At 73.5% G+C, this 46259-nt stretch carries 43 protein-coding genes; 25 read left to right on the forward strand and 18 right to left on the reverse strand.

Translation table 11 applies throughout. The features are described from left to right. Positions 1-223: 223 nt before the first annotated feature. The gene (locus ACI3EY_RS00005; RefSeq protein WP_405038952.1) at positions 224-1465 is read right to left on the reverse strand and encodes a glycoside hydrolase family 32 protein; all 1242 of its coding nucleotides are present in this window, start codon (positions 1463-1465) and stop codon (positions 224-226) included. 90 nt (positions 1466-1555) lie between these two features. Between ACI3EY_RS00005 and ACI3EY_RS00010 the strand changes: the two genes are divergently transcribed. Then, the gene (locus ACI3EY_RS00010) at positions 1556-2707 is read left to right on the forward strand and encodes a MalY/PatB family protein (protein WP_405038953.1); all 1152 of its coding nucleotides are present in this window, start codon (positions 1556-1558) and stop codon (positions 2705-2707) included. On the opposite strand, the gene ACI3EY_RS00015 is transcribed toward ACI3EY_RS00010, so the two are convergent. Genes ACI3EY_RS00015 through ACI3EY_RS00025 form a run of 3 tightly spaced genes read right to left on the reverse strand, consistent with a single transcriptional unit; the run spans position 2708 to position 6603 of the window. Further along, a complete protein-coding gene (locus ACI3EY_RS00015) occupies positions 2708-3667 on the reverse strand; it encodes a matrixin family metalloprotease (protein ID WP_405038954.1) in 960 nt (319 codons plus the stop codon). It abuts the gene before it with no gap. Position 3668: 1 nt separating this feature from the next. Next, positions 3669-4949 carry an MFS transporter gene (locus ACI3EY_RS00020; protein ID WP_405038955.1) on the reverse strand — a complete coding sequence of 427 codons (1281 nt, stop codon included), beginning with the start codon at positions 4947-4949 and terminating at the stop codon, positions 3669-3671. 40 nt (positions 4950-4989) lie between these two features. Continuing rightward, positions 4990-6603: an SLC13 family permease gene (locus ACI3EY_RS00025; protein ID WP_405038956.1), complete on the reverse strand. Its 1614-nt coding sequence runs from the start codon at positions 6601-6603 to the stop codon at positions 4990-4992. A 131-nt stretch (positions 6604-6734) separates the two neighbouring features. Between ACI3EY_RS00025 and ACI3EY_RS00030 the strand changes: the two genes are divergently transcribed. Continuing rightward, complete coding sequence (locus tag ACI3EY_RS00030; protein ID WP_405036819.1) at positions 6735-7760, forward strand: saccharopine dehydrogenase; 1026 nt, start codon at positions 6735-6737, stop codon at positions 7758-7760. 4 nt (positions 7761-7764) lie between these two features. Here ACI3EY_RS00030 and ACI3EY_RS00035 read toward each other — a convergent pair whose 3' ends face one another. From ACI3EY_RS00035 to ACI3EY_RS00045, 3 genes are all read right to left on the reverse strand, one after another. Further along, complete coding sequence (locus ACI3EY_RS00035) at positions 7765-8337, reverse strand: LiaF domain-containing protein (RefSeq protein ID WP_405036820.1); 573 nt, start codon at positions 8335-8337, stop codon at positions 7765-7767. A 28-nt stretch (positions 8338-8365) separates the two neighbouring features. After that, positions 8366-9604 (reverse strand): acyl-CoA dehydrogenase family protein, encoded by a 1239-nt coding sequence (locus tag ACI3EY_RS00040; protein WP_405038957.1) that lies wholly within the window; start codon positions 9602-9604, stop codon positions 8366-8368. A 94-nt stretch (positions 9605-9698) separates the two neighbouring features. Further along, positions 9699-10496: a PIG-L deacetylase family protein gene (locus ACI3EY_RS00045; protein ID WP_405038958.1), complete on the reverse strand. Its 798-nt coding sequence runs from the start codon at positions 10494-10496 to the stop codon at positions 9699-9701. Positions 10497-10585: 89 nt separating this feature from the next. On the opposite strand from ACI3EY_RS00045, the gene ACI3EY_RS00050 reads away from it, so the two are divergent. After that, positions 10586-11287 (forward strand): response regulator, encoded by a 702-nt coding sequence (locus tag ACI3EY_RS00050; protein ID WP_405038959.1) that lies wholly within the window; start codon positions 10586-10588, stop codon positions 11285-11287. Further along, a complete protein-coding gene (locus ACI3EY_RS00055; protein WP_405038960.1) occupies positions 11284-13932 on the forward strand; it encodes a DUF4153 domain-containing protein in 2649 nt (882 codons plus the stop codon). Before ACI3EY_RS00050 ends, ACI3EY_RS00055 begins: the two co-directional genes overlap by 4 nt. Here ACI3EY_RS00055 and ACI3EY_RS00060 read toward each other — a convergent pair. Beyond that, a complete protein-coding gene (locus ACI3EY_RS00060) occupies positions 13922-15640 on the reverse strand; it encodes an AMP-binding protein (protein WP_405038961.1) in 1719 nt (572 codons plus the stop codon). The two genes, ACI3EY_RS00055 and ACI3EY_RS00060, sit on opposite strands and share 11 nt — an antisense overlap. A gap of 123 nt (positions 15641-15763) precedes the next feature. Between ACI3EY_RS00060 and ACI3EY_RS00065 the strand changes: the two genes are divergently transcribed. Beyond that, entirely contained in the window at positions 15764-17434 is a 1671-nt protein-coding gene (locus ACI3EY_RS00065; RefSeq protein WP_405038962.1) for a D-glucuronyl C5-epimerase family protein, read from the forward strand. A gap of 11 nt (positions 17435-17445) precedes the next feature. On the opposite strand, the gene ACI3EY_RS00070 is transcribed toward ACI3EY_RS00065, so the two are convergent. Beyond that, the gene (locus ACI3EY_RS00070) at positions 17446-18354 is read right to left on the reverse strand and encodes a LysR substrate-binding domain-containing protein (protein WP_405038963.1); all 909 of its coding nucleotides are present in this window, start codon (positions 18352-18354) and stop codon (positions 17446-17448) included. A gap of 738 nt (positions 18355-19092) precedes the next feature. Here ACI3EY_RS00070 and ACI3EY_RS00075 point away from each other — a divergent pair. Further along, a complete protein-coding gene (locus ACI3EY_RS00075) occupies positions 19093-19920 on the forward strand; it encodes a phosphotransferase enzyme family protein (RefSeq protein ID WP_405038964.1) in 828 nt (275 codons plus the stop codon). Positions 19921-19945: 25 nt separating this feature from the next. Here ACI3EY_RS00075 and ACI3EY_RS00080 read toward each other — a convergent pair whose 3' ends face one another. From ACI3EY_RS00080 to ACI3EY_RS00095, 4 genes are all read right to left on the reverse strand, one after another. After that, positions 19946-20662 (reverse strand): matrixin family metalloprotease, encoded by a 717-nt coding sequence (locus ACI3EY_RS00080; RefSeq protein ID WP_405036829.1) that lies wholly within the window; start codon positions 20660-20662, stop codon positions 19946-19948. Positions 20663-20683: 21 nt separating this feature from the next. Then, entirely contained in the window at positions 20684-21334 is a 651-nt protein-coding gene (locus tag ACI3EY_RS00085; protein ID WP_405038965.1) for an FMN reductase, read from the reverse strand. Positions 21335-21362: 28 nt separating this feature from the next. Further along, on the reverse strand, positions 21363-22508 hold the full coding sequence (locus ACI3EY_RS00090) for an LLM class flavin-dependent oxidoreductase (RefSeq protein WP_405038966.1): 1146 nt from the start codon (positions 22506-22508) through the stop codon (positions 21363-21365). An 84-nt stretch (positions 22509-22592) separates the two neighbouring features. Continuing rightward, the gene (locus tag ACI3EY_RS00095) at positions 22593-23393 is read right to left on the reverse strand and encodes an SDR family NAD(P)-dependent oxidoreductase (RefSeq protein ID WP_405038967.1); all 801 of its coding nucleotides are present in this window, start codon (positions 23391-23393) and stop codon (positions 22593-22595) included. Between the two features lie 125 nt (positions 23394-23518). Here ACI3EY_RS00095 and fucP point away from each other — a divergent pair, with 125 nt between their 5' ends. The 3 genes from fucP to ACI3EY_RS00110 all read left to right on the forward strand — a co-directional run bounded on the left by fucP (position 23519) and on the right by ACI3EY_RS00110 (position 26987). Next, the gene (fucP, locus tag ACI3EY_RS00100) at positions 23519-24844 is read left to right on the forward strand and encodes an L-fucose:H+ symporter permease (RefSeq protein ID WP_405038968.1); all 1326 of its coding nucleotides are present in this window, start codon (positions 23519-23521) and stop codon (positions 24842-24844) included. A 12-nt stretch (positions 24845-24856) separates the two neighbouring features. Then, positions 24857-25861, forward strand: coding sequence for a substrate-binding domain-containing protein (locus ACI3EY_RS00105; RefSeq protein ID WP_405038969.1), 1005 nt, complete (start codon positions 24857-24859; stop codon positions 25859-25861). A 193-nt stretch (positions 25862-26054) separates the two neighbouring features. After that, entirely contained in the window at positions 26055-26987 is a 933-nt protein-coding gene (locus ACI3EY_RS00110) for a LysR substrate-binding domain-containing protein (protein WP_405038970.1), read from the forward strand. Here ACI3EY_RS00110 and ACI3EY_RS00115 read toward each other — a convergent pair. Beyond that, positions 26974-27909 (reverse strand): SDR family oxidoreductase, encoded by a 936-nt coding sequence (locus ACI3EY_RS00115; RefSeq protein WP_405036836.1) that lies wholly within the window; start codon positions 27907-27909, stop codon positions 26974-26976. The two genes, ACI3EY_RS00110 and ACI3EY_RS00115, sit on opposite strands and share 14 nt — an antisense overlap. Positions 27910-28060: 151 nt before the next feature. Between ACI3EY_RS00115 and ACI3EY_RS00120 the strand changes: the two genes are divergently transcribed. After that, positions 28061-28906, forward strand: coding sequence for a helix-turn-helix transcriptional regulator (locus ACI3EY_RS00120; protein WP_405038971.1), 846 nt, complete (start codon positions 28061-28063; stop codon positions 28904-28906). A gap of 46 nt (positions 28907-28952) precedes the next feature. Here the strand turns inward: ACI3EY_RS00120 and ACI3EY_RS00125 are convergent, their stop codons facing one another. Both ACI3EY_RS00125 and ACI3EY_RS00130 read right to left on the reverse strand, forming a co-directional pair. After that, complete coding sequence (locus ACI3EY_RS00125; RefSeq protein WP_405038972.1) at positions 28953-29336, reverse strand: ankyrin repeat domain-containing protein; 384 nt, start codon at positions 29334-29336, stop codon at positions 28953-28955. A gap of 74 nt (positions 29337-29410) precedes the next feature. Next, a complete protein-coding gene (locus tag ACI3EY_RS00130; protein ID WP_405038973.1) occupies positions 29411-30334 on the reverse strand; it encodes a cation diffusion facilitator family transporter in 924 nt (307 codons plus the stop codon). Between the two features lie 124 nt (positions 30335-30458). Here ACI3EY_RS00130 and ACI3EY_RS00135 point away from each other — a divergent pair, with 124 nt between their 5' ends. After that, a complete protein-coding gene (locus ACI3EY_RS00135) occupies positions 30459-31241 on the forward strand; it encodes a HEAT repeat domain-containing protein (protein WP_405038974.1) in 783 nt (260 codons plus the stop codon). A 65-nt stretch (positions 31242-31306) separates the two neighbouring features. Beyond that, entirely contained in the window at positions 31307-32530 is a 1224-nt protein-coding gene (locus tag ACI3EY_RS00140; RefSeq protein WP_405038975.1) for an AAA family ATPase, read from the forward strand. Positions 32531-32539: 9 nt separating this feature from the next. On the opposite strand, the gene ACI3EY_RS00145 is transcribed toward ACI3EY_RS00140, so the two are convergent. Together ACI3EY_RS00145 and ACI3EY_RS00150 are read right to left on the reverse strand one after the other, a co-directional pair. Further along, positions 32540-33367 carry an SGNH/GDSL hydrolase family protein gene (locus ACI3EY_RS00145; protein ID WP_405036842.1) on the reverse strand — a complete coding sequence of 276 codons (828 nt, stop codon included), beginning with the start codon at positions 33365-33367 and terminating at the stop codon, positions 32540-32542. Positions 33368-33497: 130 nt separating this feature from the next. Beyond that, positions 33498-33773, reverse strand: a complete 276-nt coding sequence (locus ACI3EY_RS00150) for an HU family DNA-binding protein (RefSeq protein ID WP_405036843.1) — start codon at positions 33771-33773, stop codon at positions 33498-33500. A gap of 113 nt (positions 33774-33886) precedes the next feature. On the opposite strand from ACI3EY_RS00150, the gene ACI3EY_RS00155 reads away from it, so the two are divergent. From ACI3EY_RS00155 to ACI3EY_RS00215, 13 genes are all read left to right on the forward strand, one after another. Further along, positions 33887-34822: an aminotransferase class I/II-fold pyridoxal phosphate-dependent enzyme gene (locus tag ACI3EY_RS00155; protein WP_405038976.1), complete on the forward strand. Its 936-nt coding sequence runs from the start codon at positions 33887-33889 to the stop codon at positions 34820-34822. Between the two features lie 229 nt (positions 34823-35051). Then, a complete protein-coding gene (locus ACI3EY_RS00160) occupies positions 35052-36095 on the forward strand; it encodes an ABC transporter substrate-binding protein (protein WP_405038977.1) in 1044 nt (347 codons plus the stop codon). A gap of 10 nt (positions 36096-36105) precedes the next feature. Beyond that, positions 36106-37185: a FecCD family ABC transporter permease gene (locus tag ACI3EY_RS00165; protein WP_405036846.1), complete on the forward strand. Its 1080-nt coding sequence runs from the start codon at positions 36106-36108 to the stop codon at positions 37183-37185. Further along, on the forward strand, positions 37182-38030 hold the full coding sequence (locus ACI3EY_RS00170) for an ABC transporter ATP-binding protein (RefSeq protein ID WP_405038978.1): 849 nt from the start codon (positions 37182-37184) through the stop codon (positions 38028-38030). Before ACI3EY_RS00165 ends, ACI3EY_RS00170 begins: the two co-directional genes overlap by 4 nt. After that, entirely contained in the window at positions 38027-38602 is a 576-nt protein-coding gene (gene cobO / locus ACI3EY_RS00175) for a cob(I)yrinic acid a,c-diamide adenosyltransferase (protein WP_405036848.1), read from the forward strand. The genes ACI3EY_RS00170 and cobO overlap by 4 nt, the downstream gene beginning before the upstream one ends. Positions 38603-38604: 2 nt before the next feature. Further along, entirely contained in the window at positions 38605-40200 is a 1596-nt protein-coding gene (locus ACI3EY_RS00180) for a cobyric acid synthase (RefSeq protein ID WP_405038979.1), read from the forward strand. Positions 40201-40202: 2 nt separating this feature from the next. Continuing rightward, complete coding sequence (locus ACI3EY_RS00185; RefSeq protein ID WP_405038980.1) at positions 40203-40892, forward strand: adenosylcobinamide amidohydrolase; 690 nt, start codon at positions 40203-40205, stop codon at positions 40890-40892. Further along, the gene (gene cbiB / locus ACI3EY_RS00190; RefSeq protein WP_405038981.1) at positions 40889-41845 is read left to right on the forward strand and encodes an adenosylcobinamide-phosphate synthase CbiB; all 957 of its coding nucleotides are present in this window, start codon (positions 40889-40891) and stop codon (positions 41843-41845) included. Before ACI3EY_RS00185 ends, cbiB begins: the two co-directional genes overlap by 4 nt. Then, positions 41845-42426 carry a bifunctional adenosylcobinamide kinase/adenosylcobinamide-phosphate guanylyltransferase gene (gene cobU, locus ACI3EY_RS00195; RefSeq protein ID WP_405036852.1) on the forward strand — a complete coding sequence of 194 codons (582 nt, stop codon included), beginning with the start codon at positions 41845-41847 and terminating at the stop codon, positions 42424-42426. The genes cbiB and cobU overlap by 1 nt, the downstream gene beginning before the upstream one ends. Before the next feature lie 5 nt (positions 42427-42431). Then, positions 42432-43526, forward strand: a complete 1095-nt coding sequence (gene cobT, locus ACI3EY_RS00200; protein ID WP_405038982.1) for a nicotinate-nucleotide--dimethylbenzimidazole phosphoribosyltransferase — start codon at positions 42432-42434, stop codon at positions 43524-43526. A gap of 3 nt (positions 43527-43529) precedes the next feature. Beyond that, positions 43530-44291 carry an adenosylcobinamide-GDP ribazoletransferase gene (cobS, locus tag ACI3EY_RS00205; RefSeq protein ID WP_405038983.1) on the forward strand — a complete coding sequence of 254 codons (762 nt, stop codon included), beginning with the start codon at positions 43530-43532 and terminating at the stop codon, positions 44289-44291. A 10-nt stretch (positions 44292-44301) separates the two neighbouring features. Next, positions 44302-45234: a metallophosphoesterase gene (locus tag ACI3EY_RS00210; RefSeq protein WP_405036855.1), complete on the forward strand. Its 933-nt coding sequence runs from the start codon at positions 44302-44304 to the stop codon at positions 45232-45234. 32 nt (positions 45235-45266) lie between these two features. Next, on the forward strand, positions 45267-46202 hold the full coding sequence (locus tag ACI3EY_RS00215; protein ID WP_405038984.1) for an aminoglycoside phosphotransferase family protein: 936 nt from the start codon (positions 45267-45269) through the stop codon (positions 46200-46202). Positions 46203-46259: the final 57 nt, after the last annotated feature.

A 46259-nucleotide genomic window follows, 5' to 3' on the forward strand; every position in this document is an offset into this window, starting at 1 on the left:
CGACCACCACCCGCGTCGCCTCGATCACCCGCGCCTCCATCCCCGCCCGCGCAGCCCCCAACACCCCCAGCACCGCCAACGCACCCGACTCCGCCGACCCCGACTCCTGCACCGCTACCGCACCCACACCATCCACCCCCCAACACTTCGTTGACTAGAACTGGTGTTCTACAGCAATCGTACACCCGGACCGCATATAGTACAAGTGTTCGAGAACATTTCTCTACACCCTCCTTCCTCTCGCCGAAGTCAGCACCTCCCGCGCCACGGCGTCCCCCTCGACAGCCCACGGCTCCGGGTGCCGGAACGTGGCCGGCGCCTCCCCCGGTGGATAGATCTCCAGCACCGGCCCGTCCACGAAGAGCCGGGTCCCGGCGGCTACCGCCCGGGACCCCAGCGTCCCGTGCCGCAGCACCGCCCCCGCCGGCCCGACGTCCACCTGCCACCTGCCGCTCAGCAGCCCCCGCACCGGGGCAGGCTCACCGGTCACCAGCGCACGGGGGACGGCAGGGTCCACGACCAGACGGGGGACGCCCCCCGCACGACCACCACCCTCGTCGCCGAGCAGCAGCCGCCGCGGCAGGGTCAGGCATCCTGCGTGGTCGGTGGCCGTCAGGTCCGGGTGCTCGTCGCGCACCCAGCCCATCAGCCACCACCCAGCGCCCTCGCCATCGTCGCCCGCCAGCTGCGGGGCGTAGAAGTCCGTCCCCGTGTCCAGCACGCCGACCTCCTGCGGCACGAACCGTGGCAGGCCGCCGTCGTCGACGACCTCCCCCGCGCAGGCGACCACCTGCCCGAGCACGCCCGCGTCGTGCAGCGAAAGCACGAGGGCCGCCCGACCGTCCCGCACCGCCAGCTGCGGGCACTCCCAGACATCGGCCGGCAGGGCCCGGGACAGCACGGGGTCGGCGGCACTCAACCACACCCCGCGGTACTCCCAGGCCAGGAGGTCGTCGCAGGAGAACAGCAGCACCGCGGGGGTCCCGTCCTCCAGGCCGGCACCCAGCAGCGCGAACCGGCGGCCGCCGTGGCGGAAGACGAAGGGGTCACGCATCACCGACACCCCGTCCACGTCCGGGGTCGGCGCCACCACGGTGGGCGGCCCCCAGGTGACCAGGTCGGCGTCGCCCCGGCGCAGGCATACCGTGCTGGTGCCGTCGTCGGTCGCGATCCCCGAGTAGAGCGCGGCCGGACCCTCCTCGTCCACGACCACCACCCCGGACCAGCAGCCGTGGTGGTCCGGGCCCTGCGGGGTGGGCCCGAAGGCGACGGGATGGTCGGTCCAGGTCACCAGGTCGCTGCTGCTCGCGTGCCCCCAGGCGATCCGGTCGTGCCGTGCCTCCCGCGGGTTGTGCTGGAAGAACACGTGCCAGCGGCCCTCGTGGAAGATCATCCCGTTGGGGTCGTTGAGCCAGCCGCTGACGGGTCGCAGATGGTATGCCGTGGCCCCGGGGTGATCGGTCATGGCAGCATCCTGGCACCTCGCACCGCGGTGGGTATGTGCTGCCAGGACTACCCGGATCCACCGCGGTGGGCGCGTGGCAGGCTGGTCACCATGAGCACCCCCTTCGACCTGAGCCTGGCGGACATGCGCACCCACCGGAGCGCGAAGTGGAGCCGGGTGCCGGACGACGTGCTGCCGGCGTGGACCGCGGAGATGGATGTGCGCACCGCCCCCGCCATCCGGGAGGCGCTGCACGCCGCGGTCGACCGGGACGACCTCGGGTATGCCGGTGACCCCGCCCCGGTGGTGGACGCCTTCGCCGGCTTCGCGCGCGACACCTGGGGCTGGGAGACGCAGGGCACCCCCGGCCAGACCCGCACCTTCGCCGACGTCGGCCAGGCCGCCAGGGAGACGTTGCGGGCGTTGACCTCCCCTGGTGACCAGGTCATCATCAACCCGCCGGTCTACCTCTCGTTCTACCCCTGGCTGGCCTCCCTGGACCTGCAGCCCCTCGAGGTGCCGATGCTCGACGTCGCCGCCGGCGGACGCCTCGACCTGGACGGTATGCAGCGGGCGCTCGAGTCCGGCGCCCGGGTCGTCCTGCTGTGCACCCCGCACAACCCGCTCGGCTACGTCTACAGTCGCGAGGAGCTGGCGGCGGTCGCCGAGCTGGCCGCCGCGCACGACGCGGTGGTGATCTCCGACGAGATCCACGCCCCCCTGGTGCACCCGGGCAGCCCCCGCCCGTTCGTGCCCTTCCTGACCGTCAGCGACACCGCCCGAGAGGTCGGCATCGCCCTGCACTCGCCGTCGAAGGCGTGGAACATCGCCGGGCTCAAGCTGGCCGTGGGCGTCACCGCGGTGCCGGGACGGTGGCCGCAACGGCTGGCGCCGGCCGACTGGTCCCCGAGCATCCTGGGCCAGTACGCGGCGGTCGCCGCCTACGCGGACAGCCGGGACTGGCTGGAGGGCACCCTGCAGGAGCTGGAACGGCGCACGGCCCAGCTGTCCGACCTGCTGGCCGAGCAGCTGCCCGAGGTCGGCTTCACCCCGGGGCACGCCTCCTACCTCGCGTGGCTCGACTGCCGCCGGCTCGGGCTGGGTGACGACCCGGCCCGCACGTTCCTGGAGCGCGGCCGGGTGCTGCTCTCCGCGGGCCCGGACTTCGGGGCCACCGGCGCGGGCTTCGCCCGGCTCAACATCGGGACCAGCGAGGAGCTGATGGCCGAGGCGGTCCGCCGGATGGCCTCCGCGCTGACCTGATCAGGGGCAGTCGATCGCGCCCAGCCGGGCCAGGCCCTCGAGGTCGCCGGCACCGAAGCCCTCCTGCCCGGCGAACATCGGGGCCATCAGCTCCTCCGGCGCATCGACGTGGCCGAGACCGAGGACGTGCCCCAGCTCGTGGTCGAGCACCGCGCCGACCGAGCCCTCGGGCACGCCGTCCCGGTCGATCACCGCGGCACCGCTGGAGAGCCAGCGTTCGCCGGTGACCCCGTCGGTGACGATGAGCGGTCCCCCGTAGCCGGCCACCGTGCCGGCCAGCTCGGGCATCTCCTGCTCGTCGGCCCAGGAGACCAGCACCGGGTCACCGGGCGCACGCGGGTCGTCGAAGCGTGCCTCCGAGGTCCCGGTCAGCTGCAGCGACAGCCCGCTCGCCGCAGAGAGCCGGGCCAGGGACCCGGACACCAGCTCCGGGTATGCCTGCGGCGCACCGTCGGGGTTCACCTCCACCTCGATCACCCCGCAGGGGGAGAACCCGACCGGTTCCCCGGTGCCCGGCTGGACCGACAGGAACTCGTGCTCCCCCTCGCCGGTGACGGCGACCGGCGGCAGCACCCGGTCCCCGCCCGGCGGCTCCCACAGCGACTCGGTGGAGCGGGCACCGACGTCCGTGCCGAAGCTGATGGCCGGGCCCCCGTCGCCACCGCCCTGCGCGAGCTCGCGCACCCCGGAGACCAGGTCACCCGCCTGCCCCAGCAGTGCCATCGACCGTTCCGGGAAGGCCAGTCCCCCGACCACCACACCCGCCACCAGGAGCCACCCGACCGGCAGGCCACGACGTCCCCGACGCCGGGGCCCGCGGCGGCCTCCGCGGCGCCCCCGCCCGGCGGACGGGACGGGTGGGGTCGACCCGACCCCGTAGAGCTCGTCCCAGCGGTCCAGCTCCTGCAGCCGCCGCTCCATCTCCCGCGCCCGGCGACGGCGCGCGAGCTCGTCGAACATGTCAGTCCTCCCGGCCCGGCCCGGGCCGGGAAGAGGTGGGGCCGGTGACCTTGACCCGGCCGTAGGTGAAGGGCTCCCGCGGCGGGCGTGCCACCAGGTCGGCGACGAACAGGCGACGCGACAGCAGGATCAGCACCCCGGCGACCAGGAAGCAGCCCGAGGCCACCGCCCAGGTGACCGGGAAGCCGGCGGTCGCCGACAGCCCACCCAGCAGCAGCGGTCCGAGCGCCCCACCGGCGAAGGCCCCGGCCTGGATCGCGCCGGACGCCTTGGCCGGGTTGTCCCGGCCGAGCCTCGCCACGGCATACAGCAGCAGCCCGGGCCAGGACCAGCCGATGCTGAACGCCAGCAGGCCGAAGACCCAGACCGCCCACTCGGCCTGGACGACCAGCCCCAGGCAGGCCGCGGCGCCGACCCACATCTGGGCCGCCACCACCGGCAGGTTGGCGCCGTGCCGGTGGTCGGCCCGCCAGCCCGAGAAGATGCGCACCACGATCGACCCGCCCGAGCCGGCGGCCATCAGCAGCCCGGTCTGGGACGGGGTCATCCCCACCTCGAAGCCCCAGGACGCGGCGAAGGCCCCGACGAAGTTGGCGGCCGCGCTGGCGAACGTGATGGCGAGCGCCGCGAGCAGCAGCGGGAGCGTCGGCGGCACGTCGAAGAGGTCCACCTCCACCGCGACCGGGGTGGCGCCCGCCGGACGACGGCGCCCGGTGAGCGCCGCCAGCACGACCACCAGGAGGCCGAGGGTGGCGGTGATCAGGAAGGTGGAGCGCCAGCCCCAGATCTCGCCCGTGGTCGGCACCGCCAGGCCACCGAGCATGATGGCCAGCGGCACCGCCGACTGCTTCACCCCGAAGCCGAGGCCCCTCCGGCCGGGCGGCAGGGCGCGGGCCATGAGCAGGTTCGCGGTCGCCTGGCAGGCTGCGTTCCCCAGGCCCAGCACCATCATCACCAGCAGCAGGGACCACCAGCCGACGACCAGGGTGCCCATCGCGGCGCCCCCGAGGGCGACCAGGGTCCCGGCCGCCGCCAGCAGCCGCCGTCGACCCATCCGGTCCACCACCCCGGACGTCGCCACCGTGGCGACCGCCGCCGTCGCGAAGAACAGGCTGACGGCGACACCGAAGCCGCCCAGACCGAAGCCCAGGTCGTCGCGGATCTCGACCGCCTGCGCCCCGATCAGGAAAGGTGGGATGGCCCCCAGCGTGGTGATGGCCGAGGCACCGACCATCAGCCGTCCGGAGCGCCGGCGCCCAGGAGGGTGGCCGTGGCTCGTCACCTGACGAGGGTACTCCTGCGCATCCCCACGGACGTTCCGGCTAGAGGACGATCCCCAGCGCGAACGGGCCGATCAGCACGGTGAAGAGGGTGATGAGGATGGCACCGACGATGTTCAGCACGATGCCACCACGGGCCATCTCCTGGATCTTCACCGCACCGGTGCCGAAGACGATGGCGTTCGGCGGGGTGCCGACCGGCAGCATGAAGGCGCACGTCGCGGCCAGCGCGGCGGGGATCAGCAGGGCCATCGGGTCGACCCCGATCCCGAGCGCCACACCACCGAGCACGGGGATGAAGGTGGCCGCGGTGGCGGTGTTGCTGGTCACCTCGGTGAGGAACAGCACGAGCAGCACGACCGCCAGCAGGAGCAGCACGATCGGCAGGGTGCCGAGCGCGGTCACCTGGGTGCCGAACCACTCGTCCAGGCCGGTGCCGGCCACGGCCGCGGCCAGGCTCAGGCCACCGCCGAAGAGCAGCAGGACGCCCCAGGGCAGTCCCTCCTCGGCGTCGTTCCAGTCGATGGTCATCCGACCCTGCCGGTCCCCGGGGATGAGGAAGAGGGCGACGCCGGCGGCGATGGCGATCGCGGTGTCGTCCAGGTTCCCCAGCCAGGCGGCGTTCGCCTCCAGGTAGGGGATGTTGACGAGCAGGCCCGGCACGATCCACAGGAACGCGGCGGAGCAGAACACGGAGAGCACGACCTTCTCGCCCTGGCTCATCGGACCGAGCTGGTCGATCTCCTCGGTGATGAGCTGGCGACCGCCGGGGATCTCGTCCAGGTGGAACCGGAAGATCAGCCGGGTGATGAGCAACCAGGCCACCCCGATGAAGACCACGACGATCGGGACGCCCAGCATCATCCACTGGGCGAAGCCGATCTCCTGGTCCAGCTCGGTGCTGACGTAGCCGGCCACGATCGCGTTGGGCGGGCTGCCCAGCAGGGTGCCCAGACCGCCGATGGAGGCCGCCCACGCAATCGACAGCAGCAGCGCGACACCGAAGATCCGCACGTCCTTGTCGTCGACGACGTCGCTGACCGCCTTGCCCTGTGCCAGCTCGTCCTGGATGTCGTCGCCCCCGCCACCGGCCATGACGCCGCGCTTGCTGTTCTCGACCACCAGGGCCAGCACCGAGATCGCGATCGGCAGCATCATCAGCGTGGTCGCCGTGTTGGAGACCCACATCGACAGGAACGCGGTGGAGATCATCATCCCGAGGATGATCCGGCGCGGGTGGGTCCCCACCCGGCGCAGCGTGAGCAGCGCGATCCGCCGGTGCAGGTTCCACTTCTGCATCGCGATGGCGATGAGGAAGCCACCGAGGAAGAGGAAGACGATCGGGTTGGCGTAGGGCGCCGTGGCCTCGGCCACGGACAGCTCGGTGAGCGGGGGGATGAGCACGATCGGCAGCAACGAGGTGGCCGCGAGCGGCATCGCCTCCGTCATCCACCAGACCGCCATCAGGGTCGCGATGGCGGCGACGAAGCGGGCGTCCCCGGACATCTCCGCGCTGCCCAGCAGCAGGTAGACCAGCGCGGCCAGCGCCAGCCCGCCGATCCGGAAGGCCCACGTGCGACCGGCGGAGCGTGGTGGCTCGCGGTCCTCGGGCTCGGTGTCGAACTCGCCTTGTTCCCTCACGACCTGACCGCTCATCACTACCTTCCACGACGATGTGTTCGGCCAAAGGTAACCCAACGTCACCCTCGGAAGCCGTATCTCGCTCTCCGGACGGGGGACACGGGGCGCGGACGGGAGGGGGTGCCCGGGCGACATACCCTGGGTGCATGACCAGACCGCACCTGTGGATCCGCGCCGAGGCCCGACCCACGGAGCAGCGCGTGCCCATCGTGCCTGCCGACGCCGCCACCCTGATCGACCAGGGCTTCGCCATCACCGTGGAGGACTCGCCGACCCGGATCATCCCGCTCGAGGAGTTCGTCGCCGCCGGGTGCTCGGTCGCCCCCTACGGCTCGTGGGGGGACGCCCCGGAGGGCGCCGTGGTGGTCGGCATCAAGGAGCTCCCGGAGGAGCCCGCCGACCTCGCGCACAGCCACGTGTACTTCGCGCACGCCTACAAGGGCCAGGAGGGCGCCGAGCAGACCCTCGACCGGTTCCGTCGCGGGGGCGGCGAGCTGCTCGACGTGGAGTACCTGACCGTCGACGGCAAGCGGGTCGTCGCCTTCGGTTTCTGGGCGGGCTACGTCGGGGCCGCGCTCTCGGTGCTGCGGCACCGCAGCGACCTCGGCGGCGGCGTCAGCCCGATGTCCCGGGACGAGCTCGACGCCCGGTTGCAGAGCTCGCTGGTCGGCGAGCCGGAGCGCGCCCTGGTGATCGGTGCCCGCGGGCGTTCCGGTCAGGGGGCCGTGGAGGCCCTGGAGCTGGCCGGCTGCGCGGTGACCCGGTGGGACCGGGTCGACACCGAGCGCCTGGACAAGGCCGTGCTGCTCGACCACGACATCCTCGTCAACTGCGTCTTCAGCAACGTCCGGCGGGAGCCCTTCGTGTCCCGCGAGGACGTCTCCTCCCCGCGCCGGCTGCGGACGGTGGGCGACGTGACCTGCGACGTCACCTCCGAGAACAACCTGCTGCCGATCAACACCGAGATCACCACCTGGGACGACCCGGTGCGGCAGGTGGGCACCGAGCAGGAGCCGCTGGAGGTCATCGCGATCGACAACCTGCCCTCGCTGCTGCCGCTGGAGTCCTCGATCAGCTTCTCCTCCGAGCTCACCCCGCTGCTGGCCGACCTGGTCGAGCGGAAGGGTCCGTGGGCCGCGAGCCTGGAGTGGTTCCGCCGGCACGTGCCCTGATCGCTCAGCCGCCCCCGAGCCAGCGCCAGCCGCGGGGCTGCTTGCCGTGCAGCACCTGCGGCATGGTGCGGATCCGGACGTCACCGAAGACGCTGTAGGCGCGCAGCACCACGCGGGCGCCGTTCTCCCCCGGCTGCTGGGCCTCCGGGGCGATGTCGTGCTGGGTGTCGCCGAGCATGTTGAGGCCCTCGATGTCGACCCGGGTCCCCGGCGGCACCGCGATCCGGATGTCGCCGAACATGCTGTAAGCGGTGACCTGCAGGGTCTCGCCCGGCTGCAGCACCTGGCGCAGGTCCAGCTTCACGTCCCCGAAGAGCTGCATCGTCGAGGTCTCCACGGCGGCGGTCCACGGCCCCGTGCGGACGACGTCCCCGAAGAAGGCGACGACCGACTGGGTGGGCGCCCGCACGGGCGCCGGGCCGGCGGCGGGGACCGACGGCATACCGGAACCGCGCCAGTCCTGCGGCACGTCCTCCCGTGGCGCCGGCCGGCTGCCCGGCTGGGGCAGCTGCGGCTGCCACTCCGGCGGCACCTCGCTCGGGCCCTCGGCGGACGGGTCGTGCGGCGTCATCCCCATGGGGACACCCTAGGCCGTCCGGGGTGGGTCAGCGGAAGGCGCTCACGCCGGTGACGGAGCGACCCACCAGCAGCGACTGCACGGTGCGGCTGCCCTCGTAGGTGTAGACCGCCTCCAGGTCCGCGAAGTGCCGTCCCACGTGGTGGTCCAGCAGGATGCCGTTGCCACCGAGCATGTCCCGGGCGGTGGCCACCACCTCGCGGGCCGCGGTGGTGGTGTGCAGCTTGGTCATCGCCGCGTGCTCGATGGTGCAGCGGCCCTGCTCCTCCAGCTGCGACATCCGGGTGCACATCAGCTGCATCGCGGTGATCTGGGTGACCATCCGCGCCAGGTCGTCCTGGATCAGCTGGTTCTTGGCCAGCGGCCGACCGAACTGCTCGCGGCGCAGGGCATACGTCAGGGCGCCCTCGTAGGCCGCGACCGCATGCCCGAGGGCCTCCCAGGCGACCGTCTGACGGGACCGAGCCAGCACCTTGTTGGTGTCGGCGAAGGTGCGCGCCCCCGCCAGGCGGTGCCCGACCGGCACCCGCACGCCGTCCAGGCGGATGTGGGCCTGCAGCACGCCGCGGTTGCTCACCTTGCCCTCGATGACGGTCGCGTCCCAGCCGGCCGCCTGCTGCGCGCCCTCGACGACGAAGCCGCCGACGTCACCGTCCTCGTCACGCGCCCAGACCACGACCAGGTCGGCGATCGAGCCGTTGCCGATCCAGCGCTTGGCGCCGTCCAGCACCCAGTGGTCGCCGTCCCGGCGCGCCGTCGTCTCCAGGCTGACCACGTCCGAACCGTGGGTGGGCTCGGTCAGCGCCACCGCCCCGATCGTCTCCAGCCGAGCCATCGACGGCAGCCAGCGTTCGCGCTGATCGTCGGAGCCGAGCAGGTGGACCGAGGTCATCGCCAGGCCGGAGTGGACCGCGTTGAAGGTTGCCACCGACCCGTCCCCACGCGCCAGCTCGGCACACATCATGCCCTCGGCCACCGGGGACACCCCGGCGCAGCCGTACCCCTGGATCGCGGCCCCCGCCACCCGGGTCGCGGCGAGCCCCGGCACCAGCTCCGCGGGGAAGCGGGCCGCCTCCCACCACTCGTGCGCGCGAGGCACCACCTCGGTGTCGCACCAGGCACGCAGCCCGTCGCGCAGCCCGCGCTCGGTGTCGCTGAGCAGGTCGTCCAGACCGAAGAAGTCGGTGCCTCGCGCCAGTCCCAGGTCGGCGCCGTCGGGCAGCCCACGGTCGGCGTCGGACATGGGCCGGGGTGCGTCGTCGCTCACCCCACCAGGGTATGTCGCGAGGCTGGGCGGTCCCTGCGACCCCTCACCCGGACTCGACCCGCGGGGTCGGGAGGGCGGGCGAGGCGGGCGGGGGTCAGTCCAGCGGGTGGCCCACGGTCAGCCCGTCGGGCCGGCCCGGCTCGATGAGCCACTCGTCGCCGAAGATCGCGGCGAACTGCTCCTGCGGCATCGACAACATCCAGCCCACGTCCTCCTGGCTGGCGTGCGCGGCGAGCGCCGCCCGCTTCGCGGTCAGCACCGGGCGCACGTCCACGTGCCAGTGCAGCTCCGCCTCCGGGGTCCCGAAGGGGTTGCCGTCGTCGGCCGGGGAGTCCGGGTCCCAGTCCAGCTCCTCCGGCGGCACGCCCGCCTCCTGGGCAGCGAGGTAGAGCCGGCGCATGTGGTCACGGTTCATGGTGGCCTCGAGCAGCCGCGGGGTCCGGGCCGCGAGCACGGCGGCCCGGTGCGCGACGTGGTGGACCTTGACGTGGTCGGGGTGGCCGTAGCCGCCGTGCCAGTCATAGCCGACCAGCACGTCGACGTCCTCCTCGTCCAGGATCGCGACCAGGCGTCGGGCGGCCTCGCCGACGTCGGCCCCGTGCAGGGACCGTTCGTGCGCGTTCTGCTCCCACCCGGTCATCCCGGAGTCGGCATACCCCAGCCAGGCCACCCTGGCCGTCCCGAGCACGGTGGCCGACGCCTGGGCCTCCGCCCGGCGTCGGTCCACCACCGTCTCCCCCTCGCGCAGGTCGTCGGGGACGCTCCCGTGGTCGCCGTCGGTCGCGTAGACGCAGACCACCCGGTGACCCGCGTCGGCGGCCAGCCGCATGGTGCCGGAGGTCTGGCTCGCCTCGTCGTCGGGATGGGCGTGCAGGAAGAGGATCGTGCTCACGGGCTCACGCTAGAGCCGACCACCGACATTCACACAACCTCCACATCTGCCCGACCCACCCTGCAGCACCCCCGACCTACGCTCGATCCATGAGGCAGACCCAGGACCGCAGCCGCACCGTGCTGGTGGTCGAGGACGACCCGACGATCAACCAGGCGTTGCACGACCGGCTCACCGCCGAGGGCTTCACGGTGGCCCGGGCCTTCGACGGTCCGACGGCCCTGCAGCAGGCGGAGCACCTGGTCCCGGACGTGGTCGTCCTCGACCTCATGCTCCCCGGGCTCGACGGCCTGGAGGTATGCCGTCGGCTCCAGGCGCACTCCCCCGTCCCGATCCTCATGCTCACCGCACGCACGGACGAGACCGACATCCTGGTCGGCCTCGCCGCCGGAGCCGACGACTACGTCACCAAGCCGTTCCGGATGCGGGAGGTGGTCGCGCGGGTCCGATCCCTGCTGCGCCGGGTGGACCGCGCCGCAGAGATGGCCGACGCCCGGGTCCCGCTGATGGTAATCGGTGACCTCGAGGTCGACCGTGCCGCCCGCCGGATCCGGGTCGCCGACGACGACGTGCACCTCACCCCGCTCGAGTTCGACCTGCTGGTGGCCCTGGCCGAGGAGCCCGGCACCGTCCGCGGCAGGGACGCCCTGATGACCCAGGTGTGGGGCTGGGCCGACGCGCACGGCACCCGCACCCTGGACAGCCACGTCCGCGCGCTGCGGGCCAAGATCGGCGCGCGGCGGGTCCGCACCGTGCACGGCGTCGGCTACGCGCTGGAGGTGGCCCGGTGAGACCAGCGAGCCCGGGCTCGGGTTCGGTGGGTGAGCGGCCGTTGGACCGGATCGGCTCCGTCAAGGTCAAGATCGGGTTGCTGGTCGCGGTCAGCATCCTGGCCGCCGTGGTGGTCCAGCAGGTCGGGGTCCGCGCCGGCGTGAGCGGGTGGCTGACCGTCCCGGTCACCGTCGCGGCGGCCCTCGGGGTCACCCAGTGGCTGGCCCGTGGGATGACCTCGCCGCTGCGGGAGATGACCGCTGCGGCCGGGCGGATGGCCGGCGGTGACTACTCGACGCGGGTCACCGCCACCTCCGGCGACGAGGTAGGCACGCTGGGCGTGGCCTTCAACACGATGGCCGCCGACCTGGAGGGGGCCGACCAGCAGCGGCGCGAGCTGCTGGCGACGGTCTCGCACGAGCTGCGCACACCGCTGGCCGCGCAGCGGGCGCTGCTGGAGAACCTCGTCGACGGGGTCATCACCCCGGACGACACCGCCCTGCAAGGTGCGCTGGACCAGTCCGAGCGGTTGAGCGCCCTGGTCAGCGACCTGCTCGACCTCAGCAGGGTCGAGGCCGGCGCCACCCGGTTGGACCTCACCCCGGTGCGGGTCACGGACGTCCTCGGGCAGGCCGTCGACGAGGCCCGGGCCGGCGCAGCGGCGACCGGGCGGGACGTCGCCGTGACGGTGGACGTCGTCCCGCCGGACCTGGAGGTCCACGCGGACGCCGGCCGGCTGGCACAGGTCGTGACCAACCTGGTGGACAACGCGGTGCGCCACAGCCCGGCCGGGGGCCGGGTCGAGGTGCACGCCGAGGCACTGGCCGACCGCCGCTGGTCGTTGACGGTCCAGGACCAGGGACCGGGCTTCCCGCCCGGCCGGTCCGAGCAGCTCTTCGCCCGCTTCGGTGTCGGCGACGACAGCAGCGGGGGCACCGGCCTGGGGCTGGCCATCGTCCGATGGGTCTGCGAGCTGCACGGCGGCACCGTGACCGCGGTCGAGGACGACCGACCCGGCGCCAGGGTCCGGGCTGAGCTGCCGCTGCGACCCGACGACGAGCGGGTGGCGGGTGCCGCGGCGGCACTGCCCACCCCGCACGCGCCGCATACCCCACACGCCGTTGCGTCCAGGACGGCGAGCCCCGTGACCCTTGCGATTCCCACCCCGTCGGTCGTGGACACGCTCTTCGGGCGGTTCTGGCCCGAGCGCGGGCTGACCACCGCACCGGTCGCGCTCTGGTCGTCGGTGGCCCTCGGGGCAGCGGCCGCGGTACTGCTCCCCTACCGCGGCATCGGTCTTGCCTACGTCCTCGTGCTGCTCGCCGCGGGGTCCCTGGTGCTGGGCCTCTCCCGCCATCGCGGCACCCGGTGGACCCGCGCCTGCGTGGTGCTGTGCGTCGGGCTCGGCGCCCTGCTGATGCTGCGCGCGGCGGAGTGGATCGGCGTCCTCGCCCTGCTGACCGCGGCACTGCTGGTCACCACCGCGCTCACCGGAGCCCTCGGCCTGCCGGCGATCCTCTCCGGAGCGGCCTCATGGGTGCTCAGCGGGGTACGTGGCCTGCCGTTGCTGGGGCGCACCCTCAGCTCCACCTCACGGCATACCCTCCTCTGGCCGGTGCTGCGGACCGCCGCGGTCTCGCTGGTGGCTCTCGTCGTCTTCGGCGGCCTCTTCGCCTCCGGTGACGCCGTCGTCGGCGCCTGGGCGTCCACCCTGCTGCCCGAGGTGGACATCGCCGAGTCGCTGGTGCTGCGCACCTTCACCTGGTTCGTGGTCGGTGGCGTGGTGCTCGCCTGCTGCTACCTCGCGCTGAACCCGCCCCGCGTCGACCTCGTCCGGCTCCCCGAGGCGCGCCGTGTCACCCACGCCTGGGAGTGGCTGGTGCCGGTCGGTGTCGTCATCGCCACCTTCGTCGTCTTCATCGCCGCGCAGGGGGCGGCGCTGTGGGGTGGGCATGAGTTCGTCCGACGCACCACCGGTGTGACGTATGCGGAGTCGGTCCACCAGGGCTTCGGCCAGCTCACCGTCGCCACCGCCCTCACCCTGCTCACGGTGGCGCTCGCCTCCCGACGGGCGGCGCGGGAGACGCCGCGCGACCGACGGCTGCTGCAGGTGGTGCTCGGTGCCCTGTGCCTGCTGACCCTGGTCGTCGTCGCCTCGGCGCTGGCGCGGATGTGGGTCTACCAGGAGGCCTACGGGTTCACCGTGCTGCGGGTGCTGGTAGACGCCTTCGAGCTCTGGCTGGGCCTGCTGATCGTGCTGGTCCTGGTGTCCCTGGTCCGGCTGCGTGGTGCGTGGCTGCCCCGCGCCGGGTTGCTCACCGGTGCGGCGATGCTGCTGGCGCTCGGGCTGGCCAACCCCGAGGGGTGGGTCGCCGCCCGCAACATCGAGCGCTACGAGGAGACCGGTCGCCTCGACCTGGGCTATCTCAGCACGCTCGGAGCCGACGCGGTCCCGACGATCCGCGAACGGCTCCCGCAAGATCTGGGCGACTGCGCCGTCGGCTGGCGCGTCGACGACGAGCTGGTCGAGGACCCGCTGAGCTGGAACCTGGGCCGGGTCCGGGCCGAGCGGGCCGGGGGCTCGACCCTGCTCAGCGTCGAGGGGAGCACCGTCCCGGCCTTGGCCGGCGGCGACTGTCCGGTCGAGCTACCGGTCACCCCTTGAGCTCGGGCAGGTCGCTGTCCCGCCACTCCGTGGGCTCGCGCGTCCCAGCGCCGGCCAGGCCCTCCTCACGTTCCCGGAGCTCGACGCGGCGGATCTTGCCGCTGATCGTCTTGGGCAGCTCGAAGAACTCCAGCCGGCGCACCCGCTGCCAGGGCTGCAGGTGCTCGCGGGCGTGCCGCAGGATGGAGAAGGCGGTCTCCTGCGTCGGCTCGTGCCCGGCCACCAGCGCCACGTAGGCCTTGGGCACCGCCAGCCGCAGCTCGTCCGGTGCGGGCACCACGGCTGCCTCCGCCACCGCCGGGTGCTCGATCAGCACCGACTCGAGCTCGAACGGGCTGATCTTGTAGTCGCTCGCCTTGAAGACGTCGTCGGTCCGGCCGACATAGGTGATCATCCCGCTCTCGTCCCGCTCGGCGACGTCCCCGGTGTGGTAAAAACCGTCCGCCATCGCCTCGTCGTTGCGGGCGTCGTCGCCCTGGTACCCGGTCATCAGTGACACCGGGGAGGCCGAGAGGTCCAGGCAGATCTCCCCCTCCCCCGGCCCGTCGAGCGCCTCCCGGCCACCCACCGGGACGAGCACCGAGGGCACCCCGGGCAGCGGCATACCCATCGAGCCGGGACGCACGCGCTCGCCGGGGCAGTTGCCGATCTGCGCGGTGGTCTCGGTCTGGCCGTAGCCGTCGCGCAGGGTGAGCCCCCACTGGCGCTGAACCTGGGCGATGACCTCCGGGTTGAGCGGTTCGCCGGCCCCGATCACCTCGCGCAGGGCGCCGGGACCTCCCGACAGGTCCGCGTTGATGAGCATCCGCCACACGGTCGGCGGCGCGCAGAAGGACGTCACCCGGTGCGAGCGCAGGACCCGCAGCAGCGCATCCGGCTCGAAGCGTTCGTAGGCGTAGACGACGATCGTCGCCTCCGCGATCCACGGCGCGAAGAAGCAGCTCCAGGCGTGCTTGGCCCAGCCCGGGGAGGAGATGTTCAGGTGCACGTCGCCGGGGTGCAGGCCGAGCCAGAACATGGTCGAGAGGTGGCCGACCGGGTAGCTGACCTGGGTGTGCTCGACGAGCTTGGGCCGGTTCGTGGTGCCCGAGGTGAAGTAGAGCAGCAGCCGGTCACCGGGCGAGGTGCCCGGGTGCGGCAACCCTCCGGTCGGGGGCTCGCTCGCGTATGCCGTCCGCAGGTCGGTCCACCCGGGCGCCTCCCCGATGCTCACCCGGAGGTAGTCACCGGGGACCTCGTCGAAGGAGTCGACCTCCCCGGCGTCTGCCACCACCGCTCTGGCGCCCCCACGGTCGAGACGGTCCCGCAGGTCCGCCGGCCCGGCCGCGGTCGTGGTCGGCATGATGACCGCCCCCAGCTTCATCACGGCCAGCATGGTGTCCCACAGCTCGACCTGGTTGCCGAGCATCACGACGACGCTGTCCCCGCGGCCGACGCCCAGGCCCGCCAGCAGCGTGGCCACCTGGTCGGACCGGGTGGCCATCTCGTCGAAGGAGTACGTCCGGTCGGTGCCGTCGGCCGCCACCACGACCAGGGCGGGACGGTCGTTGCCCCGCGCGACGGCGTCGAACCAGTCGACCGCCCAGTTGAAGCGCTCACCCACGTCCGGGTAGGTGAACTCCGCACGGGCCCGCGCGGGCTCGCCGTAGAGGTGGAGGAGCTGGTCCCGTGCCTGTCGGTAGGCCTGCGTGGCCGACGTCGTCGTCATCCCCCATCCCTACACCCGGGACCGCTCGTCTGTCAGCCCACCCCGGCCCCGGCGTGTGCGCCCGCACGGCCGTGCACACCTGCGTTAACGTCGAGGAGCAGATCAGTGAGGGGTGAGGCGCCGGTGCCGTCCGCACGCGTACGACGACGTCGCGCCGCCGCCGTGCTGACGGCCGGGACCCTGACCGCCCTCGTCGTCGGCTGGGCCCTGCCGGGCGGCGACCCGGACACCGCGCCTGGGCAGGCCGCCAGCTCGGTGTCTGCCTCCCCCGAGGCGGCCCTGGTCCCGCGCGCCGACCTCCCGATGCCCGCGCAGGTGCGGGCCACCCGTGGCCCCGACCCGGCGAGCACGACGACCCGCACCCCGCTGCTGGTCGACCGGCCCCGGGAGCGGATCGAGGGGTTCGGCCTCTCGGACCGGCGGATGCACGGCATACCCCCGGGGTTCCGTCCCTACCAGAGCGGTGAGGTCGTGGAGGTCCCCTACGGCCGGGTGGACGAGGAGGGGGTGCGCCAGTTCCGGATCACCTGGGGGTCCGAGGAGGTGTACGACCACCCGATCTCGCAGGCGCAGTACGCGCTCACTGCGCTCGAGTCGTACCGGCTCAGCGGCGACCCGGCATACCTGGACGTGGCGGTGGCGAACGCGGAACGCATCGTCGAGGGACACGAGACGATCGACGGTGCCTGGTACTTCCCCTACGACTTCGACTTCGACCTGCACCGCCACGACGGCGGGGCCGGTGCCCTCGAGGCGCCGTGGGTGTCGGGGATGGCGACCGGGCAGGCGCTGTCGGTCTTCGCGCGGCTGCACGAGGTCACCGGGGAGCAGCGGTGGCAGGAGGCCGCCGAGGGGGCCTTCGCCGCCTTCCTGCAGGCCCCTGACGGTGAGGGGATGTTCGTCTCCTTCGTGGACGACGACGGGCACCTGTGGCTGGAGGAGTACCCGCGCTACCCCGAGATGGCCAGCGAGCGGGTGCTGAACGGGCAGATGTGGGCGATGTTCGGGCTGTGGGACTTCTGGATGATGCACGACCGGGACCACGAGGACGCCGAGTGGCTGTGGCGCGGTGCGCTGCACACGCTGGAGCGGACGGCGATGCCGACGTTCCGCGAGCCCGGCGGCTACAGCCGCTACTCGGTCTGGCTGCACGGCCAGGCGCCGACCTACCACCGCTACCACCAGACCCAGTTCCTGCAGCTGCACCGGATGTCCCGGGACCCGGTATGGGTGGAGCGCGCCGCCCTCCTGCGCGCCGACCACCCGCACCACAACACCCCGGACGGCACGGCCAGGCTGACCCCGGACGCCTGGTCGGCCTACCGCGTCGACGATCAGGCCCCACACCCCTCGGACCGGACCATGCAGATCCTGGAGACACGACCGCTGGGGCTGGAGCAGACCGTCGACGTCGCCTTCGACCGCCGGTCCCGGGTGCCCGACGGACCGGTGGTGCTGCGGCTGGCCGAGGGCGAGCACGAGGGCTGGTGGGTGCCGGAGGAGCCCGGCAACGCCTACGCGCTGGACCCGGTCGCCGAGCACACCTACGAGCCGGCGGTGCTGCTGGGGGTCCGGGAGGAGCTGGCCGTCGAGGCGTTCCGGCCCGACGGGGACGGCGGGCTCGAGGTGCGCACCGTGACGCTGCGCCCCGGGGACGCGCTCGCCAGCGACCGCTCGGCGGTGGTGCACGGCGCCACCGCGTGGCACGTCGACCTGCGCGAGGACGGGGACTGGTGGATCGCGGAGCGGCCCGAGGTCCTGCTCCTGGACCGGGCCGGGGAGAACTCCGGCTGACCGGGTGGTGGCTAGTCGGAGCCGGCTGCCCAGACCCGGCGGATCTCCCGGACCACCGAAGTCACTGCCGGGCGACGCTCGCTGGAGTCGCGGTGCACCAGCATGATCCGGCGGGTCGGGGGATCACGCAGCGGCAGCGCGACCACGGTGTCCGGCAGGTCCGGTCGACCCAGACGGGGCATCAGCCCGACGGCGGCGCCCGCCGCCACCAGGGCGATCTTGCTGGGGAAGGTGTCGGCCATCGCTGCGATCCGGTAGTCGAGGCTGCGCAGGTGCAGCGCGGACAGCAGCCAGTCGCTGAAGACACCCGGGGAGTCGTCCACCCAGTCCAGCCCGCCCAGGTCGTCCAGGTCGACCCGGCCGTTGCGCCCGACCTTGAGCCCGTGGTCGTGCTGGGCGATGAGGTCGACGACGTCGTGACCGAGCTCGAGGGGGGTCAGGCCGAAAGGCAGGGTCATGTGGTGGTCGGTCCAGTCGTGCACCACCGAGAGGTCGACCTCGCCGCGGCGCAGCGCCGCCAGCGACGCCTCCGGGGTCAGCTCACGCACGGAGGGCCGCAGCTGCGGGTGGAGCTCGCGGAGCACCGGCAGGACCGGCGCCAGCAGACCCACCACCGCCGTCGGGAAGGAGGAGATCCGCAGCGGTCCGGAGACCTTGCTGGTGAGCAGCTCGAGCTCGGCCCGGGCGGACTCGTCCAGCTGCTCGACCTGTGAGGCCATCCGGACCAGGACCGCTGCCGCGTCGGTGGGCACCACGTTGCGTCCGCGGCGCACCAGCACCGGCTGTCCGGCCTCCTGCTGCAGGCGTGTGAGCTGCTGGCTGATGGCGGAGGCGGTGAGGCCCAGCCGGTCGGCCGCGGCCAGCAGGGTCCCCTCCTCGACGACGGCCTTGAGACTGACCAGGTGCTCGGGGGAGAACATGCAGCACACCTTACAGGTACGTCTCAGTAATATCCGGTTGTGCTTATCTTTGCGGGATGTCAACATTGATGTTGTCAGTCCCCGACCTGAAGAAAGGTGGCCATCATGACCGCTCTCACCAAGGCTTTCCGCAGCAGCACCCACGTGATCCTCGAGATCGGTCGCAGCTGGCGCCCGATCGAGCACCTGCGCGGCTGACCCCGACGCCTCCAGCAAGGACCGCCCCCGGACACCGGGTGGCGGTCCTTTCTGCTGGTCAGGGTGATGTGGGGCAGACCCTGAGCGACATCGCGGGACGGCCGGGCGGGAGCGCCGGACGCCGTGGTCGAGCCCGCCGGTGGTCTCGTCAGACCATGTAGTGATGCTGATAGGTACGTCTCAGAAATGTCCGGTTGTGCTTATCTTTTCGGGATGTCAACATTGATGTTGTCAGTCCCCGATCTGAAGAAAGGTGGCCATCATGACCGCTCTCACCAAGGCTTTCCGCAGCACCACCCACGTGATCCTCGAGATCGGTCGCAGCTGGCGCCCGATCGAGCACCTGCGCGGCTGACCCCGACGCCTCCAGCAAGGACCGCCCCCGGACACCGGGTGGCGGTTCTTTCTGCGTGTGGAGGTGGCACGACGAGACGCCCGGTCGGGCATGTCGGGACGCTCGGTCGGGCATGTCGGGACGCTCGGTCGGGCATCTCGGGACGCCCGGTCGGCACTTCGGGACGTCCGGTCTAGCATCGGCGGATGCCTCTCTCCTCCCGACAGCAGGCCGTGGTCGACGGATGGCTGCCGGGCGCCGAGGTCGTCGCCGACCATGCCTGGGGCCTCGTCGACACCACCGTCCTGCAGGTCCGTCACCAGGGCCAGGAGCTGACCGTGAAGGCCGGCGGCCCGGACAACCACCACATCGGCCGGGAGATCGACGCGCATGAGCACTTCACCGCCCCGCTGCGGCCGGACCGCGCCCCTCGACTGCTGCACGCGGACCGGGCCTCGTCGGTGCTGGTCACCACCTGGCTGCCCGGCCATCTGGTGGAGGGTCACGCCGCTGAGGTGCAGCCCGAGACCTACCGCCAGGCCGGGGAGCTGCTCGGTCGCTGGCACGGGCAGGCGAGCAGGCCGGACGAGGGGTGGCTGGCGGAGCAGCGGGACCGGGCGGCGCGATGGTTGGACCAGCCTCACCGGATCCCTCCCGAACAGGTGGATCTGATCCAGGAACGGCTGGCCAGGGCCCGCGTGGAACGGGTGACCCTCGTCCCCACTCACGGCGACCTCTCGCCCCGCAACTGGCTCGTGCACCGTGGCCGGATCAGCCTCATCGACTTCGGACGGGCGGCCTGGCGACCCGCGGCGACAGATCTGGCCCGCCTCGAGGCCGGGGCCTGGCGTGACCGCCCGGATCTGGAGGCCGCCTTCTTCGCCGGCTACGGACAGGATCCTCGCGCCACCTACTGGTGGCCGGACACCCAGCTCGCGGAGGCGGTCGGGACGGCCGCCTGGGCACACCAGGTGGGTGACGAACCGTTCGAGCGGCACGGTCTGCAGATGCTGAGCGACGCCCTGGCCGGATGAGCGAGCGGCAGCGCCCTACGGACGGTCAGCCGCAGGCGGCGTCCTCGAGCGCGGCCAGACCCGCCAGGTCGCCGGCGCCGAGCTGGTCCTGGCCGCCGTTCTCCGCTGCCATCAGCTGGTCGGTCTGCTCGGTATGCCCCAGCCCGAGCACGTGGATGAGCTCGTGCACCAGCACGACCTCCTGGTCGATGCCCCTGCTGAACCAACCGCCACCCTGCGACTCGGTGTCGATGACCACCATCCCGCCGACGGCCCGGGCGGCGCCCCCAGGCCCGGACACGTAGGTGGCACCACCGAGACCGGCGGTGAGGCCCTCCAGCTCGGGCACCTCCTGCTCGTCGGCCCAGCCGATGAGCACCGGCCCACGTCCACGGTCGAGGAACTCCCGGTCCTCCGTCTCCCCGGTCACCGCGAAGGAGAAGGAGGACGCCTCGTTGACCTGACGCACGGCGCTCTCGACCATGGCGGCATACCCCTCGGGCGCGCCCTGCGGGTTCACCACGACCTCGATCCGTTCCTCGCAGCCCCAGGTCACCGGATCGCCGTCACCGGCGACCTGCATGAACGAGTAGCCCTCCCCGCCCGACCCGGGGACACCGTCCATCGGGTCCGCGGCGACGGTGCGCCGGACGTTGCCCAGGTCGAGCGCCGGCGAGAGGTAGACGACCATGCTGATCACCAGCCCCAGGACGAGCAGCATGCTCAGCACGCTGGTGCATCCACCGCCTCGCCGTCCGCTCACGCCGACCAGACTGTCACGCGGTCACCGGCCCAGCTGGGCGAGCAGCGCCTCGAAGCCGCCCTCCGACGCGGGGGTCGGACCGGCATCCTCGTCCCGGGAGGGATCCGACGGACCGGTCGTCGAGACCCCCACCGAGACCACCGCCGCGGCGAGCTCGGCGGCTGCGCGGGTGGTGCGCGCCTCCAGGTCCAGCCCGCCGGGACCACCGAAGTCCTCCGTCGCGGCGAAGACCCCGGTGGGCACCACGGCTGCCCGCAGGTAGCTGAACAGCGGCCGCATCGCGTGGTCCAGCACCAGCTGGTGGCGAGCGGTGCCGGCGGTCGCCGCGACCAGCACCGGCATACCCGCGACCGCCTCCGGATCGAGCACGTCCACGAACATCTTGAAGAGCCCGGAGTAGCTGGCCGCGAAGACCGGGGTCACCGCGATCAGGCCGTCGGCGCCGGCCACCAGCTGCTTGGCCCGCTCGACCGCGGCGGTGGGGACACCGCCGGTGGTCATGGTGGTGGCCAGGTCGTGGGCCAGCTCACGCAGCTCGACGACCTCGACCTCGGCCGCCTCGCCCCGGGCGCTGACCTGGGTCACGGTGGCGTGGGCGAGCCGATCGGCGAGCAGCCGGGTCGAGCTGGGCTGCGACAGCCCTGCGGTGAGGACGACGATGCGACGGGTCATGCTGCCTCCTTCCAGGGGTGCGGTGCGCTCAGGCGGAGACGGACGAGGCCGCCGGGACCGGGACCGGTCGCGACGGGACCACCATCCGGTGCGGCGAGGAGACGCCCTGCGCGGACAGGCTCGCGTGGGTAGGCGGGTCGCTCGGCACGTGCGCCGGCCGGCGCGCCTCGAACTCGCGGCGCAGCACCGGCACGACCTCGCGGCCGAGGATCTCGATCTGCTCCAGGACGACGTCCTTGGGCAGCCCGGCGTGGTCCATCAGGAACAGCTGGCGCTGGTAGTCACCGACCGCGTCGGCGAACCCGAGCGTGCGCTCGATGACCATCTCCGGTGTGCCCACGGTCAGCGGGGTGAGGCGGGTGAACTCCTCCAGGGACGGGCCGTGGCCGTAGACCGGGGCCTCGTCGAAGTAGGGCCGGAAAGCCCGCTTGGCCTCGGCCTCAGAGCCGGCCATGAAGACCTGCCCACCGAGCCCGACGATCGCCTGGTCGGCCGAGCCGTGCCCGTAGTGCTCGAAGCGGCGACGGTAGAGGTCCACCATCTGGGCCGTGTGCTCGATGTTCCAGAAGATGTTGTTGTGGAAGAAGCCGTCGCCGTAGTACGCGGCCTGCTCGGCGATCTCGGTCGAGCGGATCGAGCCGTGCCACACGAACGGCGGGGTGTCCTCCAACGGCCGTGGGGTGGCCGTGAAGCCCTGCAACGGCGTGCGGAACTTCCCCTGCCAGTCGACGACGTCCTCGCGCCACAGCCGGCGCAGCAGGTGGTAGTTCTCCACCGCCAGCGGGACACCCTGCCGGATGTCCTTGCCGAACCACGGGTACACCGGACCGGTGTTGCCCCGACCCATCATCAGGTCGACGCGGCCGCCGGAGAGGTGCTGCAGGAAGGCGTAGTCCTCGGCGATCCGGACCGGGTCCGTGGTCGTGATCAGCGTCGTCGCCGTCGACAGCAGCAGGTGCTGGGTCTGCGCGGCGATGTAGGCCAGGTGCGTGGTCGGCGCGGACGAGATGAACGGAGGGTTGTGGTGCTGACCGGTGGCGAAGACGTCCAGGCCCACCTCCTCGGCCTTGAGCGCGTACTCGGTCATGGCGGCGATCCGCTCGCCCTCGGCGGGCGTGCGACCGGTGGTGGGGTCCGGCGTGAGATCGCCGACGCTGAAGATCCCGAACTGCATCAGACTCTCCTGAGGTTGATTGACGAATCAACTATATCAACGCAGGAGCGCGCCCGGTATTCCGGAGGGCCGCGGCCAGGACATTCAGCCCAGCAGGTCCGCGACCTTGCGGGACACCAGCTCGGTGGCGCGTTGCGGGGAGAGCCGGCTGAGCCGGTCCAGCACCGCCGAGTCGGCCCCCACGGTCACCCGGTACCGCCCCTCGGCGACCGCCTGGTCGACAATGGTGCGGGCCACCCGGGCGGGGGACAGCGCACGGAACGGGACCCCGCGCGGCCGCGGGGCGAGCGCCTCGGCGCCGTGCCGGGCACCGACCCCGGAGTTGGCGGCGATCTCGGTGCGCACCGCGCCGGGGAGGACGAGGCTCACCGACACCGCGGTCCGGCGCAGCTCGGCATACAACCCCTCGGTGAACAGCTTGATGGCGGCCTTGCTGGCGCCGTAGACGGTCTGCCCGGGCAGCGGCAGCAGGCCGCCGACGCTGGAGATGTTGACCAGGCACGCCTGCGGGCGCTCCAGCAGGTACGGCAGGCAGGCCTTGGTCGCGTGCAGGGTGCCCCACAGGTTCACGTCGACGACGCGCGCCATCTCCTCGTACGGGATCCGGGTGAACGGCACGAAGCGCTGGATGATCCCGGCGACGTTGATCAGCCCGTCCAGGTGCCCGTGCTGATCGGCCACCTGCTCGGGGAGCCGGATGACGGCCTCCCGGTCGGTGAGGTCGAGGGTATGCACGGACAGCCGGTGCCCGGCCGAGGCCAGCTCCGCGGTCGTCGCCAACGACTCCGGCCGCAGGTCCACCGCGGCGACGCGCGCACCCCGCCGGAGCAGCTCCAGGGTGACCTCGCGACCGATCCCGTTGCCGGCGCCGGTGACGACGAACACCTGATGGGTGATCTGGATGGCAGCCTCCTCGAGAGTGGGCGACCGATCAGGGTAGTCGACCGTCCTCCGGTGGGCTACGCTCCCCCCAACGACCCACGCTGACGTGGCGTCAACGAGGGGGCGCGATGGCGACGACGACACCGGTGGACACCGACCAGCGCGCAGCGCCCCTGGTGTCCCGCCACCTGCGGGTCCCGTTCGTCCTGCTGATCCTGTGCTTCGCCGCCTGGGGGATGGCGGCGAACCTGACCGACATCCTCGTCGGCGTCTTCCGCGGCATCTTCGACATGTCGAACCTCCAGTCCTCGCTGGTGCAGTTCGCCTACTACGGCGCCTACTTCCTGCTGGCGGTCCCGGCCGCCTTCATCAACGCCCGCTACGGCTTCAAGGCCGGGGTGCTGGTGGGGCTGGGCCTCGCCGCCGTGGGTGGGTTCCTCTTCATCCCGGCCAGCCAGCTGCTCGCCTACGAGATGTTCCTGCTGGCCCTCTTCGTGCTGGCGGCGGGCCTGTCCATCCTGGAGACCTCGGCCAACCCCTTCGTGATCGGCATGGGCGAGGAGGCGAGCGCCACCCAGCGCCTCAACCTGGCGCAGTCGTTCAACCCGGTGGGCGCCAACATCGGCGTGCTCATGGGGGCCGTCCTCATCCTCCCCGGCCTGACGCCGGAGGAGAGCAAGACGATCATGAGCGAGAGCGAGCTGCTCGCCAGCCAGAGCGCCGACCTCGGCCTGGTGCTGCGCCCCTACCTCGTCATCGCGGCGGTGCTGGTGCTCATCTGGCTGCTGATCGCGTTCCGCCGGATGGAGCTGCCCCGCACCCCGGAGGCGGTCGACCTCACCAGCGGCAGCGGTGGAACGTTCGCCCGGCTCTGGGCCAACCGGCACTACCGCTACGGGGTGATGGCCCAGTTCTTCAACGTCGCCGCGCAGACCTGCGTGTGGACGTTCACCATCCTCTACGCCCAGGACGTCGTCGGCACCTCCGCGGGCGAGGCGGGGTGGTGGCTGCAGGCGAGCCTCATCATCTTCCTCGTCTCGCGGTTCGTGATGACCTACCTGCTGGGCATCTTCCGGCCCGCGGTGCTGCTGCTGGTGATGGCGGTCTTCGGGGTCGCCTGCTGCCTGACCTCGATGTTCGCCCTCAACATCGTCGGGCTGATCGCGGTGGTGTCCATCTCCGCGGCCCTGTCGCTGATGTTCCCCACCATCTACGGGATGGCCCTGCAGGGCCTCGGACCGGACGCCAAGTTCGGGTCGGCCGGCCTGGTCATGGCCATCCTCGGCGGTGCGCTGGTGCCGATGGTGCACGCGGCCGTGATGGACACCGCGGGCTCGGCGGCCGGCTACCTGGTCCCCGGGATCTGCCTGGCGCTGGTGGCGGCCTACGCGGTCTTCGACCTGCGCAACACCCGGCCGCCGATCGGCGCCCCCGCCGCGCCGGTCCAGGCCTGAGAGGTGGTCGCCATGCGCATACCCACGCGGCCCGCACACCTCGGCCTCGTCCTCGCCCTGCTCTCCGGGGTCGGCCTGGCCGGCTGCACGACCGAGACGGAGGAGCCGGTCTCGGTGGGGCTGATCACCAAGCAGGAGGAGAACCCGTACTGGGTGACCATGAAGGACGTCGCCCAGGCGACCGCGGACGAGCTGGACGCCACCCTGACCACGGCGACCGGCACCAGCGACACCGACGTCGCCTCCCAGGAGACCGCGGTCCGGGACATGGTGGCCGACGGGGTCGACGGGATCCTGATCACCCCGACGGACCCCGAGGCGTTGGCACCGGTCATCGAGGAGGCGCGGGCGGCCGGGGTGCTGGTCATCGCGCTGGACACCCCTCCGGCGTCCGAGGACGGGGTGGACGCCTTCTTCGCCACCGACAACGAGCGGGCCGGCCGCTCGGTCGGGGAGTATGCCGCCGCGAAGGTGGCCGAGCTCGGACTGGAGCCGCAGGTGGTCACCCTGGACCTGGCACCGGGCATCAGCTCCGGCGAGCTGCGCCGGGCAGGCTTCCTGGAGGGCTTCGGGCTGGCCGAGGACGACCCCGCGGTGGTCGCGTCCGTCGACACCGAGGGCGACCGGGACGACGCGGCGGTGCTGATGACCCGGGTGCTGGACGAGCACCCGGACGTGAACGTGGTCTACACCGTGAACGAGCCGGCCGCGCTCGGTGCACTGGCCGCGCTCGCGGAGGCGGAGGTGGACCTGGACCAGGTGGTGGTGGTCTCGATCGACGGTGGCTGCCGGGCGATGCGGGAGGCGGTGCGCCCCGGTGACATCGACGCCACCGCGACCCAGTACCCGCAGAACATGGCCCGCGAGGGGGTCCGGGCGGTGGTGACCGCGGTGCGGGACGGACAGGCTCCGAGCGGGTACCTGGACACCGGCAGTGAGCTGGTCAGCGACCAGCCGGCACCGGGGGTGGAGTCGCGGCGGGTGGAGTTCGGGATCAGGACCTGCTGGGGATCCTGAGCCGGGGACTCAGCGCTGGGTCAGGCGGGTGGGCCAGGCGACGACGGCGGCGCCGCGGGTCGCGGGGAAGGCCATCGTGTCGCGGGGGTTGCCGGTGAGCATGCGGTACAGGAACTTTGCCATGTCTCCAGGGTCCTCGGGTGCGACTCATACGTCTAATGCCTCTTGCGCAGGTGATTCATACGCTAGGTTCATGGGTATGGAGACGGAGACGCTGCGGTGGTTCCAACTGGTCGCGGACGGCGTCACGGTCACCGAGGTGAGCCAGACCGAGACGGTCTCCCAGCCGGCGGTCTCCCGGGCGCTGGCCCGGCTGGAGCGGGACGTCGGGGCCCCGCTGCTGCGCCGGGAGGGGCGCGTGCTGCGGCTCACCCACGCCGGGGCCACCTTCAAGCAGCACGTGGACGCGGTGCTGCACCACCTGGACGACGGGCTCGCCGCGGTCCAGCAGATCCTGGACCCCGAGACCGGGACCGTGACCATCGCCTTCCAGCCGTCGCTGGGCACCTGGCTGGTGCCGGACCTGGTGAGCAGCTTCCGCGCGCTGCACCCGCAGGTCCGGCTCGACCTGCGGACCAAGACCGACGAGACGGTCCCGGAGGTGGGCGCGGGCAGCGTGGTGGACGTCGAGCTGTCCACGCTCCGTCCGCCCCCCGGCCCGGAGCACCCCCGGTGGCGGTCCCTGGTGGCCGAGCCGCTGCGGCTGCTGGTAGGCCCCCGTCACCGGCTGGCCGACGCCGACGCGGTGGCGCTGGAGGAGGTGGCGGACGAACCCTTCGTGATGATCCGGCATACCTCCCTGCTGCGCAGGCACTGCGAACAGCTGTGCACCGAGGCCGGCTTCTCCCCGGACATCGCCTTCGTCGCCGACGACCTGCCGACCCTGCGCGGGTATGTCGCCGCGGGCCTGGGCGTCGCGGTGGCGCCCACGCTGTGGGGCGGGTCGGTGGCCGCTCCGGTGTCGGGCCTGCACGTGCTCGGGCTGACCGACCGCGGCGCCACCCGGGACGTCGGGCTGTCCTGGGCCCCCCGGCGCCGCATGCTGCCGGCCGCCGAGCTGTTCCGCGAGCACGTGCTGGACCGGGCCCGAGCCGAGGCCCTGCCCCGGCCGGTCAACCGAGGGTGACGCCGGCGAGCTCCTGCGAGACCGTCCACATCCGGGTGGCGTCCTCGGTGCGCATCGGTCGCCAGAGCGCCGTCCGGCCCGGGCGGCCTCCGGCACTGCCAGGACCCTGCGGCCCGTAGAAGTCGCCTCCCTCCGCCTCCGTCGAGGTGGCCGCCATCAGGGCCGGCAGGCCCGCGCTCTCCACCGTCCCCACCAGCAGCCCGCGGCCCGAGAGCCACTGGATCACACGGCGCCCCGACGTGGCCTGCGCCCGACCCATCTCCGGTCGCGCGCCGAGCAGGCTGGTGGGAGCCACACCCGGGTGGGAGAGGGTGCTGGTGACGCCCCACCCTGCCTCGCTGCTGCGCCGGGCGAGCTCGAGCGCGAAGAGTGCCACGGCGATCTTCGACTGCCGGTACGCGGCCATCCCGTCGTAGCTGCGCTCCCAGTTCAGGTCCTCCCAGTGCACCGCCCCGCTACGGGCCGCGATGCTCGACTGGGAGGTGACCCTGCCTCGCCCCGCCCGCAGCAACGGCAGCAGGTGCGCGGTCAGCGCCACGTGCCCGAGGTGGTTGGTGCCCAGCTGCAGCTCGAAGCCGTCCTCGGTCACCTGACGCTCCGGCGGGGTCATCACCCCCGCGTTGTTGACCAGCAGGTGCACGGGCTCGCCCTTGGCGTGCAGCCGCTCGCCCAACGCGGCCACCGAGGCCAACGAGGACAGGTCCAGCGACTCCAGGGTGAGCCGGGCCTGCGGGTGCCCCCTCCGGATCCGCTCCACCGCGGCCTCGCCCTTGGCCCGGTTCCGCACCGGCATCACCACCTCCGCCCCGGCGACCGCAAGGCGGGTGGCGATCCCGAGGCCGATGCCGTCGCTGGCGCCGGTGACCACGGCGCGTCGGCCGGTGAGATCGGGGAGGGTGAGCTCTGGGGTACTGCGTGGCATGGCGCTCCTGTCGTCCGGCGGCGCGGGTGCGCCCCTCTCACCAGGGTGCGCGGCGGGAGCGGCGCGATCCAGGGTCGGTTGATCCCTGGATCGGCGGTCCCTGGCTCGGGGGTCCCTGGCTCGCGGGTCCCAGACGCGCGAGGATGCTCCCATGACGGATCGCAGCGGGCTCGCCACCTTCCTGCGCAGCCGCCGGGAGGCGCTGCAGCCGGAGGACGTCGGGATGCCGAGGGGGCAGCGGCGGCGGACCGCCGGCCTGCGCCGGGAGGAGGTGGCGGCGCTGTGCCACATGTCCACCGACTACTACTCCCGGCTCGAGCAGGAACGCGGGCCGCGACCCTCCGAGCAGATGCTGGGCTCGATCGCCCAGGGCCTGCACCTGAGCGTGGCCGAGCGGGACCACCTCTTCCGGCTGGCCGGTCACCCCCCGCCCTCACCCACCGCAGGCGGCGATCACATCAGCCCCGGGGTGCTGCGGATCCTGGACCGGCTCGCGGACACCCCGGCCGAGGTGGTGACCGAGCTGGGTGAGACGTTGCGCCAGACGCCGGTGGGGGTGGCACTGCTCGGCGACCTCACCCGGCATACCGGACCCTTCCGCAGCATCGGCTACCGGTGGTTCGCCCAGCCCGGCGCGAGGGACGTCTACCTGCCCGAGGACCACGAGTTCTACTCGCGGCTGTATGCCTCCGGGCTGCGCACGGTGATGGCCCAGCGGGGACCGGGGTCCCGCGCGGCCGAGCTCGCCACCCTGCTGCTGGGGACGAGCGAGGAGTTCCGGGAGGTCTGGCAGCGGCACGAGGTGGGCCTCCGGCCGCGGGAGACCAAGCGCTACCAGCTCCCGTCCGTCGGGTACGTCGAGCTGAACTGTCAGGTCATGCTGGACCCGGCCCATGCCCACACGCTGCTGGTCTACACGGCCGTGCCCGGCAGCGAGAGCCACGAGAAGCTGGCCCTGCTCTCGGTCGTCGGTGCGAGCGGGATGAGCGCGACGTAGCCGACGTAGCCGAGGCGGTCGTCGTAGTCGACTGGCCCGGATCGGCTCAGGAGCCGTCCGGCAGCAGGTCGGGCCGGCCGAACATGACCGCGGTCTCCCTGGCCGTGGGCCGCCCCGCGTCCGGGTCGGCGCCGTGCTCGAGCAGCACCGCGACCACGTCCGCCTCGCCCTTGAAGACCGCGCCGGCCAGCGGGGACTGGCCGCGGTCGTTGAGCCGGTCCACGTCGGCGCCGCGGCGGGCCAGCTCGCCGACGGTCGCGGCGTGCCCGTGGTAGGCGGCCAGCATCAGCAGGGTGTTCCCCGCCGGGTCGGTGAGGTCCGCCGGCGCACCGGCGTCCACGTAGGCGGACAGCTGCTCGCCCTGCCCGCCCCGGGCGAGGTCGAAGAGCATGTGGGCCAGGTCCACGGCCTCGCTCGAGGGGTCGTCCATGAGGATGAGCCTAGGGCAGGGCGCCCACCACCCCACCGAGCGTCGCCCGTGGTTGCCCACAGACCCACCGAGCGTCAGGGGTGGTGGGCGTGCTCGTGGTCGCTGTGTGACGGCGGCTCCAGCTGGAACGTCGAGTGCTCCACGCTGACGTCGAAGTGCCCGGCCACGCACTGCTGCAGCGCGTCCAGCATCTGTGGCGCATGACCGTCCTGGAAACAACCCTGCTCGACGACGACGTGGGCGGTGAGGACCGGCATACCGGTGCCGATGCGAGATGCGTGCAGGTCGTGCACATCGACGACGTGCTCGACACCCATGATGTGCGAGCGCACGTCGGACAGGTCGAGTCCCGGCGGGGTCGCCTCCAGCAGCACGCTGCCCGCCACCCGGAGGATCGCGACCGCCCGCGGGATGATGAGGAGCGCGATCAGGATCCCGACGACCGCGTCCGCCCGCTGCCAGCCCAGGGTGGTGATCAGGACGGCGGACACGATCACGGCCACCGACCCGAGGGCGTCCGCGGCCACCTCGAGGAAGGCCGCCCGCAGGTTCAGGTTGGCGTCCCGCCCGCCGGCCAGGATCAGCAGCGCGGCGATGTTGCCGAGCAGGCCCACCACACCGAAGACCAGCAGCAGGCCACCCGCCACCTCCGGCGGTGCGTCACCCGTGAGCCGTCGGACACCCTCGACCAGGGCGAAGAGGCCGACCCCGAGCAGGACCGTCGCCTGAGCGCCGGCACCGAGCACCTCCGCACGGGCGAACCCCCAGGTGCGGCGCGCGCTCGGCGGGCGCATCATCAGCCGCGCCGCGGCCAGGGCCATCAGCAGACCACCGGCGTCGGTGAGCATGTGCCCGGCATCCACCAGCAGCGCCAGGCTGCCGGTCACCAGCGCCCCGACCACCTCGGCGACCAGGATCGTCGCGGTGATGGCGAACGCGGCCAGCAACCGGGTGACGCTCGCGCCCCCGGTGTGGTCATGGCTGTGCTCGGCGCTCACCCGACCAGTATCGCCTCCCTCCCCAGGCCCGCGTCGCGGCCGGTGGCTTGACCCTCACGCCGGGAGAGGAATGAGGATCGGGACCACCGACGTTCATCGACCACCCACCACGAGGAGAGTTGACGTGACCACCCTGGACCGCGCCCGCCGGGCCGTCTCCGACCCCAGCCCCACCGTCCGCCAGCAGGCGGCCCTGCACCTGGGGACGCACGGCGACGCCACGCTCACCCCCGACCTCGTCTCGCTGCTGGTGGGCGAGGGCGACTTCTTCGTGCGGGAGACGCTGACCTGGGCCGTCGTCCGGCACCCGGAAGCAGCCCTTGCTCCCCTGCTCGACGCCCTCGACCGGTGCCCGGACGCCCGGGTCCAGGTGCTGCACGCGCTCAGCAAGATCCAGGCACCGGAAGCGGTCCCGCAGATCCTCCGGTATGCCGACGCGCGCCAGCCCGGCGTCGCCGCCAAGGCCTGGTGGGCGCTGGGTCGGACCGGTACGCCCGAGGCCGCCCCTGCCCTGCTGGCTCACCTCGGCGAGGGTGAGGAGGAGCAGCGCCGCGAGCTCTCACGCGCCCTGGAACAGCTCGGAGCACCGGCCGTCGAGGGCCTGGCCGACGCGCTGGCGGCCCCGGACCCCGCGGTGCGTCACCACGCCGCTCAGGCCCTGGTGCTCATCGGTGACCCGGCCGCCCGGCCGGCTGCGGCCGCCCTCGCGGAAGCCGCGCTCGCCCCAGCGGCGCAGGGCGAGGGACGCGAGACCGCGCTCGTCGCCCTGGAGGCCCTCGCCCCGCTGGACGCCCCGGAGGTCGAGGAGGCGCTGATGCTGCTCCGGGACGGGGAGGACAGGTTCCTGTCGCTCACCGCCCAGTGGCTGCTGGCCGACCGTGCGGAGCGGGCCGGGCGCACGGCCTGACCCCGGCGGCGGGTCCGTCCCGTCGTCAGGGGCACCCTGTCGGACCCTGCTCCTACGGTGGTCCCATGTACTCCACGATCGCGGTCAGCGGGTACCGCTCGCTGCGTGACGTCGTCCTGCCGCTCGGTCGGCTCACCGTCGTCACCGGGGCGAACGGCTCCGGCAAGAGCACGGCATACCGTGCGCTGCGGCTCCTGGCCGCCTGCGGGCGGGGCGACGGCGTGCGGGCCCTGGCCCAGGAGGGCGGACTGGACTCGGCGCTGTGGGCCGGGCCCGAGTCGCTGGGCCAGGCGCGCCGCGACCACGCGGTGCAGGGCACCACGCGCAGCGGGCCGGTCGCGGTACGGCTGGGTGTCGGAGGTGCCGGGGACGAGCTGTCCTACCTGGTCGACCTGGGCATCCCCGTGCAGTCGGGCATGACGATCTTCAACCGGGATCCCGAGATCAAGCGCGAGGCGGTCTGGAGCGGCCCGGTGATGCGCCCGGGCCGACTGGTCGCCCGTCGCCGTCACCGTCACGTGGAGCTGCGCGACGACGACGGCGCCTGGACGCAGGCCCCGGTCAGCGTGCCGACCTGGTCGAGCATGCTGACCGAGGTCGTCGACCTGGCGGCCGCGCCTGAGCTGTGGGCGGTCCGGGAGGCGCTGCGGACGTGGCGTTTCTACGACGGGTTCCGGGTGGACGCGGACGCCCCCGCCCGGCGGCCGCAGGTGGGCACCCGCACCTGGGCGTTGAGCGACACGGGGGCCGACCTCGCCGCGGCGCTGCAGACGATCCGTGAGGACTCCCCGGCCGAGCTGGACGCGGCCGTGGCCGACGCCTTCGACGGGGCACGGCTCTCGATCGCGGTCAACGACGGGCTCTTCGACGTCCAGCTGCACCAGCCCGGCATGCTGCGGCCGCTGCGCTGCGTCGAGCTCTCCGACGGCACCCTGCGCTACCTGCTGTGGCTGGCCGCCCTGCTCACCCCGGTCCCACCCCGGCTGATGGCGCTCAACGAGCCGGAGACCAGCCTGCACCCTTCCCTGCTGCCCCCGCTGGCGCGTGCGGTCGCGCGGGCCTCGGCCCGGACCCAGGTGGTCGTCGTCACCCACGCGGAGGCGCTGGTCGAGGCCCTGTCGGAGGCCGTCGGAGACGGGGACGACGGGGGTGCGGATCCTGAGGAGGGTCTGGTGCCGGGCGAGGTGACGGCGATGCGCACCCACCACCTCATCAAGGATCTCGGCGAGACCCTCGTGTCCGGTCAGGGGATGCTGTCCACGCCACCGTGGGAGTGGGGCCGACGCTAGGTATGCCGGTCAGGGGGTCGAGGGTGGCATCTCCACCGGGGTGACCCGGGGGCGCTTCGGCACCCGACCGTCGCCGGAGCTCTCCCCTCGGATCCTGCGCCGGATCCACGGCCGTAGGGTCGAGGCGACCCACTCCCGGTCGGCCTGCAGGGACTCCAGACGGCCGGGAGCCGGGAGCTTCTCCAGCGGGGTCGTCCAGGCGTCGTCCTCGACCTCCAGGCCCAGCGTCCAGAGCGCCTGCGCCGCGATCCGGGTATGCCCCTCGGTACTGAAGTGGATCCGGTCAGGCCCCCACATCCGGGCATCGTGGAGGGCTTTCAGGGTGTAGATGTCGACGACGAAGGACCCGGTCCGCTGCCCGACAGCCCACAGGTTCGCGGTGTACTCGGCCATCCGCGGATGGACCCGGTTGACCAGCGGCGACCAGGAGACGTCGGGGGCGGTCACCAGGACCACGTCGGCCCCGGTGGCCCGGACCGTCTCGACGGCGCTCTCCAGCCGGCGCATCACGGCGGTCAGCGACACCCGCGGCCGGAGCACGTCGTTACCCCCGGCGGACAGGCTGACCAGGTCCGGCTCCAGGGCCAGCGCGGGCAGCAGCTGCTCCTCGATGACGGCGTCGATCAGGCGCCCACGGATCGCGAGGTTGGCGTAGCCGAAAGGTGCGCCGACGCCGTCGTTGCGCACGGCGAGCGCTGCCGCGAGCCGGTCGGCCCAGCCGACGTACTGGTCCTGCTCACGCGGGTCAGGGTCGTGCAGGCCCTCGGTGAAGGAGTCCCCGAGTGCCACGTACCGCTCCCAGACGCGCGGCTGAGCGGGGTCAGGTCGTACGGGCATACCTGCAGGATAGAAGACGGGCACGACGAGACGCTCGGTCCGGCACGACGAGACGCCCGGTCCTCGGGGGAGGACCGGGCGTCTCGTGGTCGTTCAGGTCGTGCTGTGTCGTGCAGTGTGGTGCGTCTGCTCAGCCGGAGACGCGCTCCTTGAGCTTGGAACCGGCCTTGAACGCCGGGGCCTTGCTCGCGGCGATCTGGATCTCGGCGCCGGTCTGCGGGTTACGGCCGGTACGGGCCGAGCGGTCGCGGACCTCGAAGGTGCCGAAACCGGGGAACGACACCTTCTCGCCCTTGGCCAGCTCGGCGGAGATGGCCTCGAGAACGGAGCTGACGACCTTGTCGGCGGCAGCCTGGGTCATGTTCGCCTCGCGGGCGACGGTCTCGACGATGACCTTCTTGCTCATGTTGACAGCCTTTCATCGCGCTAATGAGTCACCTCACCGTAGGCAGATCGCGAGCCCGTTTGCCAACTCATACCCCCGGCGCGTCGCGGAATTCCGGACCTAGAGTGGCTTTCGTGACCCCCTCGACCCCCTTCGTCCCTCCTGCAGGCGCGCACGGCGGGGACGCCCCCGCCGTCGCCCGCGCCCTCGGGCTGGACCCCGGCGCCCTGCTCGACCTCAGCCAGAACCTCAACCCGCTGGCGCCGCACCCGCGGCAGATCGTCGGCCGGCACCTGGACGCGCTCGGCCGCTACCCGGACCCCGAGGTCGCGACCCGAGAGCTGGCCGCGGCCCTGGGCACCGACCCCGACCGGGTGCTGCTGACCAACGGCGGGAGCGAGGCGATCCAGCTGGTCGCCGCCGAGCTGGGCGGAGGGGTCCGCAGCGAGCCGGACTTCGGGCTGCACCCCCGCGCCCCGCACGGACCCCGCTGGCGCTCGGACCCGCACTCCCCGACCGGCCGCCTGGCCGGCCCCGACGAGCACGTGGACGTCTGGGACGAGGCCTTCTACGCCCTCGCCACCGGCCGCTGGAGCTCCGGGCCCACCCGCACGTCCGCCTCCGTCGCCACGGTGGGCTCGCTCACCAAGACCTTCGCCTGCCCAGGGCTGCGCCTGGGCTACGCGCTCGCCGACCCCGACCTGCTGCACCGGGTGCGGGCGCGGCAGCCGCACTGGCCGGTCAGCACCCTGGCCCTGGCCGCGTTGCCCGACCTGCTCGCCGGTGCCGACCTGCCGCGGTGGGCGGCCGGGATCCGCGAGCTGCGGGCCGCGCTGGTCCGGACGCTGACCGAGCACGGGCTGGCGGTCGAGGCCGCGGACGCCCCGTGGGTGCTGGTCGCCGAGCCCGGACTGCGCGAGCGCCTCGCCCCGCACGGGGTGCTGGTGCGCGACTGCACCAGCTTCGGTATGCCCGGGGTCACCCGGATCGCGGTACCGGACACCGAGGGGATCTCCCGGCTGGCCCGGGCCCTGGACCGCTCGGGCGAGGGGTCGCGCAGCGCGGGCTAGACTCTGCTGGTCGCGTAGACGAAGTCCGGTGAGAACCCGGCACTGTCCCGCAACGGTGGAGTCATCCACGTCGTCCCGGTCCGACCGGCGCCGACGCGAGGTGGCCGAGTCCGGTCGAGCTGCACGGCGATCCGAGACCATTCGCCCTCGAGGACCTAGGGCCGGTTCGGACGACGCGAGTCCCTCCCGTCGCTCGAGCGAACTCCCTCCTCGATCGACAGGAGAACAGATGAACGTCCGCACCCCCCTCACCCTCGCCGGCGTGCTCACGCTGGCCCTCGGCCTCGCCGCCTGCGGCGACGACGCCGACGAGTCCGCCGACAACGGCGCCACCGACAGCTCCTCGGGTTCCGAGCCGGACACCGAGGACACGACCGGGGCGACCGACGACGCCGCCGGCACCAGCGCCCCTGGCGACGACGCCGGAGCCGACGGCACCTTCCCGGTCACCGTCGACACCGCCTCCGGCGAGGTGACCGTCGAAGAGCAGCCGCAGCGGATCGTCTCGCTCTCCCCCTCGGCCACCGAGATCCTCTTCGAGATCGGGGCCGGCGACCAGGTGGTGGCCGTCGACTCCTTCTCCACCTACCCCGAGGGCGTCCCCACCACGGACCTGTCCGGCTTCGAGCCGAACGTGGAGGCCGTCGTCGGCTACGAGCCGGACCTGGTCGTCGTCAGCAACGACGCCAACGACCTGGTCGCCTCGCTGGAGGCGATCGACGTGCCGGTCATCGTCAGCCCGGCACCGACCACCGTCGAGGACGGCTGGGACGGCATGGCCGCCCTGGGCCTGGCCACCGGGCACGTGGACGAGACCGCCGCGACGATCGCCGACCTGCGCGAGCAGGTCGACCAGGCCTTCGCCTCGGCGCCGGAGACCGACGGGGAGGAGCTGCGGGTCTACCACGAGCTGGACGACAGCTACTACTCGGCGAGCTCGGCCAGCTTCATCGGTGACGTCTACGCCCAGATGGGGGCGGTCAACATCGCCGACGAGGCCGACACCGACGGCACCGGCTTCCCGCAGCTGACCGAGGAGTCCATCATCGAGGCGGACCCGCAGCTGATCGTGATCACCGACCAGGTCTCGTACACCGCCGAGGACGTCGCGAACCGTCCCGGGTGGTCGGAGATCGACGCCGTCCGCAACGACAACATCGTGGTCGTCGACGCCGACATCGCCTCCCGCTGGGGGCCGCGGCTGCCGCAGCTGGTCTCCACCGTGGCCGACGCCCTGACCGAGGTCGAGGTCGGCGCCCCGGCCGGACGCTGATCGACCACCGATGACCGCCCGCACCCACGCGTCGACCGACGCCCTCGACGAGACCGCGCAGCGCGCGTTCCGGCTGTCGGTCCCCGCGCTCCTGGGGTGCCTGGCCCTGCTGCTCCTGACCGTGCTGATCTCGGTCACCCAGGGAGCGGCGGGGCTGCCGGTCGAGGGGGTCGTGCGCTCGCTGCTCGGCGCCCTGCCCGGGGTGGACGTCGCCACCACCCTCACCACCTCCCAGGAGGCGGTGCTGTGGCAGATCCGGCTGCCGCGCACGGTGCTCGCCGCTCTCGTCGGGGCCAGCCTGGCGATGGCCGGCGCCGGCTACCAGGGGGTCTTCCGTAACCCGCTGGCCGATCCCTACCTGCTGGGCGTCTCGGCCGGTGCCGGTCTCGGCGCGGTGCTGGCGCTGGGGTTCGGGCTCGACCTGGCCTGGGGCCCGGTGGCCGCGCTGCCGATGGCCGCGTTCGGCGGCGCCATCATCGCCGTCACCGGCTCGGTGCTGGTCGCCCGCGGCTCGTTCCGCGACCCGGCCACCCTGCTGCTGGCCGGGGTCGCGATGGCGGCGCTGTTCTCCGCCGCCCAGACGTATGCCCTCACCCGGCTCGACCAGACCGCCGCCCGGGAGGTGCTCTCCTGGCTCTTCGGCCGGCTGGCGACCCACGGTTGGGCGCCCGTCACCCTGCTGCTGCCCTACGTGCTGCTGGCAGGGGCGGTGCTCTGGGTGCACGCCCGCCACCTGGACGTGCTGCGCCTCGGCGACGACGAGGCGCGGGCGCTGGGGCTGTCACCGGCCCGGTCCCGCTTCGTGGTCGTCGCCTCGGCGACCCTGATCACCGCGGCCGCCGTGTCGGTCAGCGGTCTCATCGCCTTCGTCGGGCTGGTCACGCCGCACCTGGTGCGGCTGCTGGTGGGCCACTCCTACCGGGTGATCATCCCGCTGTCCGCGGTCCTGGGCGCAGCCTTCCTGGCCCTGGTCGACATCGGCGCGCGCACCCTGGTGGCCCCGGGCGAGCTGCCCGTCGGGGTCATCACCGCCTTCGTCGGTGCCCCCTTCTTCTGCGTCGTCCTGTGGCGCCGGAAGGTCGGCTCGTGACAAGCCCGCTGCACGCCCTGCGCAGCCGCGAGGTCCGGGTGGCCTTCGACGGGGTGGAGGTCGTGGCCGGCGTGGACCTCGACCTGCGTCCGGGAGAGTGGCTCGGCCTGATCGGCCCCAACGGCTCCGGCAAGTCGACCTTCCTCAACAGCCTCGTCGGGCTGGTCCCCCGGACCGGGACCGTCGAGCTCGGTGACGGACGCAGCCCCGGTGCCACCGACCTGTCGCTGATGCCCCAGGCCCCCGAGCTGCCGCCGGGGATGACCGTGGTGGAGTACGTGCTGCTCGGCCGCACCGCCCACCTCGGCTGGTTCGCCTCCGAGTCCCGCGCCGACCGGGTCGTCGCCACCGACGTGCTGCGCCGGCTGGGGCTGGCCTCGTTCGCCCGGCGCCAGGTCCGCAGCCTCTCCGGCGGCGAGGCGCAGCGGATGGTCATCGCCCGGGCGCTGGTGCAGCAGTCCCCCGTGCTGCTCCTCGACGAACCCACCTCGGCGCTGGACGTGGGTCACCAGGTGGAGGTCCTGGAGCTCGTCGACGAGCTGCGCCGGGAGGACGGCCTGACCGTCGTCGCCGCCATGCACGACCTCGGGATGGCGGGCCGCTACGCCGACCGGCTGCTGCTGCTGGAGCGGGGTCGGCCGGTGGCCCTGGGCACCCCCGGGCAGGTGCTCGAGCCGGAGCTGCTCAGCCGCGTCTACGATCACCCTGTGCAGGTGCACGAGCTGGGTGGCCACCTGGTCGTGCTGCCGGCCCCGCGCGACCGGCACACCTCCACGGTCGCCGCACCGCTCGACCTGTCCGCCCGACGCAGCGCCCGCGACCCCCACTCCGAGGAAGTCTCGTGACCGAGCACGACGCCCCCCGCACGACCCGGCCCTACGACCGGCGGGAGCTGCGCTCGGCACCCTCGCTGGTGCTGGTGAGCACCGGCCACGGCAAGGGCAAGTCCACCGCCGCCTTCGGCACCCTGCTGCGCAGCCGCGCCCGGGAGTGGCCGACCGCCACCGTGCAGTTCCTGAAGTCGGGGAAGTGGCGCACCGGCGAGGAGGCGATGCTGCGCCAGCTCGGGGTGGAGTGGTTCAGCGCCGGTGACGGGTTCTCCTGGGACAGCGAGGACCTCGACGAGAGCCGCGCCAAGGCCGTCGCCGCCTGGGAGTTCACCGCCGCGCTGATCGCGGCCGGCGAGCACCGGATGATCCTGCTGGACGAGATCTCCTACCCGATGAACTGGGGCTGGATCGAGGTCGACGCCGTGGTCGCGGCGCTGCGCGAGCGGCCCGAGGACGTCAGCGTCTTCCTCACCGGGAGGGAGATGCCGCAGCCGGTCATCGACGTCGCCGACACCGTCACCGAGATGGTCGCCGTCAAGCACGCCTTCGCCCAGGGCATCCGGGCGCGCCGCGGGATCGACTACTGAGGATGGCTGGGTCCGCGATCCTCGTCGCCGGCGCCGCCAGCGGGGCCGGCAAGTCGACGGTGACCTCGGCGCTGTGCCGGGCGCTGGCCCACCGGGGGGTGGACGTCGTCCCGTTCAAGGGCCAGAACATGTCCAACCACAGCGCGGTCACCCCCGACGGCGGGGAGATCGGCCGGGCCCAGGCGATGCAGGCGCTCGCGGCCCGGGTGGAGACGGACCGCCGGATGGGGCCGGTGCTGCTCAAGCCCTCGGGCGGGCGCTCGCACGTGGTGGTGCTCGGGGACGAGGTGGCCGTCGACGACGCGGTGAGCTACGGGGACCGGGCCCGGACCCTGCGCCCGCTCGTGCTGGACGCGCTGACCGGGCTGCGCCGGGAGCACCAGCTGGTCGTCATGGAGGGCGCCGGCGGGGCCGCCGAGCCGAACCTCCTGGACCGGGATGTGGTGAACCTGCCGCTCGCCGCGGCCGCCGGGGTGCCCGCGGTCCTCGTCGTCGACATCGACCGCGGCGGCGCGTTCGCCTCGGCCTACGGCACCTGGGCGCTGCTGCCCGAGCGGCTGCGGCGGCAGCTGCGCGGGGTCGTCCTCAACGGGATGCGCGGGGACGTCTCCCTGCTGGACCCGGCGATCGAGGACCTGGAACGTCGCACCGGTATGCCGGTGCTCGGGGTGCTCCCGCACCTGGGGGAGCACCTGATGCTCGGGGTGGAGGACTCCCTGGACCTGGAGGCACCGGGCCGCCCCTCACCGGAGGAGGGCTGGTTCGCGGACCGGCCGGTGCGGGTCGCCGCGATCCGGTTGCCGCACCTGGCCAACCCCTCCGACCTGGACCCGCTGGCGCTGGAACCCTCCGTCGAGCTGCGCTGGGCCACCCGCCCCGGCGACCTGTCCGACGTCGACCTGGTCGTCGTCCCCGGCACCCGGGCCACCGTCGCCGACCTGGGCTGGCTGCGCGAGCGGGGTCTGGACCGGACGCTGCAGCGGCTGGTGGAGAACCCGGTGGGGCCGCACGTGCTCGGCATCTGCGGCGGCTACCAGATGCTCGGCACCACCATCGAGGACGACGTGGAGTCCGGCGCCGGGACGGTCCCCGGCCTGGGCCTGCTGCCGGTCGAGACGACCTTCCGCACCCCCAAGGTGGTCCGCCGGGACGTGGGCCGGACCACCGGACGCTCCGGGTTGACCGCGAAGGGCTACCAGGTGCGGCTGGGACGGACCAGGCTGCTCGAGGGCGAGGCGTGGCTGGAGCTCGCCGACGGGACGAGCGACGGAACGCCCGACGGACCGGGCGACGAGGCGGCGGTCGCCGCGGGGACGGTGCGCTCGTGGACCCCCGAGGGCTGCCTGCGCGACGACCGCCGGGTCCGGGGCACCTCGCTGCACGGGGTGCTCGACTCCGACGAGCTGCGCCGGGCCCTGCTCGGTGCCGTCGCCGCGGTGCGCGGCCGCACCTTCGTGCCGACCACGAGGCCCTACGCGCAGGCGCTGGAGGACCACCTCGACCACCTCGCGGACTGGGTGGAGGACCACCTCGACCTGGACGCCGTGCTGGCGCTGGCGGCCACCGCGCACGACCCGGAGGATCCGCCGGGGTGGTGAGCATGCAGGTGCGGCCCGACCACCACGGCGCAGGTGGCGCCGCCCTCGTCTGGCGGGTGCCGCCCGGGTGGACCGCCCTCAGCTCGGCCTCCGTCGGCGGCGGGCCCGGGCGACCACGCTGGGTCACCAACCTCGGCGTCGGCGACGACTTCACCCGGACCGACCTGCCGGCCTACGCCGCCGAGCGGGCGGCCGCCCTCGGCCTGCGGGGGCCGGGCACCACGCTGCTCACCGCCGCCGACGTCACCCAGGTCGAGCACGCCGAGCACGACGGGGTCCGGGCCTGGGCGACCGTCGGGGTCACCAAGCCGACCTGGGCGCTCGCCCCGGACGGCCGTCCCCCGACCGACCCCGGGCTGCCGCCACCCCCGGGCACCATCAACATCGTCGTCACCCTCCCCCGCCCGCTCTCCGGCTCCGCCCTGGTGCAGGCGGTCGGCACGCTCACCGAGGCCAAGGCCCAGGCCCTGCTGGAGGCCGGGGTCCCCGGGACCGGCACCGCCAGCGACGCGGTCGTCGTGCTGTGCCCGCCGCACGAGGTGGGCAGGGCCGACACGCCGCCGGAGGCGTTCGCCGGGGTCCGTTCCCGATGGGGCCAGTCCGTGGCGGTGGCCGTGCACGCCGCCGTCTCCGCCGGGATGCGCGCCCGCCCGTGGCCGGCCGCCGACGTCGACGCCGGGGTGCGCTGGTGAGGCGCCCGCTGCCCGGCACCCTGGCGCAACGCTCGCTGGGCGTCGCCGCCGGGCTGCTGCTGGACCGGGCCCTCGGTGAGCCGCCGGACCGGTGGCACCCGGTCGCCGGCTTCGGCACCGTCATGGGTCGGCTCGAACGGCGGGTGCACGCGGACGCCCGGACCCCGGGGGTGGTCTACGCCCTGGCCGGGGCGGGTCTGGGGGCGCTGGCCGGGGTGCTGCTGCACCGGGCGACGGGCGGGCGGCCGGTGCCGGCGGTGGCGGTCGCCGTCCAGGTGGCCAGCGCCGGGCGGATGCTGCGCCGGACCGCCACCGCCATCGGACAGCGGCTGGAGGACGACGACCTGGAGGGGGCCCGGGCACGGCTGCCGTGGCTGGTGGGGCGGGACCCGAGCGCGCTGGACGCCTCCGGGGTCGCTGCCGCCGTGGTCGAGTCGCTCGCCGAGAACACCGTGGACGCGGTGGTCGCCCCCGCCTTCTGGGGGCTGGTCGCCGGTGCGCCCGGGGCCCTGGTGCACCGGGCGGTGAACACGATGGACGCGATGGTCGGCCACCGCAGCCCGCGGTACGCACGCTTCGGCACCGCCGCCGCCCGCGCCGACGACGTGCTGGCCTGCGTTCCGGCGCGGCTCTTCGCCGGTCTGGTCGCGGTGCTCGCCGGGCCGCAGCACGCAGGTCACGTCCTGCGCACGGTATACCGGGACGCCCCGGCCCACCCCTCCCCCAACGCCGGGGTCGCCGAGGCTGCGTTCGCGGGCGCGCTGGGCGTCCGGCTGGGTGGGCCGCTGCGCTACGGCGAGCGCCTGGAGCACCGGCCCACCCTGGGGCAGGGACCGCGCCCGGGGCCCGCGGACATCGCCCGGGCCCGCCTGCTGGTGGACCGCGCCGAGCTGCTGATGGTCGCCGCGTGCGTGGCACTGTGGTGCCTCGCCCGCCGCACGAGGAGGACCTGATGAGCCTGACCCTGCTCACCGGGGGCGCCCGCAGCGGAAAGTCCGCGCTGGCCGTGCGGCGCGCCGCCCGCGCCACCGGCGCCACCACCCACGCCACCGGACGCGCCACCGGACGCGCCACCGAGCAAGGCGGGGTGCCGGTCGTCTTCGTCGCCACCGCCCAGCCGCGGGACGCGGAGATGGGCGAGAGGATCGCCCTGCACCGCGCCGAACGGCCCTCGTCCTGGAGCACCGTGGAGGCACCGGTCGAGCTGGTCGACGCCTGCCGGGAGCTGCCGCCCGGCCGGTGCGTCGTCATCGACTGTCTGGCACTGTGGGTGTCGAACCTGATGGAGCACGGTGACGAGGCAGCGACCACCCTGGACCGGGCGCACGCCCTCGCCGACTGGGCGGCGGCATACCCCGGGACGGTGCTGGTGGTGACCAACGAGGTCGGCCTCGGGATCGTGCCCATGCACCCGTTGTCGCGCGACTACCGGGACCGGCTGGGGCGGGTGAACCAGGCGCTCGCCGCCCGGGCCGACCTCGCCCAGCTCGTGGTCGCCGGACGTACCCTGACGCTCGACCCCCAGGAGGACTGACCGACATGGCCGACCCAGCCAGCGCCCGTGGCGTGGTGGACCGCACGATCGCCGCCATCGAGGGACTGGACCACGAGTCCGTGGCGGCCGTCGCCGGTGCCTTCGACGCCAAGGTGAAACCCCTGCACAGCCTGGGGCGCCTGGAGGGGCTCGCCGCCCGGGTCGGCGGCATCCAGCGCACCAGCACCCCCCGGGTGGACGCCCCGGCGGTGCTGGTCTGCGCCGCGGACCACGGCATCGCGACCACCGGGGTGAGCGCCTACCCGCAGGAGGTCACCGGGCTGATGCTGGCCAGCTTCGCCAGCGGCACGGCGGCGGTCTCGGTGCTGGCGCACCAGGCCGACGCCCGGCTGGTGGTGGCCGACCTGGGCGTGATCGACCCACCCGCCCTGCACCCGCGGTGGGCCCCGGTGCTCGACCGGCGCGTCCGGGCCGGGACGGCCAACAGCGCCGAGGGTCCGGCGATGAGCCTCGCCGAGGCCGAGCTGGCCGTCGCCCACGGCATCGAGCTCGCCGAGGAGCTCATCGAGGCCGGGGCCGACCTGGTCGCGCTCGGCGAGATGGGCATCGGCAGCACCACCACGGCCGCGGTGCTCACCTCCGCCCTGCTGGACCGCGACCCGGCCCGGGTGGTCGGGGCCGGTACCGGGGTGACCGGTGAGGCGCTGGCGCACAAGGTCGAGATGGTCGACGCCGTGCTGGCCCGGCACGAGGACGTCGAGGACCCCTGGGAGCTGCTGGCCGCCCTCGGCGGGCTGGAGATCGCCGCGCTCGCCGGGGCCACGCTGGCCTGCGCCGCGCACCGGGTGCCCGCGCTGGTGGATGGCTTCATCAGCACCGCCGGTGCCCTGATGGCCTGGCGTCTCGCGCCCGGCTGCGCGGACGCCATGATCGCCTCGCACCGCTCCACCGAGCCCGGCCACAGCATGCAGCTGGAGGCCCTGGGCCTGGAGCCGCTGCTCGACCTGGAGCTGCGCCTGGGCGAGGGCAGCGGCGCCGCCCTGGCGATCCCGCTGGTCCGGTCGGCGCTGGCGCTGCTGCAGGACATGGGCGAGCTGGCGGACCTCGGCGTGGGGGCCGGCACAGAGCACGACGGCTGAGCGATGACCGGCCCGCTGCTGGACGCCACCTCGTTCCTGACCCGGCTGCCGGTGCCCGCGCGCCGACGGTTCGACCTGGCCCGGGCGGCCTGGGCGTTCCCGGTGGTCGGGGCGGGGGTCGGTGCGCTGACGGCGGCGCTGGCCTGGTCCGCCCACCTCCTCCTGCCGGTGCTCGTGGCCGCGACGCTGGCGGTGCTGCTGGAGGTGGTGGTGACCGGGGCGCTGCACCTGGACGGGCTGGCCGACTGCGCGGACGGGTGCGGGGGTGGCCAGGACCGGGCGGCCCGGTTGCGGATCATGAAGGACCACGCGGTCGGTGTCTACGGCGGCGCCGCGCTCGTCCTCGCCCTGTTGCTGCAGGTGGGCGTGCTGGCCGGGCTGCTCGGGGTGCTCGGGGGTGGGCAGCTGCTGATGCTCCTGCTCGCGTCGGGGGCGCTGTCCCGGGCCGCGATGCTGCCCCCGGCACGGTGGCTGCGGTATGCCCGCGCCGAGGGCACCGCGGGCGCGCTGGTCGCCGGGCTGGGCACCGGGCCGGTCGTCGCCGCCGCCGGGCTGGCGGTCGCGGCGACCGCGGGCACCCTGCTGCTGGTCGGGCCCTGGGTGGCCCTGGCTCAGCTGGCTGCCGCGGTGGTGACCCCGGCGCTGGTGTCGCGGTGGGCATACCGGAGCCTGGGCGGGGTGACCGGGGACGTGCTGGGCGCGACCGCCGAGCTGACCCGGACCGCGTGCCTGCTGGTGCCGCTGGCGCTGCTGGGCTGGGCGTAGGTTGGGCGCCGTGAGCGCACCCCACTTCAGCCAGTACCCGCGGCCCTCGCACGTGGTCGCCCACATCAGCGACACCCACCTGCTCGCCGACGGCGTCCTGCAGCTCGGGGCGGTGGACACGGTGGCCCACCTGCGGCAGGCACTGGACCGGCTGACCCGGCTCGACCCCGCCCCGCAGGCGCTGGTCCTCACCGGGGACCTCGCCGACCGCGGCGAGCCGGCGGCCTACCGCGAGCTGCGGGAGCTGGTGCAGCCGGTCGCGGCGGAGCTCGGGGCGCAGCTGATCTGGGTGATGGGCAACCACGACGAGCGTGAGGCCTACGCCGCCGAGCTGTTCGGGACGGCGCCGGGCGAGGGACCGGTCGGACCGCAGGACCGGGTGCACGACGTCGACGGGCTGCGGGTGGTCTCGCTGGACACCACCGTGCCCGGCTACCACCACGGGGAGCTGGACGACGGGCAGCTGGCGTGGCTGGCGGCCGAGCTGGCCACCCCCGCCCCGCACGGGACGCTGCTCGCCCTGCACCACCCGCCGATCCCGGTGCCGATGGTGCCGGCGGCCGGGCTGATCGAGCTGCTCGACCAGGACCGGCTGGCGGCGGTGCTGGCCGGGACGGACGTGATCGGCATCCTCGGCGGGCACTTCCACTTCACCTCGCACTCGACCTTCGCGGGGATCCCGGTCTCGGTCGCGGGGGCGACCTGCTTCCTGGAGGACCCGGCGCCGCTGGACCGCTTCACCTCCGCGGTGGACGCGCACCAGTCGGTGAACATGGTGCACGTCTACGGCGACCGGGTGGTGCACTCGGTGGTGCCGGTGCCCGACGGGCCCGAGGTCGCCGGGCGGCCCGCGTCGGTGGTCGCCCTGCTGGAGGGGCTGAGCGCCGAGCAGCGTCGGGAGGCCGTCTCCGCCAAGTCCTCACCGCTGGCGGAGCACTCCTGAGCCGGCCCGACCCGACGCCCGACCTGGTGCCGGTGAGCTTCCGGGACGCTGTCGCCGGGCGTGCTCCCGACGACCAGCTGGCCGCGGCGGCCGACCGGGGCGCACCGGAGCCGGTCGACGGCGACACGTGGCTCGAGCGGCTGCCGGTCCTCGTCCAGGACCACCTGGAGCGCTGGGAGCTGCGGCCGGACGGGCCGCCGAGGCACGGGGAGTGCGCGCTGGTGCTGCCGGTGCTGCGCCGGGACGACGAGCCGGCGGCGCTGAAGCTGACCTGGCCGCACGCCGAGGCCCGGCACGAGCACCTGGCGCTGCGGCTGTGGGACGGCCGGGGCGCGGTCCGGCTCCTCGCGGCAGACCCCCGGGCCGGGGCGCTGCTCCTGGAGCGGCTGGACGCCTCGGTATGCCTGCGCGACCGGCCGCTGCTGGAGGCCTGCGAGGTGATCGGTGAACTGATGCGTGAGCTCGATCGCCCTGCCACCCCGCAGCTCGACACCGTCGCCGTCCGGGCCCTCCGGTGGCGCGAGCAGTTGGTGCCGGGCTCGCCGCTGGTGCCCCGGCGACTGACCGAGCAGGCGCGGACGGTGCTGGACCAGCTCCTCGGTGCGGACGGGCATACCCGACTGGTGCACGAGGACCTGCACGACCTGAACGTGCTCGCACCCCTGCACCCCGGGCGGGGGACGTGGCTGGCGATCGACCCCAAGCCGGTCGCCGCCGAGTGGGCGTACGCAGTGGCACCCGTCGTCTGGAACCGTCCCGAGGAGGCCGCGCGCGCGTCCAACCTGCGGGTGCACGCCCGGCTGCGTGCGGACCTCGTCGCCGAGGCCGCGGGGCTCGAGGAGGACCGGGTCCGGGCCTGGACCTTCGTCCGGCTGGTGCTCAACGCGCTGTGGGCGGCGCAGCACGCCCCCGCCTCGGACGAGTTCGGCTCGCGGATGATCGCACTGGCCAAGGCCTTCGCCGACTGAGCGCTGGCCCCTCCGCACCTCGCATACCCCGAGTGCGGTTACCCCCAGAGGACCCTC

This window comes from Serinicoccus shuyuelongi (assembly GCF_045032955.1).
GTDB lineage: Bacteria > Actinomycetota > Actinomycetes > Actinomycetales > Dermatophilaceae > Ornithinicoccus.

Coding starts and splice junctions, on each gene's coding strand:
- fucP (WP_405038968.1), top strand. CDS start 23,519: ATGGCGACGACGACACCGGTGGACACCGACCAGCGCGCAGCGCCCCTG.
- ACI3EY_RS00125 (WP_405038972.1), bottom strand. CDS start 29,336: ATGGACGACCCCTCGAGCGAGGCCGTGGACCTGGCCCACATGCTCTTC.
- ACI3EY_RS00165 (WP_405036846.1), top strand. CDS start 36,106: ATGACCGCCCGCACCCACGCGTCGACCGACGCCCTCGACGAGACCGCG.
- ACI3EY_RS00185 (WP_405038980.1), top strand. CDS start 40,203: ATGCAGGTGCGGCCCGACCACCACGGCGCAGGTGGCGCCGCCCTCGTC.
- ACI3EY_RS00085 (WP_405038965.1), bottom strand. CDS start 21,334: ATGACCCGTCGCATCGTCGTCCTCACCGCAGGGCTGTCGCAGCCCAGC.
- ACI3EY_RS00110 (WP_405038970.1), top strand. CDS start 26,055: ATGGGTATGGAGACGGAGACGCTGCGGTGGTTCCAACTGGTCGCGGAC.
- cobT (WP_405038982.1), top strand. CDS start 42,432: ATGGCCGACCCAGCCAGCGCCCGTGGCGTGGTGGACCGCACGATCGCC.
- ACI3EY_RS00035 (WP_405036820.1), bottom strand. CDS start 8,337: ATGGGGATGACGCCGCACGACCCGTCCGCCGAGGGCCCGAGCGAGGTG.
- cobU (WP_405036852.1), top strand. CDS start 41,845: ATGAGCCTGACCCTGCTCACCGGGGGCGCCCGCAGCGGAAAGTCCGCG.
- ACI3EY_RS00060 (WP_405038961.1), bottom strand. CDS start 15,640: ATGACGACGACGTCGGCCACGCAGGCCTACCGACAGGCACGGGACCAG.
- ACI3EY_RS00070 (WP_405038963.1), bottom strand. CDS start 18,354: ATGTTCTCCCCCGAGCACCTGGTCAGTCTCAAGGCCGTCGTCGAGGAG.
- cobS (WP_405038983.1), top strand. CDS start 43,530: ATGACCGGCCCGCTGCTGGACGCCACCTCGTTCCTGACCCGGCTGCCG.
- ACI3EY_RS00150 (WP_405036843.1), bottom strand. CDS start 33,773: ATGAGCAAGAAGGTCATCGTCGAGACCGTCGCCCGCGAGGCGAACATG.
- ACI3EY_RS00005 (WP_405038952.1), bottom strand. CDS start 1,465: ATGACCGATCACCCCGGGGCCACGGCATACCATCTGCGACCCGTCAGC.
- ACI3EY_RS00140 (WP_405038975.1), top strand. CDS start 31,307: ATGTACTCCACGATCGCGGTCAGCGGGTACCGCTCGCTGCGTGACGTC.
- ACI3EY_RS00090 (WP_405038966.1), bottom strand. CDS start 22,508: ATGCAGTTCGGGATCTTCAGCGTCGGCGATCTCACGCCGGACCCCACC.
- ACI3EY_RS00010 (WP_405038953.1), top strand. CDS start 1,556: ATGAGCACCCCCTTCGACCTGAGCCTGGCGGACATGCGCACCCACCGG.
- ACI3EY_RS00115 (WP_405036836.1), bottom strand. CDS start 27,909: ATGCCACGCAGTACCCCAGAGCTCACCCTCCCCGATCTCACCGGCCGA.
- ACI3EY_RS00105 (WP_405038969.1), top strand. CDS start 24,857: ATGCGCATACCCACGCGGCCCGCACACCTCGGCCTCGTCCTCGCCCTG.
- ACI3EY_RS00015 (WP_405038954.1), bottom strand. CDS start 3,667: ATGTTCGACGAGCTCGCGCGCCGTCGCCGGGCGCGGGAGATGGAGCGG.
- ACI3EY_RS00025 (WP_405038956.1), bottom strand. CDS start 6,603: ATGAGCGGTCAGGTCGTGAGGGAACAAGGCGAGTTCGACACCGAGCCC.
- ACI3EY_RS00180 (WP_405038979.1), top strand. CDS start 38,605: ATGGCTGGGTCCGCGATCCTCGTCGCCGGCGCCGCCAGCGGGGCCGGC.
- ACI3EY_RS00050 (WP_405038959.1), top strand. CDS start 10,586: ATGAGGCAGACCCAGGACCGCAGCCGCACCGTGCTGGTGGTCGAGGAC.
- ACI3EY_RS00160 (WP_405038977.1), top strand. CDS start 35,052: ATGAACGTCCGCACCCCCCTCACCCTCGCCGGCGTGCTCACGCTGGCC.
- ACI3EY_RS00030 (WP_405036819.1), top strand. CDS start 6,735: ATGACCAGACCGCACCTGTGGATCCGCGCCGAGGCCCGACCCACGGAG.
- ACI3EY_RS00120 (WP_405038971.1), top strand. CDS start 28,061: ATGACGGATCGCAGCGGGCTCGCCACCTTCCTGCGCAGCCGCCGGGAG.
- ACI3EY_RS00075 (WP_405038964.1), top strand. CDS start 19,093: ATGCCTCTCTCCTCCCGACAGCAGGCCGTGGTCGACGGATGGCTGCCG.
- ACI3EY_RS00145 (WP_405036842.1), bottom strand. CDS start 33,367: ATGCCCGTACGACCTGACCCCGCTCAGCCGCGCGTCTGGGAGCGGTAC.